Below are 56434 nucleotides of genomic sequence, written 5' to 3'. Positions count from 1 at the left end.
AGCCCGATGAACTCGGCCATCAGCATCAATTCGAGCGAGACCGGAATGCGTTCGGCGACCGCCTGGAGCACGGTCTGCCCGGTGCGGAACGAGCGGCCGAGATCGCCCTGAAGGACATGGCCGAGCCAGCTGAGGTATCGCCACCACAGCGGCTGGTCGAGCCCCATGTCACGGCGGAGCGCCGCGACATTCTCCGGCGTCGCCTGGTCACCGAGGATGACATAAGCAAGATCGCCCGGCAGCAGCGAGGCGATCAGGAATGTCAGCAGCGAGACGGCAAGCAACACCGGCAGGATGGCAAGCAGCCGCCGAACGACGAAGTTCAGCATTGCAAATTCATTCCAGCCAGGTGGAGGAGACGTCGATCACGCCGTTGTAGATCTTCGGGAAGCCCTTCAGCTTCGCGCTCGACAGCGCATAATAGGTGTTCTGGAAGGTCCAGAACCAGATCGCCTCCTTGTTGATCAGGCGGCTGATGGCGCAATAGTCCTCGATCCGCGCCGCGGGATCGGCGGTGACGCGGGAATGGTCGAGCAGACGATCGAGCTCCGGATCGACGAAGTTGGAGAGCGCGAGCGGGCTGCCGCTGCGGAAATTCGCATACATCTGCGGATCGGGATCGGCGAGATCGACGATGCGCCACGGCACCAGCTGGAACTGGCGCATGAAGGCGCGCGGCGGGATGGTGGCCTGGTCGACCTGCTCGATATCCATATTGGCGCCGGCGCGCTTCCAGAATTGCTGGAGCACCTGGCCGATCATGCGGCCGCGCGGCGTCGCGGTCACCAGCATCTTGAACTCGACCGGCTTGCCATAGTCCTTGAGCAGCGCCTTGGCCTTCTCGACGTCGAACGGCAGCGCGCCGTCGTCCTTGCACTTGACCCAGGAGCCGTCGCCGTAGGGATTGCTGGCAGGCCGGCTCAGGCCGTTGCTGATCGCCTGCGACATCTTGGGGCGATCGATCGCCATCACCAGCGCCTGGCGCACGCGGACGTCGTCGAACGGCGCGACCTTGGTGTTGAAGGCGTAGACCTGCGCGCCCGAGCCCTTGTAGGTGTGCACGGTCAGCTTGGAGTCCTTCTGCGCCTTCATGATGTTGTCGGCGTCGTTCTCGTCGTCCCAGATGATGTCGGCCTCGCCCGATTGCAGCGATGCAAAGCGCGACTGCGCGTCGGGCAGCGGCTTCAGGATGATGCGGTCGAGATAGGGACGGCCCTTGTCCCAGTAATTGGGGTTCTTCTCCAGCACCATGCGGTCGCCCGCGGTCCATGATTTCAGGATGTAGGGACCGGTGCCGACGGGATTGCGATTGTAGTCGTCGCCCTTGGTCTTCCAGGCCGTCGGCGAATGCACGGCATTGTTCTGGCTCTGGATGCTGATCACCGCCGGCAGGTTCACGGAGGGATCGGTGAGATTGTAGACGAGGGTGTATTCGTCGGGCGCCAGCACCTCCTTGACGTTGGTGATATAGAAGGCGCAGCGGCACTTGTTGGCCGGGTCCTTCTGCCGGTCGAAATTCTCCTTGAAGGCCTGCGCGTTGAACGGCGTGCCGTCGTGGAATTTCACGCCTTGGCGCAGCTTGAAGGTCCAGCTCTTGTAGTCGTCCGAATGCGTCCAGGACTCCGCGAGCTTTGGCGCGGCCTCACCTTTGTCATTGAGCGTCGTGAGCGTGTCGAAGATCGCCGCCGCCGCGGTGAAGGTCGAGGTATCGTAGACGCCGACCTTGAGCGGATCGAAGCCGGTAATCTCCAGCTCCTGGCCGACGGTGATGCTGCCGCCCGCCTTCTGCGCCTGCGCCGGCTCGGCCAGCGGGAGGAGACCAAATGCCGCAACAAGGAAAATCGGCGCGCGCCTGCGCGCCGCGGCAGCGATGTTCGTCATGGTTCCTCCCGGGATCCCTCGTCCGATGTTTTCGGATCGTTGAATGACTCGGGAGCGAGCTTGGCGACAAAAGCTCGCCACGGCAAGGGGAACGCACGCGAGATCAAACGCCGCAGCGGTGCTGCAATGCGCTCAGTTTGTCGCGGCTGTTTTGCCTGACGGAATTGACACCTCATTGGCGAGGCCGATTTCGTCGCGCAGCGCATCGGTGTGCTCGCCGAGCACGGCCATCGTCCTGGCCGGCGCGGTGTCGGCGCCGGACATCCGGAACGGCAGATTGAGCACCTGGAACGAGCCGCCCGCATCTTCCACCGACGAAAGCGCCTGCCGGTGCGCTAGCTGCGGATCGGCCAGCGCCTCGGACACGGTGCGATAGGCCGAGGCCGGCACGCCGGCCGCGCTCAGGTCGACGAGGCATGCATCGGTCGAGAGCTGCTTCGACCAGGCTTCGACGCCGTCCATCAAATCGGCCCAGTTCTCGCGGCGCGCGGCGTAGGCCGAGAAGCGCGGATCGGAAATCCATTCTGGGCGGCCGATCACGCCCATCAGACCCTGAAACGTCTTCTCGCTCGCGACCGTGATCATGACATAGCCGTTGGCCGTCTCGGTCGGCCCGAACATCGGGCGCGGCGGCGGCTTCACCGCGAATTGCGAGCTCTGGAGTTCGATCACCGTCAGCGTCAGCATCGACTCCAGCATGGAGACGTCGATGTGCTGGCCCTGCCCCGTCACGGTGCGCTGATAGAGCGCGGACGCGATCGCGCCAAAGCCGTAGGTGCCGGTGACGACGTCGGCATGGTAGATGCCGCAATAGTCCGGCCGGTGGCGGCCGGGCTGGTAGGCCAGATGCGCCATGTCGTAGCCGGAGGCCGCGTGGATCACCGGCGCGTAGGCCGGCAGCTCGGCCGAGGGCCCGGTCTGGCCATAGCCGGAGATCGAGCAATAGATCAGCTTGGGGTTGACCGGGCGCAGGCGGTCATAGTCCAGCCGCAGCCGGTGCATCACGCCGGGGCGAAAATTCTCGACCAGGATATCGGCGGTCGCGGCAAGCCGGCGCACCGCCTCCCTGCCGTCCTCGGATTTGAGGTCGAGCACGACGCTCTTCTTGCCAACATTGAGCTGGCCGAACACGGTGCTGCACCCGTTGCGCAGCGGCGGCCGCGTCCGCATCGTCTCGCCGCCGTCGGTCTCGATCTTGATGACCTCGGCGCCCATGTCGGCAAGCATCCGGGCGCAATGGGGGCCGGCGATGGTGGTCGAAAAATCCAGCACCCTGAGGCCCGCGAAGGCCTTTGTTGTCGTGCCCTCATGCTTATCTGTTAACTGCATGCTTACTGCGTCCTCGGGCCCGTTAGGAACTAACAATGTTCCCTATCGTTGTTGGGCCGACCCTAGAGGGCGGCGGTCGAGTAGGAAAGTCTTTACCGAGCGGACGCGTCTTGCGGTGAGTTTGAAAATTCCAGGGGCAACTGGACCCGTTCTTGCATAGCAATAAACGGGATCGGATGAGGGCAGCAGTTCTTGAGGGTCTTGTTCGTTACGACAGAGATGGACGACTTCGTCCGCGTCGGCGGACTTGGAGCCGTTTCCGCAGCCCTCCCCCGAGCCTTGCGCCCCTTCGCCGATATCCGGATCATGCTGCCCGGCTATCGCGACATCATCGAGCAACTCACGCACATCCAGATCGTCGGCCGCTGCCCCGCATTCGCGGAGATGCCGGCCTGCTCGCTCGGCCGGGCCGCGACCAAGGACGGCCTGCCGGTTTATGTGCTGTTGTGCTCACAGCTCTACGACCGGCCCGGCAATCCCTATGGCGACGAGTCCGGGCGCGACTGGCCGGACAACGACATCCGCTTCGCGCGCTTCGCCTCGGCAGCCGCTGAGCTTGCCATGGGCAAGCTGGACAAGAATTGGGCAGCAGACCTGGTTCATGCCAATGACTGGCAGGCCTCGCTCGTGCCGGCCTATCTCGCCTGGCGCGGCGCCAAGCTGCCGTCGATCCTGACCATCCACAACCTCGCTTATCAGGGCCTCTTCCCGAAGGACTCGCTGCGGCGAATTGGCGTCCCCGAGAGCTCCTTCCATATCGACGGCGTCGAGTTCTACGACCAGCTCTCCTTCCTCAAGGCGGGCCTGGTCTACGCCTCGCATCTCACCACCGTCAGCGGCACCTACGCGCGGGAAATCACCACGGAGGAGTTCGGCTGCGGCCTCGAGGGCCTGCTCCGCCTGCGCTCCGACGCGTCCGAGCTAACCGGCATCCTCAACGGCATCGACGAGAGCTGGGACCCGCGCTCCTGCGCCCAGCTCGCCCAGCAATTCGGCGCCGGCGACTGGGTCGGCAAGAAGGCCAATGCGGACTACGTGCGCAAGCAGTTTGGCCTGGCGGTCTCGCGCGGACCGATGTTCGGCATCGTCGCCCGCCTCGTGCACCAGAAGGGCATCGACCTCGTGCTGGCGGCCGCCGACGAGATCATCGATGCCGGAGGCCAGATCGTGGTCACCGGCTCCGGCGAGCCGGCGCTCGAGCAGGCGCTGGTCGACGCCCATCGCCGCCGCCCCGACGCCATCGGCGTCACGATCGGCTTCAACGATGCCCAGGCCCGGCGCATCTTCGCCGGCAGCGATTTCACCCTGATGCCGTCGCGTTTCGAGCCCTGCGGGCTCAGCCAGATGTACGCCCAGCGCTTCGGCTCGCTGCCGATCGGCCACCAGACCGGCGGCCTGGCCGAGACCATCACGGACGGCGAGACCGGCTTCCTGTTCTCAAAACCCTCGCACGAATCCTTCCTCGGCGGCGTCCGCCGCGCCTTCGAGGCCTTCATGGCGCAGGACCAGCTCGACACCATGCGCCGTAGCGCGATGGGCCGGTCGTTCTCCTGGAGCATCTCGGCCGGAAGCTATAGCGCGCTGTACCGGAAGCTGGCCGCGGTGTGACGCCGAGGCTGCCTCGGCATACTCCGTCATTGCGAGAGCACCACTCTATCTCCGTCACCCTGAGGTGGCCGCTCCTTCAGCGGCCCTCGAAGGGCGACGGCCCGGCTGCGGGGCCGTGCATCCTTCGAGGCTCGCTGCGCTCGCACCTCAGGATGACGGGTTAAAGGCCAGGCCCTCACCCCTTCCCGCGCACATCCATCTGCGGCCGGCCGATCCAGGCGCGATTGAGACACCGCGTCATCCAGTCAGGCTGCGGCTCGCCGCGCAGCCGCGCCTGCGCTTCCTGGCAGGGACCGACATAGCGCACACGGTCGGGCAATTTCGGATAGAGGCGCCTGATCCATCGCAGCGCGTTGTCGGCGGATCTGGTTTCGCGCTCGTCGAGCTCAAAGCCGAACCCCGCGCGCAACGGCGCCGGCAGCAGGCGCGCCGTGAGCGCGCGATACCATCGCGGCGGCCGCAACCACGGACGCGCACCGCCAAAAATCTGCGCGGCGATCTCGCGGGCCGCCGGGCTGACGGTCAACGTATCCGACGCGGCCATCGCCGCATTGTACGCCGCAAAGCCAGCCCAGTCCGCCGGCAAGTCATCGGCCGTCAATCCGAACAGCGCACCAAAAGTCCGGCTCTCGGCCCAGTAGCGCTCGCGCTCTTCCACCGAGAGCGGCGGCAGCACCAGGTCATGCGCCATCAGCGCGGTCTCGACCAGCGTCGCATGAACCCAGCGCAGCGACGGGATGTCGTTGGCACAATAGCGCGAGCCCGCCGCGAACGGACCGACTGCCTCGGGCATCTGCCCGACGATCATGCCATGGCGCCGGTACAACTGCCGGGACGACAGCAGCGCCCGGTCGAGCGATCCGAACACCATGGCAAAGACAATGTCGAAGGTGCGATGGAAGCGGCCGATCGGATCGGCAAAGGTCCTTGAATGCTCGGCGATGGCGGCGGCGACCCAGGGATGCGCCAGTTGCAGCAGCAGCGCACGGCCGGCGCCGAGGAAGATGACGGCCTCCCTGTCGATCCGCCACGTCACCGAGGAAGGACCGAATACGCCCGCGACCGGTCCTGCTGCGTCAGTGCGGACCTGATCGAGGGCCATTTCCAGGTCGTTCTCGGAGACCAACTGCAAGGCCTTTCAATTGCGAACGGAGTGTCCGCAAGACCTGTGGCAATTCAATGGACACGCCGGACATCGCACCATGCCGGGAAGGCGCCCGTGCCCCTATTCCGCAGCCAACGGCATCTCGTCCATATGCTCGTGCAGCACCACGCCGGCGAGCGGATCGAATTCGCCGATCCACGGCTTGCGCGCGAGCACCGACTTCGTGTGAGCATAGCCGGCATGCCAGCGCCGTGTGATCCCCGACGGACTGAAGTCGATGTCCTTGGTATGGGTCTCGCGCTCAAGCTGCGGTGCCAGCAACCGTACGACATGCATGCGCGTGGGGCAGCCGTAGCTCATCAGCTCCCTGACCCCGGGATCGCTGCGCTCGCTCTCCGGCAATCGCGCGGCAAGCTGGTTGATGACGTGGCGCAGCCGGTGGGACTGCTGCTGGCGGACGATCTGGCTCGCGATCCGGCTGGAATACATCACGTCCTTGTGCCGGTTCAGCACCTCCGCCATCGTGGTCGGCTCGGCGCCGATGGGATTCCACAGATGCACCGAGAAGATCAGCGAATCCCTGCGTGGGTTGTCGTCGAACACCGCTTCCGTCGGCGTGTTCGAGAGGATGCCGCCGTCCCAATAGAGCTCGCCGTCGATGCGCACCGCCGGGAAGGCCGGCGGCAATGCGCCCGAGGCCATGACATGCTTCACCGTCAGCTCGCCGTCGCGGCTGTCGAAATAGCGCATCTCGCTGGTGCCGACATGAGCCGCACCGACCGTCAGGCGCGGCGCGCAACGATTGGCCAGATCGAAATCGACCAGCTCGCTCAGAGTCTGCTCCAGCGGCGCGGTCGAATAGTAGCCGGCGCGATCGGCGCCGAGCGGATAGGAATCGCCGGCATGGGCCAGCGGATTGGGCCGGAAGAAGCCGGGAATACCGTGCGTCACGGTCGACCAATAGGCCAGCTTCTCGTTGAAGCCGGGGAACGCGGCGCGCCAATCCCAGGCCGGGGCCTGCTCCATCCGCTTCCAGAATTCCTTCAGGCGCGCAAGCCGCTGTTCCGGCGCGTTACCCGCGATCAGGCAGGCATTGATCGCGCCGATCGAGGTGCCGATGATCCAGTCCGGCTCGATGCCGGCCTCGTGCAGCGCCTGGTAAACGCCGGCCTGGTACGAGCCGAGCGCGCCGCCGCCCTGGAGCACGAGGACAACCTGGCCCGGCAGGTCGTTGCGCTGTATGTGATTCTGCGTGCCGTTCATGGTTCGCTCCTGATCAGCCTGCACTGCTCCGATATTCGCCGCCGGCCGCGACTTGTTACGCCGGCCCATGTTAATGCGCGGTCCAGCCGCCGTCGACCGGCAGCGCGACGCCGGTGATCGAGCCGGCTGCGTCCGTCGACAGGAACACCGTGAGCGCACCGATCTCCTCGACCGTGGCAAAGCGCTTGTTCGGCTGCTGCGCCAGCAGCACGTCACGGATCACCTGATCGCGGGAGATGCCGTGCGCCTTCGCCTGTCCGTCGATCTGCGCCTCGACCAGCGGCGTGTAGACGTATCCGGGGCAGATTGCGTTGCAGGTGATGCCCTGTTCGGCGGTCTCCAGCGCAGTGACCTTGGTCAGACCGACGATGCCGTGCTTGGCCGTGACATAGGCCGCCTTGAACGGCGAGCCGACGAGACCGTGAGCCGAAGCGATGTTGATGATCCGGCCGAAGCCATTCTGGCGCATTGCCGGCAACGCCAGCCGCGTGGTGTGGAAGGCCGAGGTCAGGTTGATGGCGAGGATCTGGTCCCATTTCTCGACCGGAAACTGGTCGAGCGGCGCAACGTGCTGGATGCCGGCATTGTTGACGAGGATATCGAGCCGGCCGGACCCCGAGACGGTGGCCGCGATCATCTCTGCGATCGATTTCGGCTTCGTCATGTCGGCGGGCGAGTAGCTCGCCTTGATATTGAATTCCGCGGCGATCTGCTCGCGCGTCCGGCCGATCTCGCTGGCGTCGCCAAAGCCGTTCAGCACGATGTCGGCGCCGGACGCGGCCAGCGCGCGCGCAATACCGAGGCCGATGCCGCTGGTCGATCCGGTCACCAGCGCCACCTTGCCGGCCAGCACGCGTGACGAGGCGGATGTTTGCGTCTTGATGGGGATATTCATGATTCAACCTCCTTGCGCGAACAGCCGTGGACGGGCGAAATCTGGGTGATCATCCGCTTTTACGGAAATGCCGGTTGGCTTCCGAGTTCATACGTCCGCGCTATCGCGCCCGGGATATCATTCCCGGCTCCGATCGGTTAGATTTCCGGCCGATTACGCTGGGAGCCGATCCATGGAAATGCACCAGGTCCGCTACTTCCTCGCGGTGGCGCAGCTCTTGAACTTCACCCGCGCGGCCGAGGATTGCAACGTGACGCAGCCCTCGCTGACGCGCGCGATCAAGCAGCTCGAAGCCGAGCTCGGCGGCGATCTGTTCCGTCGTGAACGTCCGGCGGCGCAGCTGACCGAGCTCGGCCAGCGCATGCACCCGCTGCTGAAGCAGTGCTACGACGCCGCCGCCGGCGCGCGCTCGCTGGCTTCGACGTTCAAGAGTGGAGAGATCGGCGCGCTCCGCATCGCGCTGACGCACTCGATCGACCTGGCGCTGCTCATTCCGCATCTGAACGAGATCAGGCGGCAGTTCAACCGGCTTGAACTGCGCTTCCTGCGCGGGACGAGCCGCGAGGTCGCCGAATTCCTGAAGAAGGGCGAAGCCGAACTCGGCATCGCCGCCGAGATCGACGAGGCCTGGGACCGGCTCGACGTCTGGCCGCTTTTCACGGAGGGTTTCGAGCTCGTCGTCAGCAACGGACATCGGCTCGCCGGCCGCAGCTCGATCGACCTGGACGATCTGCGCGCAGAGCAACTGCTTGGACGGACGTTCTGCGAACACGCCGGACGTATCTCGGCAAGCCTGCGCGAGCACGGCATCGACGTCGAGCATGGCCATGAAGTGTCCAGCGAACACGATCTGATCGAGCTGGTCGAGGCCGACATCGGCGTCGCCATGGTCCCGCACACGTCCCCCGTGCCGGAGCGGCTCACGCGTGCCGCGGTCACCGGGCTGGACGCCCGTCGCACCGTCAACCTTTACGGCGTGGCCGGCCGGCAACGCACAGCCGTGGCCAATGCGGTGATGCGGATGCTGCGGGGCGCCGACTGGCGAACGATCGCAGGCTGATATTGCTGCAGCGCGCGGCTAGCTCTCCCTGCCCGCGCTTTCCAGCGCGGCAAGCAGGTCGTCGATCTCCATGCGTTTGCGGAAATCAGGATCGACGAAGCGGGCCTTCACGATGCCATCGCGACCGACCACGAACACGGCCGGGATCGGCAGCATCCAGCCGTCATTGCCGTGGAATTTCGCCATGTCCTGGTAGGACAACAGGCTCTGGATTTCGGCGCCGAGCCAGATTGCGAGATTGAGCGACAGCGCATAGCCATTATCGAGGTCGGTCAGGACCGGAAATGGCGCGCCGGAATCGGCCTTGAGCTGCTTGGTATATTCCTGCGTCTCGGGCATGATCGCGACGACCCGCGAGCCCATCGCCTCGATGCGATCGAGCGCCTGGACCACGGCGCGGACGTTGAGCCGGCAATAGGGGCACCAATGGCCGCGCAAGAACATCACCGCGACCGGGCCGTTCTCCAGCAGCCCGGTCAGCGTGACGAGACGTCCGTTTTCGTCCGGGAGCATGAAGGGCGGCATCGCATCGCCAGGGCGCGGCGCGGTCTCGCCGCCACCGTTCCCGTTCAATCGCGCCACCAGGCGATCGACCGCCTCGCCATAGGCCGGGAAGACCTCGCGACTCGCATCGGCATAGGCGCGGAGCTGCTCGTTCAGCGTGCCGTCCATGTCGCGGCAGCGCTGGAAGGCAGACCTGAGTCGCTCGGCGTCGGCTGGCGAGAGTGACGTCATCTTCCGCTCCGGCATTCTTGAGGCGAATACTAGTTGCCCGGTTCGGCCGCCCGCAAGGGGCGGCCAGCATTCCCGGAGGTTCAGTTCACGTAGAAATTGCCGGTCGGATCCAGCCGGCCCGACGCCGAGTACAGCGTGCCGTTGTCCATGAAGAAGACCGTGTTCTCGGGCACCTTCCGGGCGTTCTTCATCATGGCCTCGTGGTTCTTTTCGGCCGGGGCCATCGCCATTGCCGACATCTTGCCGGGACCGCCATAGACATAGGCCATGCCGGCCTTCAGATCCCAGGCCGCTTCCGAGAAGGCGGAGGTGGCAATGACCGCGAAGGCGGCGGTGAAAATCAGGGTCTTGGATACTTTCGTCATGAGATGCTGCTCCGGATTGACGTGACGCCCGCCAATTCGGGCGCCCTGCCATCGGATGCCGGATACCTCGAAAGCGGAAATGCCGATCCGCAATCGCTTCGATAGCCGCCGCGCATCAACATAGCGCCGGGCTATCGCGTCGAGAGCAAACCGGCATTTCAGAATGAACGCGGTCTCGACCAATCTCCTGCCATAGCCGGCGACCAGCGAGGTCGCGGCCAACAGAGGAGACCTCCCCATGTCCAGGCATCACATCTCGTCACGCGCGCGTTGGTCGGGCGTTGCCGTTCTCGGCATGCTCAACTTCGCAACGTCCGTTTTCGCCAGCGAATGCCCCGCCGACAAGATCAAGCCGAATGCACAGCAGATGGTCGACCACAAGCCGGTCGGCGTCACCGACACCACGCTGGGCGCGATCGACCTCGGCAGGCAGCCGGCCCATATCGACGGCCGCGAGCTGCGCTTCCGCAAGCTGACCATCGAGCCCGGCGGCATCGTGCCCTGGCACAGCCATGACGACCGCCCGGCCCTGATCTTCGTGCAGCAGGGCGAGATCATCGAATACGCCTCCAACTGCGTCGATCCGATCGTGCACAAGGCCGGCGACATCCGTCCCGAGGTGTTCGGCACCTCGCACTGGTGGAAGAACCTCGGCAAGGAGACGGTCATTCTCTATGTCGGCGACGTCCGCAGGGATCCCAACGACCACCACATGTGATTCGCTGCGGCCATCCCTTCGAGACGCCCGCTTAAGGCGGGCTCCCGAGGATGCGGGCGGAGTGCGCGGTAGCAGCATCGACGGGTACCGATGTCGCTTAGCCTCATCCTGAGGACACCGCGAAGCGGTCGTCTCGAAGGACGAGGCGCGTATTCGGTGCCGACGAATGCCATGTGCGACAGCCCTTAGTCGTTCCGGGTCGCGACGCCGCACCCGGAGTGACATCGGGCATGAGGAGACGCAACCCCATGACCGATCTTTCCGCGCCCATGAAACCGGCCGCGATGACGATGCAGGCGCACACGCCGGGTCTGGCGCTGCGCTCGCTCGTCATCGGCCTCACCGCATTCCTCACCGTCGTCGATCTCTTCGCGACGCAGGCGATCCTGCCTTCGCTGACGCGCCATTACGGCGTCACGCCGGCAGCGATGGGCTTTGCCGTCAACGCCAGCACCTTCGGCATGGCAATAGCCAGCCTCGTCATCGGTTTCTTCAGCCCGCACATCAACCGGCGGACCGGCATCCTGCTCAGCCTCTCGCTGCTGGCGGTCCCCACGAGCCTGCTGGCGACCGCACCAAATCTTGCGGTCTTCACCGCCTTGCGGATCGCGCAGGGCCTGTGCATGGCATCTGCCTTCGCGTTGACGCTCGCCTATCTCGGCGAACAATGCAGCGCAATGGACTCCGGTGGCGCCTTCGCCGCCTACATCACCGGCAATGTCGCCAGCAACCTTGTCGGCCGGCTGATCTCCGCGGCGGTCGCCGACGGCCTTGGTCTTGCCTGGAACTTCTATTTCTTCGCAGCCCTCAATCTGGCGGGTGCGGCGCTGGTCCATTTCACGATCAAGCGGGCACGGCCGATGCACGTCCTGGCACCGACGGGATCGCCGCTTGTCGCCATGATCGCACACTGGCGCAATCCGCAACTGCGCGCAGCCTTCGGCATCGGCTTCTGCATTCTGTTCGCCTTCATCGGCACCTTCACTTTCGTCAATTTCGTTCTGGTGCGGCCTCCGCTGTCGCTGGGCATGATGGACATCGGCCTCGTTTACTTCGTCTTTCTGCCGTCGGTCGTCACGACGCTGCTGGCCGGAAAGGTCACGTCGCGCCTCGGACCACGGCCGACGATCTGGGGGTCGCTCGCTGTCGCCGGGCTGGGGCTGCCGCTGATGCTGGCACCGCATCGGGGAGAGGTGCTTGCCGGCATGGTTCTGGTCGGTGTCGGCACATTCTTCGCGCAGGCCGCCGCAACCGGCTTCGTCGGACAGGCCGCAAGCGACAATCGCGGCGTCGCCAGCGGGACGTATCTTGCCTGTTACTTCTGCGGCGGGCTGGTCGGTACGGCCATGCTGGGGCGGCTGTTCGACAGCTTCGGCTGGCACGCCTGCGTCGCCGGTGTCGGCATCGCGCTGGCCGGGGCCGCTTTGCTCACGTTCCGCTTGAAGCGCTAGCGCTTGACCGGTGCTTCCTGCGGCGGCTCGTCATCGGCGATCGCCCGCCACGCCGCACCGTCGAGATCGTCATATTGGCCGCTCCGCAGCGACCACAGGAAGGCGACGAGGCCCGCGCCTCCGAGCATCAGCGCCAGCGGCACCAGGATGACCAGGATTTCCATCACACGGTCTCCCGGGAGGCACCGCGGGCGCGCAGCGAATTCAGCATGACCAGGATCGACGATCCGCTCATGGCGGCAGCAGCGATCAGCGGCGTCACGACGCCGCTGATCGCGACCGGCACGGCGAGCACATTGTAGCCGATCGCAAGCCAGAGATTCTGCCGCATCAAATGCAGCGCCTTGCGTGAAGCGTCGATGGCGGCGACGACAGGGGCCAGCGGCCGGCCGAGGAAGACGAGATCGGCGGTGGCCTGACTGAGATGCGCGGCCGAAATCGGCGACATCGAGACATGGGCCGCCGCCAGCGAGGGCGCATCGTTCATGCCGTCGCCGACCATCAGCACCTTCATGCCGCGCCGCTTCAACTCCTCGATGCGCGCGATCTTGTCGGACGGCGTGACACCGGCGCGCCATTCGGGAATGCCAAGCGCATGCGCCGCTGCGATCACCGCCGGCTCGCGGTCGCCGGAGAGAATCTCGATGCCGATGTTGCGCAGCTTGAGTGCCGCGATCACGGCCTGGGCGTCCGGACGCAGGCCCTGGCGCACCGAGAGGATGAACCTCTCGCTGTTCTTGCTGAAAGCGACGATGGAGGCCTCGGGATCGAGCTCGACGCTGCCGATCAACGCCTCGGCGCCGCAAAACGACGGACGGCCAAGGCGGAGCTCGACGCCGTCAACGGTCGCGCGGACACCCTGCCCGGCTTCCTCGACGGCACCTACGATCGGCGACTTGGCGTCGGCGGCCTGCGCGACGGCGGCGGCGACGGGATGATGGCTCGACAGCGCGAGCCGGCCGGCCAGTTCAAAAATGTCGGCGGGAATGTCGGCCGCGTTCGTCACTTCGAGGTCGGGCAGCGTCAGCGTGCCGGTCTTGTCGAAGATGACGTGGTCGGCCTCCGCCAGCCGCTCGATGGCGTCACCGGAATTGAGCAGAACGCCGGCCTTGAACATCGCGCCCGAAGCCACCGTCTGCACGGTCGGGATCGCAAGGCCCAGCGCGCAGGGACAGGTGATGATCAAGACCGCAACGCCGGTGACGATCGCATCGTGCCAGCTTGCACCGAAAAGGACCCAGCCGAAAATGGTGATGAGCGCGGTCGCGTGCACCACCGGCGCGTAGAGCCGCGAGGCGCGGTCGGCGAGCCGCATGTAGCGCGAGCGCGCCTGCAGCGCGTTGTCGAGCAGCCGCGTGATCTCGGCGAGCAGCGTCGCCTCGGACGCTGCCGAGACGCGCACCCGCAGCGTGCCGGAGATGTTCATGGAGCCGGCGTAGACCGGTGTGCCCTGCTCCGCCGTGACATAGAGCGTCTCGCCGGTGATCAGGCTCTGGTCGATCTCGGAACGTCCCTCGATCACGGTACCGTCGACCGCGCAACGTTCGCCGGGCCGCAGCAGCACGATATCCCCGGGATGGATCGCCGCGACCGGCACCTGCGAGATCTCGTCAGGCCCGACGAATTTCGCGGCCGTCTCCGCCTTGAGCGCGGCAAGGTTGCCGGCGACCGCGCGGGTCCGCCGCCGCATGTTCTGGTCGAGGACACGGCCGACCAGCAGGAAGGCCAGCAGCATGATCGCCGCGTCGAAATAGGCGTGCTCGGCGTGGTGGAAGGTCTCGACCACGGACATGCCGAGCGCAAGGCACACGCCGATCGAGATCGGCACGTCCATGTTGGTGGTCCTGTTCGACAGCGCGCGCCAGGCGGAGCGGAAGAACGGCTGGCCGGCATAGGCTGCGGCCGGCAGCGCGATCAGCGCCGACAGCCAGTGGAAGAAATCACGCTGCTCCGGCAGCATGTCCGAGACGTTGCCGGACCACACCGGGATCGACAGCATCATCACGTTCATGGTGGCGAAGGCGGCGACGCCGAGGCAGCGCAGCAGGAAGCGGGATTCGGCGACTTCGGCCACCTCCGCACTCTCGGTCTCGTAAGGATAGGCCTTGTAGCCGAGCTCTTCGAGCCGGTCGATGAACCTGCCGGGATCGAGCGTGCCCGCCTTCCATTCCAGAGCGACGCGGCGATCGGTGAGGTTCACGCGCGCCAGCGTGACGTCGGGGATGGCGGACAGGCCGCGCTCGATCTTGGCCATGCAGCCGGCGCAGTGGACGCCCTCGACCGCGAGGTCGATGTGCCTGATACCCTCGCCCGCGGCCCGGACGTAATGCGAAAAATCCCGCGTGACCTGCATGACGAATTCCCTCAGTTCAGGATCACGCGGTTGCGCGACATGAACACGCGCGTGCCCCGCGTCTCGCCTTCGATCACGAGATCCCACTGGCCGGGCGCGACGGACGCGGCATTGCCGCGATAGATGCCGATGCCGGCTTCCGAGAGCTCGACCGCGAGATCGGCGCGCTTGTCGGTCGGCCGCTCCAGGCGCCCGCCGAACTTCAGGCCGCTCATCGGCCGGCCGCTCGCATCGCGCGCATCGACCTGGAGCGTGGCAGCGCCGTCGGCGCGGCGCTCGATATGGGCATTGACCTGCCATTTGCGGGCAGCCTGATCCTGCGCCGCCGAGATCTCGCGGTCATAGCTGAGACCCGCGGCATAGGGACTGTCGACGTCGGTACCGGGCAGCGTCGCGATCGCCAGCTTCATCATGGTCAGGTTGACGCCGATCACGAGCCCGAAGAAGGCGACCAGCATCAGGAAGACCTTTGTTCCGGTCAGCGGCTTGGTGGCCATGGCAGGCTCCTGAATTTACGGCGCGACGAAATTGTCGGTGGCGGTGGCGACTTCGCCGAGGCCGATATCGGTGACGTGGAAACGCACGGGTATGGACTTCTCCGGATTGCTCTCCGCCGGCGCGGTGACCAGCAGGCGCAGCTCGCTCGTGGTGTCGCGCGGAATCACGATCATCGGCCGGTCAGGCGTCACGGAATCGGCGCCGACGACGTGGACCGTCGCATTGACCGGGCCGTTGGCGTCGATCGCGATGACGCGGTCATAGCCGCTCTTGTTGAGCAGCCGGACCGTGTAGGCGTTGCGGATCGAGCCGTCGCTGAGCTTGACCGCGACCGGATTGCGGTCGTGCAGCACGTTGACGTCAAGCAGGCTGCGGGTCGCCAGCGTATAGATCATGAAACCGCCGACCGCCGCGATGATCGCGCTGTAGACCACGGTTCGGGCGCGCACGATCTTGTAGACCGGCGCCTTGCCTTCCTGGCGGCGGTGGATGTTGATGTCGTTGTCGTAGCCGATCAGCCGCTTCGGCCGGCCGATCTTGGTCATCACGTTGTCGCAGGCGTCGATGCAGAGCCCGCACTGGATGCATTCGAGCTGCGGCCCGTTGCGGATGTCGATGCCGGTCGGGCAGACCGCGACGCATTGATAGCAGTCGACGCAGTCGCCGACTTGCTGCCCGAGCGCGCGCAGCTCAATTGCCTTCTTCACCGAGGTGCGCTTCTCGCCGCGGTCATAGCGATAGGTGACGTTGAGCGCCCATTCGTCGGTGAGCGCGGCCTGGATGCGCGGCCACGGGCACATATAGGTGCAGACCTGCTCGCGCATGAAGCCGGCGAGCAGATAGGTCGTCGCTGTGAGGATGCCGATCCAGATATAGGCGATGACAGGCGCCTGGAAGGTCAGCAGCTCCTTCACCAGCGTCGGCGCGTCGTTGAAATAGAGCACCCAGGCGCCGCCGGTCCACCAGGCGATCATCAGCCAGATCGCGTGCTTGAGCGCGATCTCGCCGACGCGCCTGGGCGTCAGGCCGGACGACTGGTCCTTCTTCATCCGCTCGCGGCGATCGCCTTCGACGAAGCGCTCGACCGCGTAGAACAGGTCGGTCCACACCGTCTGCGGACAGAGATAGCCGCACCAGATGCGGCCGCCCACCGAGTTCATCAGGAACAGCGCCACCGCGGCGACGATCAACAGGCCCGTGAAATAATAGACCTCCTGCGGCCACAGCTCGATGAAGAAGAAATAGAAGCGGCTGTTGGGAAGATCGATCAGCACCGCCTGGCTGGGGGCGCCAAGGCCGCGGTTCCAGCGCACGAAGGGCAGGAAGTAATAGACGCCGAGGCAGAACGCCATCAGGCCCCATTTGATCCGGCGGAAGGTGCCGGAGATGCTCTGCGGATACACCTTCTTTTGGGCGACGTAGAGCGGCCCGTTGTCGTCGTCCGATGTGAGCTCGTTCGGGTTCACGGTCTTGTTCATCGCCTGGGACTTCTCGAAGGTGCGATTCAACCTAGACCCGACGCCGCCGCGTCAGTTGATCCAGCTCAAACGGGGGCGATTTTGTTCGCCCCCGCTGGAACCCGTCGCTCGCCGGTCGGCTACTTGCCGCCGCCCAGCGAGTGGACATAGACCGCCATCGCCTTGATGGTGGCGGGGTCGAGCCGGCCTTCCCAGGCCGGCATCACGCCGGCGCGGCCCAGGCTGATGGTCTCGATCAGGCTCGCCTCGTCCGAGCCGTAGAGCCAGATCTTGTCGGTCAGGTTCGGCGCGCCCATCTCCGGGTTGCCCTTGCCGCCGTCGCCATGGCAGGCAACGCAGTTCTCCGCGAAGATCTTCTCGCCCTTGGCCGCGTCGTAACCCTTCCGGGTCGAGAGGCCCGACAGCGACCGCACGTAATTGGCGACCGTGACGATCTCGTCGCTCTTCAGCACTCCGTCCTTGCCGAAGGCGAGCATCTGGCCCTCATGCGCCTTGGCATGGCCGGAGCGCGCGCCGTACTGGATGGTCTGCATGATCTGGTCGAGCGTGCCGCCCCACAGCCAGTCGTCGTCGTTCAGGTTCGGATAGCCCTTTGCGCCGGCGCCGCCGGAGCCGTGACACGGCGCGCAATTGTCGCCGAACACGGTCTTGCCCTTGGCACGCGCGAGCGCCAGCAGGGCCGGATCCTTCTCGATCTCGGCAAGCGGGGCCGCGCCCAGCGCCGCCATCTTGTCACCGCGGATCTTCTCGAGATTGGCGAGCTCGACCGCCACGTCGGCGCGCGAGGAGTAGCCGAACAGCCCCGTGGTATTGTTCGAGATCAGCGGCCAGGCCGGATAAACGATCCAATAGCCGATCGCCCAGACGATGGTGAGGTAGAACGTAATCACCCACCAGCGCGGCAGCGGCGTGTTGAGCTCCTTGATGCCGTCCCACTCATGCCCGGTCGTGGACCTGCCGGAGACGGAATCGAACTCGCCATGATGATCGGTCATGATGTCTTACTCCTCCCGCAGCGGCAGCCGTGCCGCTTCGTCGAACGCAGACTTGTTGCGGGGCCAAAATGCGTAGGCGATGATCGCGAGAAAGATCGCGACGAAGATCGGTGTCCAGATCGTGGTCACGAGACCGGACGCGAGATTGTCGAGTGTCAGGATGGCTTTCATCGGTGATGCCTTCTCAGCGAAGATTGGCTTTCTCGTTGTAGATTTTGAAGTCGACCAGCGTGCCGAGCATCTGCAGATAGGCGATCAGCGCATCCATCTCGGTCGGCGTGCCGGTCTTGCCGTCGAAATTGCGCACGACCGCCTTGGCGTAGCGCTTGCTGAAGGCGTCGGAGCCTGCATTGTCCGGATCGGCCTGGGCCTTCAGATCGGCGCCTGCGTTCGCGATCTGGTCGTCGGTGTAGGGCGTGCCGATCGCCTTGAGCGTCTTCATGTGGTCCGCGATCGTGTCCGGATCGACCTCGGTTCGGCTGAGGAACGGATAGCCCGGCATCACCGATTGCGGCACGATCGCGCGCGGATTGGTCAGATGGGTCACGTGCCAGTCGTCGGAATACTTTGCGCCGACGCGGGCAAGGTCCGGACCGGTGCGCTTCGAGCCCCACTGGAACGGGTGGTCGTACATGCTCTCGGCGGCGAGCGAGAAGTGGCCGTAACGCTCGACCTCGTCGCGCAAGGGACGGATCATCTGCGAATGGCAGAGATAGCAGCCCTCGCGGACATAGACGTTGCGGCCCGCGAGCTCCAGCGGCGTGTAGGGCCTGACCCCGTCGACCGCCTCGATCGTGCTCTTGAGGTAGAACAGCGGGGTGATCTCGACGAGACCGCCGATCGCGATCACCAGCAAAATGCCGACGATCAGGATGATCGAATTCTTCTCGAAGACTTGGTGGCGTGTCCAGAACGACATGGATAGCTCCTCATTCCGCCGGCTGGAGAGCGACGGGCATCTGGACTTCCGCTTCGCCGACGCGAACCGTCATCCAGAGATTGTAGGCCATGATCAGCGCGCCGATCAGGAACAGGCCGCCGCCGGCGGCGCGGATGATGTAGAAGGGATGCATCGCCTCGACGGTCTCGATGAAGGAATATTCGAGGAAGCCGAGCGAGGTGTAGGCGCGCCACATCAGGCCCTGGAGGATGCCGGACACCCACATCGCGGAGATGTAGAGAACGATGCCGAGGGTGGCGATCCAGAAGTGCCAGTTGACGAGCTTGAGGCTGTAGAGGCCCTTGCGATTCCAGACCCACGGCACCAGGCAATACAGCGCGCCGAAGGAGACGAAGCCGACCCAGCCGAGCGCGCCGGAATGCACGTGGCCGATGGTCCAGTCGGTGTAGTGGCTGAGCGAGTTGACCACCTTGATCGACATCATCGGGCCTTCGAAGGTCGACATGCCGTAGAAGGCGACGGAGACGACCAGCATGCGCAGCACGGGGTCGGTGCGCAGCTTGTCCCAGGCGCCCGACAGCGTCATCAGGCCGTTGATCATGCCGCCCCAGGAGGGCATCCACAGCATGATCGAAAAGGTCATGCCGAGCGTCTGCGTCCAGTCCGGCAGCGCCGTGTAGTGCAGATGATGGGGACCGGCCCAGATGTAGAGGAAGATCAGCGCCCAGAAGTGGATGATCGACAGGCGGTAGGAATAGATCGGCCGCTCCGCGCGCTTGGGAATGAAGTAGTACATGATGGCGAGGAAGCCGGCGGTCAGGAAGAAGCCGACCGCGTTATGGCCGTACCACCACTGGAACATGGCGTCCTGGATGCCGCCCCAGGCGACGTAGGATTTCGAGCCGAACACCGAGACCGGAAGAGCCGGGTTGTTGCCGAGATGCAGGACGGCGATGGTCACGATGAAGGCGAGATAGAACCAGTTGGCGACGAAGATATGCGGCTCTTTCCGCTTGATGACCGTGACGAGGAAGACCAGCAGATAGGTCACCCAGACGATGGTCAGCCAGAGGTCGGCATACCATTCCGGCTCGGCATATTCCTTCGACTGGGTGACGCCGAGCAGATAACCGGTGCCGGCGACCAGGATGAAATAATTGTAGCCGAGCACGACGAACCAGGGCGCAAGATCGCCGGCGAGGCGCGCGCGGCAGGACTTCTGCACCACATAGAAGGACGTGCCGATCAGCACGTTGCCGCCGAAGGCGAAGATCACCGCGGAGGTGTGCAGCGGCCGCAGGCGGCCGAAGCTGGTCCAGGGCAGGTCGAAGTTCAGCGCCGGCCAGGCCAACTGCGAGGCGATGATGAGACCGACGAGGAAACCCGCGATGCCCCAGAACATCGCCATGACCGCGGTGAACTTGATCGGGCCCATATTGTAGTTGGGACGTCCATTGATCTCCGCCGGCGGCAGCGCCGCGGGGCGGTCGAAATAGCGGTTGACGATGCAGAACACCGCAGCCAGGCTCGCAAACGCGCTGAGCGCGGCATGGAAGGCGAAGGGCGCATCGAGCGCCTTGGCCGACGCGATCACGCAGAGAAAGGCGGTGACCGCGAACACGACGGAAAGGCCACTTTCGCCTGTCGTCATGGTTTTGGAGATGGAGGGCTGGCTCATGCGGATTCTCTCTGAAAGAACACAGCGCCAGAAACCACATCCACCCTCGCGGGGAATTGATTGAAATCAAGATATGCGTTTTGGTCCTGAGTATCTGGCGGGCTTTTTCAGGTGCGCCCGTATTTCTGCGGAGCGACCAGCTAAAATGCCCTCTCCCCTTGCGGGAGAGGGCAGAACCGCAGGGGTGAGCAAAGGCGCAAAGCGCCGTGCCCACCATTCCTCCGTGATGGATACGAATCGTGGGCACGCTCCGCTTTGCCCACCCTACGGCACCGCCTCAGTCACTTGCCGTGGCCTTCAGCGCCTTGATGACGTCCTCGCGCGCGATGATGCCGGCCAGCTTCTGCGTGCCGTCGAGCACGATGATGCTCCTGATGCGGTGCTCGACCATGATCTGGAGCACGCGCGTCAGCCGCGTGTCCGGGCTGACATAGATGAACTCCGGCGTCATGACGTCGCCGATCCTGCGGCTCATCAGGTCGTGATAGCGCGGCAGCATCTGGCTCGGCGAGAAGGCAAAGCACTTCAGGATGTCGAACTTGGTGACGATGCCGACCACCTGCCCGTCGTCCTCGACCGGATAGGAGTTGAAATCGTCGCGCTCGAACATCTCGCTGAGCGCAAGCAAGTCCTGGTCGCGCTGCACGGTTCTGACGTTGCGCGTCATGTAGCCGTCGACGGTCTCTTCAAGAAACTTGTACACGGCGCGTCCTCCTCGAATGGCTCCTGGCCAGCCGTCAGTGCGACAGCAGCACGCAGCGGGTGGATTGCGTGACCAGATATTGGGTGACGCCGCCGAGAATCAGCTCGCGGAAACGCGAATGACCGTATGCTCCGGCAACGATCAGGCCGGCGCCGACATCACCGGCGATCTTCTCCAGTTGCGTTGCGGTGGTTTCGCCTGCGGCCTCCGGAACGCGGGCCGTCGCGGTGACGCCGTGGCGGGCGAGCCAGGCGGCAACGTCCGTGACGCGCGCCATCGCGGCCGAGCGCCCGTCATCCTGCTCCGGTATCTCGACGATCGCGACGTCCTTCGCCTTGCGCAGCATCGGCAGCGCATCCGCCACCGCGCGCCGTGCCTCCGGCGTGTCCTTCCAGGCCACGAGCACGCTGCGCAGATCGAGCCATTTGACGCGATCGGGCACGACCAGAAGCGGCCGCCCGGCCTGCATCGCCAGATCCTTGGGGCTCGCGAGCGCGAACGCGTCGGAGAAGGCCGGGCTCTGTCCGCCGCTGACGACGATGTCGGCGCAGCGCACCTGCGACAGCACGAATCGCGCCGGAAAATCCATGGCGCTGCGCCACTCCGCCTGCCCGCCGCGATTCCTGGTGGCGGCGCGGAATTGCGCCTCCAGACCGGCCAGGCGCCGCTTGACGGACGCTTCGCCCTCGTCGATCAGCCTCTGGGCCTCGGCGCCGTCGGCGAAATAGAGCGGCGGCGCGAACTGCGCTGCGGTAACCCCGACCATGGCCGCCTCGAATCGCTCGGCAAGCTCGCCCGCGACCTGAAGACGCGCCTCGTTGGACTGATCGAGCGCCAGGCTGACCATCACGGTCGCGTATGTCATCGGGAATCTCCGGGAGGCAATGAACTGCCACGAAATCTAGCCTCACCGGCGCAAGGCAGGATGAGATAGATCAAACCGCCTGCGACCATGATACGGGAAATCCGCCAATGGAATCAGACATCCGAACTTGCCTCCGACGCGGCCTTGGGCGAAATTGCGGACATATTCGCGGCACCGGGCCCGCCGCGCGAAACTGGGAGTCATCGCTTGTCGCCGACCCGTGTAACGCATCCGCAAGATGACGGCCGGGGCGAGCATTTCCGCGTCCGGATCGAGGGATTCGGCGTCGGCACCTGGGATCTCGACCTTACGACGCGCGAACTGGACTGGTCGGAGACGGCCGGAAGCCTGCTTGGTCTCGAGCCGAACCAGTTGGCGAGCTACGACCTCTTCCTGTCGCGCCTCGAGCCCGGGGATCGCGAGCGCGTGGAGAGCGCAATCAAGCGCGTCTCGGAGCGCGGCGGCGGTTTCGACGTCTCATTTCGAGTCTCGAATGCATCCGGCAACGGCCAGTGGATCCGCGCCCGTGCGGGGGTCATTCGCGACGATGCCGGCGTCGCCCGTCATCTCAGCGGCATCTTTCTCGATATCGACGAGGAGAAGCAGGTCGAGGAGGCGCTGCGCACGCGCGAGACCCATCTCCGCTCGATCCTCCACACCATTCCCGATGCCATGATCGTCATCGACGGCCGCGGTATCATCCAGCTGTTCAGCACGGCCGCAGAGCGCCTGTTCGGCTGGTCCGAGCACGAGGCCATCGGCAAGAACGTCAGCATCCTGATGCCCGAGCCTGACCGTTCCCGCCATGACAGCTACATCGCCCGCTACCGGACCACGCACGATCCGCACATCATCGGCATCGGCCGCATCGTGACCGGCAAGCGCCGCGACGGCACGACCTTTCCGATGCACCTGTCGATCGGCGAGATGCAGTCCGGCGGAGAGCCCTATTTCACCGGCTTCGTCCGCGACCTCACCGAACACCAGCAGACCCAGGCGCGGCTCCAGGAGCTGCAATCCGAGCTCGTTCATGTCTCCCGGCTGACCGCGATGGGTGAAATGGCCTCCGCGCTCGCCCACGAGCTCAACCAGCCGCTGGCGGCGATCAGCAATTACATGAAGGGATCGCGTCGGCTGCTGGCCGGCAGCCTTGATCCGAACACGCCCAAGATCGAAAGCGCGCTCGACCGCGCGGCGGAGCAGGCCTTGCGCGCCGGCCAGATCATCCGGCGCCTGCGCGACTTCGTCTCCCGCGGCGAATCGGAAAAGCGGGTCGAGAGCCTCTCCAAGCTGATCGAGGAGGCCGGCGCACTCGGCCTTGCCGGCGCGCGCGAGCAGAACGTGCAGCTCCGCTTCAGCCTCGATCCGGAAGCCGATCTCGTGCTCGCGGATCGCGTGCAGATCCAGCAGGTGCTGGTCAATCTGTTCCGCAACGCACTGGAGGCGATGGCGCAGTCGCCGCACCGCGAGCTCGTGGTCGCAAACAACCGCGCCGCCGACGACATGATCGAGGTGGAAGTCTCCGACACCGGCTGCGGCTTCCAGGACGACGTCATTCCAAACCTGTTCCAGACCTTCTTCACCACCAAGGACACCGGCATGGGCGTGGGATTGTCCATCAGCCGCTCGATCATCGAAGCTCACGGCGGGCGCATGTGGGCCGAGAGCAACACATCGGGCGGCGCGACATTCCGCTTCTCCCTCCCGGCAGCCGACGAGAATGATGCATGACCACCAAGGGCCACATCTACGTCATCGACGACGACGCGGCGATGCGCGACTCGCTGAATTTCCTGCTGGATTCGGCCGGCTTCGGCGTCACGCTGTTTGACGACGCGCAAGCCTTTCTCGACGCCCTTCCCGGCCTCTCCTTCGGCTGCGTCATCTCCGACGTGCGCATGCCGGGCCTCGACGGGATCGAGCTTCTGAAGCGCATGAAGGCACAGCTCAGCGCGTTCCCGATCCTGATCATGACCGGCCATGGCGACGTGCCGCTCGCGGTGGAGGCGATGAAGCTCGGCGCCGTCGATTTCCTCGAGAAGCCGTTCGAGGACGAGCGCCTCACCAGCATGATCGAATCGGCGATCCGCCAGGCCGAGCCGGCGGCCAAGAACGAAGCCATCTCCCAGGACATCGCGGCCCGCGTCGCCTCGTTGAGCCCACGCGAGCGCCAGGTGATGGAGGGGCTGATTGCCGGCCTCTCCAACAAGCTGATCGCCCGCGAGTATGACATCAGCCCACGCACCATCGAGGTTTACCGGGCCAATGTGATGACCAAGATGCAGGCCAACAGCCTCTCGGAGCTCGTGCGGCTGGCGATGCGTGCCGGCATGCTGAAGGATTGAGGCAAGTCAAGTCTCCTTACCCGCACGGTGCTAGTCTGACAGCATGATCGAGGTCAGCTCACATCCTGCGCGTTCGTCGTCTCCCGCAAGACCCACCGTCTATGTGGTCGACGACGATGCCGCCGTCCTGGGGTCCCTGCGGTTCCTGCTGGAAACCGACGGCTTTTCCGTGCGGACCTTCAGGAATGGCACGGCTTTGCTCAACGCCATCCAGGTGCCGGGCGCGGATTGCTACGTGATCGACTACAAGATGCCCGACATCAACGGCATCGAGCTTGCCGGGCGGCTGCGCAAGTCCGACGGCGACACACCGGTGATCCTGATCACCGGCTATCCCGACGAGAACATCTCGGCCCGGGCGGCGGCGGCCGGGGTAAAAGACGTGGTTTTAAAGCCACTTCTCGACGAAAGCCTGGTCAAGCGGATCCGCGGCGCCATCCAGAACCGGGCCTCGGAGTGACCTACGGGGTTCTACGTAGGTAGACCCCCTTAAGATATCGCGCGAAATTTTCGACCCCCCCGATACCGCGTATCAAAGCGTCATCACAACGGAGATGGCGCAGATGCTGACCCAGACACTCAACACCCGGACGATCGACACCCAGATCGGTGGCAAGATCGCGCCTGCCCATCCCGTCACCGACCAGTTCGGCGCGATCACCGGCCATGTCGGCCTCGTCGCCACCGAGTTCTCCTACCGCAAGGACGAGGAGATCTATGGCGAGGACGAGCCGGCCGAATATGTCTACCAGGTCGTCACCGGCGCCGTGCGCAGCTACAAGCTCCTCTCCGATGGCCGCCGCCAGATCGGCTCGTTCCACCTTCCCGGCGACGTGTTCGGCCTCGAATCCGGCTCCAGCCACCGCCTCGCTGCTGAAGCCATCATCGACACGACCGTGCGCCTCGTGAAGCGCGCCAGCCTCGAAAAGGCCGCCGGCATCGACGTGCAGGTCGCCCGCAAGCTCTGGGCCATGACCGCCGGCGAGCTTCGCCATGCCGAAGACCACATGCTGCTGCTGGGCCGCAAGACCGCGATGGAGCGCGTTGCGACCTTCCTGCTCGAAATGGACCGCCGCCTCGCCGTCGCCGGCATGATGGCGCTGCCGATGTGCCGCCGCGACATCGGCGACTATCTCGGCCTCACCCTCGAGACCGTGTCACGCGCGCTGTCCCAGCTTCACGCCCAGGGCATTCTGGGCTTCTCCGGTGCCCGCCAGATCGTTCTGCGCAACCGGGCGCGCCTGCACAATCTCGACGCCTGATTTTTTCTTCCCCACTTATGGCCGGCTGAATGCGTTCAGCCGGCCATTTCTTTGGCCGCGACCCGCCGGGTCTCCGGCATCACGAACAGGATGAGCAGAAGCCCGGTTGCCGCCACCCCCGACAGTCCGATGAAAGCCGTGGCGTTGCCGAACTTGTCGCTGACATAGCCGCCGAGCGCCGTGCTCAGCGACGCGCCGATACCGGTCGCGGTGCCGACAATCCCCTGCGCCAGGTTGAAATGGCCGCTGCCGAAGGCGACGTCGGCCACGATCAGCGGGATCATCACCGCAAACACCGCCGCGGTGAGGCCGTCGAACACCTGCACCGCAACCAGCAGATAGGGATCGCGTACGGTCGCAAACAGCAGGCCGCGGATCGTCAACGCACCGAATCCGATCAGCAGCAGCGGCCGCCGGCCCCAGGCTTGCGCCTTACGCCCGACCGTTGGCGACAACAGCGCCACGATCGCCTGCGGCACGACGATGCAGAAGGCGACGAGCACGGTCGCCCACTGGCTCGACCGCGCCGTCACTGCGCTCGCCATCAGCGGCATCATCGCGGCGTTCGCCAGTTGCAGCAGCAGCACGCTCAGTGCGAAGACAATCAGCGGCTTCTGCCGGATCAGGTGCCAGATGTTGGTGTCGCCGCGAACTTCCGCCTCGCGCGGCATCTCGCCGTGGCAGCGCGCGATGTCGACTTCTTCCTCGCGGATGCGCGACAGCGCGATCAGCGTCGGGATCGCGAGCAGGAAGGTGACCAGGAACACCGAACGGCTCGACAAGAGATAGCCGGCGGTGCCCATCACCGCGGCGGCGACGCCGTTGCCGAGCGAGGCGAAGCGCGCATTGCGGCCAAGCCGCTCGCCGATCCTGAGCGGGCCGACCAGACCGAGGCTGATCGCGGCGATCGCCGGCCCCAGCACGCAGCTTGCCGCCGCATGCAGGGTGGCGGCGGCCACCACCACGGGGAAGATCGGCATCGCGGCATAGGCGAGCGCGCAGCAGCCGATGGTGGCGATCGCAAGGCCCGCCACCAGCCGCTCGGATTTTGCCGCGTCGATGATGGCGCCGCCCGGCATCTGCCCGATCAGTGCGACGATGCCGCCGATCGACAGCACGAGGCCGATCTCGACCTGGGTCCATTTCTGCGTCGTCAGGTAAACCGCGATGAAGGGACCAAATCCGGTCTGCACATCGGCGAGGAAGAAGATGAACCAGTCGAGGCCGCGCAGGCTCTGGCGCGACGGCGCCGGGATGCCTGCGGCCGAAGCCGCGGCAACATTGTCCTGCTCAACGCGGCGAGCACGATCCTCGGCAACAGGGTTCGGCTTTCTCGACAACAACACCGGCGGCCATCCCTCCCCGCGCCTCACTGGACCGCTTGCAGCGGTTGCAGGCTGCCGGATGCGCCGAGCACGACCATCGGCGTGTCTTCCTTGTATTCAGGCGCCGCCGCGACCTGCGCCTTGGTCAATTCCAGCGTGATGCTGTCCTTCTTGTTGACGATCTTGCCGAAGCGCAGCGCGTTCCAGTCGACCACGATCTTGCGGCTGCCGACGCCGAGGAAGCCGCCGAAATCGATCACGGCGGCGCGGACGCGGCCGGTGCGCTCGACGATGACGTCGACGATACGGCCCATGTCCTCGTTGGCGGCGCTGAGCACGTCGCGGCCGAGCACGCCATGGGCGTCGCTCGCGCCGATGATGGTCACCGATGGCGGCGGCGCGGCATCCTTCGGCGTGACAGGCACGGCAGAGGCCGGCGGCTGTACCGCTGCCGGCGCATTCGCTTCGCTCGGGGGCGTCGTTGGAGCTGCGGGCTGCTCTTCCGCGGCACGCGATACGGCGACCGTCAATCCCGCGACGATCGCCAAGCTCAGCACCAGTGCTCCGATCGTACGCATGAACCCTCCTTGTACGCCGCTAGCGCGCCAGCACGATCGATACCTGGATCTGGCCGCGCGTGCGCAACACTTCCAGCGCCACGTCGTCGCCATGGCGACTGACGCGCAGATCGACGCTGGATTCGCCGAGGCGCAGATCGCGCAGGATCACCTCGTTCAGGAACGTCGGCAGATGCGGATTGCGCAGGCGAATCTCGCCGCGCGCGACGTCGAACTCGATGCCCAGCGCCGCCTCCAGCAGGGTGAACGGCGTCGCACTGGCCCAGGCCTGCGGCGCGCAAGCGACCGGATAGAGCGTCGGGCCGCGCCGCTTCTCGCGCCTGAAGCCGCAGAACAATTCGGGCAGCCGCCGCAGATCCATGTAGGTCGCGGCATCAAACAGCCCCTTGAAGACATGCGCGACCGAATGCTTGAGCCCGTAGCGCGCGAGCCCGAGCGCAATCAGCGCATTGTCGTGCGGCCAGATCGAGCCGTCATGATAGGACATCGGGTTGTAGCGCACCTCGCCGACAGCGACGGTGCGGATGCCCCAGCCCGAGAAGAAATGCGGCTGCATCAGATCGGCGGCGACGAGACGGGCGCGGTCCTCCCGGATCATGCCGCTGAACAGCACCTGCCCCACATTGGAGGTCCGCACCTTGCAAGGCCGCTTCCTGCCGTCGAGCGCGAGCGCATAAGTGCCGAGCTCCTCGCACCAGAACGCCTTCTCGAAGCGTTCGGCCAGCGCCTGGGCTTCTGCTTCAAGCTTGCGCATACGGTCGGGCTTGCCGAGCCGCAGTGCGCAACGCGCGGCGAGCTGCTTGGCCATATAGACGTAGCCCTGAACCTCGGCGAGCGCGATATTGCCCTCGGCAAGCCGGCCGTCGGCATGGAAGATCGCGTCGTAGGAATCCTTCCAGCCTTGATTTGCCAGTCCCTTCTCGGTCGCGCGCTGATATTCGACGAAGCCGTCCTGATCGGGATCGCCGGGGCCGTCGATCCACGCCAGCCCCGCCTCGATGGCCGGCCACAGCTCGATCAGCGTCGCCTCGTCGCCGGTGCGCTCGAAATAGCGTCCGGCAAGCATGATGAACAAAGCCGTTGAATCCACGCTGCCGTAATATTGCGAGAACGGCACCTCACCCAGCGCCGCCATCTCGCCGCCGCGCATCTCGTGCAGAATCTTTCCGGGCGCGGCATCGGCGAGCAGATTGATCGCCTTGGCCTGGAAATGCGCCAGCCGCCTGAGCACGCCCTTGGCGACGCGCGGATCGACCCAGAGCATCTGGAGCGCGGTGATCAGCCCATCGCGGCCGAACGTCGTCGAGTACCAGGGAATGCCGGCATAGGGGTAGCGGCCCTGCGGCGTCTCCGTCATCAGCATGTTGAGGTCGGCCATGGCCTGGCACAGCACCTCGTTGAAGATGTTGTTGGAGGTCTCGATGCTGGCCGCCCCGACCGTCGACTGCCGCATCTCGCGGCGATGGGCGAGCAGGCCCCTGAAAAAGCGCGCGGGCCTTTCTTCGAGCGGCCGGTTGCAGGACGCCGCCACGAACAGCGATTTCGACTCGTGCGGGTCCAGCTCGAGTTGCCAGGTCGCCGCGTTGACCGAAAGCCGGGTCGGGCGCGGATCGAAATGCAGGCCTGTCGTGCGCTGGGCATCGTCGAGGCCGCGATACTCGAACAGCACGTCGGTCGGACCGAGCAGCTTGCTGGTGCCGGTGCCGCGGCGCGGGCGCCGCTCGCCGCGAACCTCGAACAGATCGGCAAAATCGTTGTCGAACAGCAGCGTCAGCTCGAAGCTGGCGCGCCGGTCGCCGTGGTTCTGCACGCCGATGCGCTGATAGGCCGTGCCGCGCCACAGGAAGATCGTCCGCACGATGTGCAGCAGGTCCTTCTGCAGCACGAGGCTGCCCTGACGGTAGATGTCGGGGTTGGTGAGATCGACGGTCAGCGCGGAATTGTCGTCGCGCAGGTTGGAGCCGAGCAGCAGCGGCTGGAGATCGTCGAGCACGAGCTCGAGCCGCGCGAGGTAGCGCGTGTCATGGTGAAACAGGCCATCCGGCCCGCCGGCCGATGCGCCGATGTCGCCATGGCTGTCGAGCACGATGAAGGTATCGTCGTGCTTGAGCGAGCGCCGCGGCCGCGCCGACGGCCCGGTCATCGGGATATAGAACGGCTGTTCCGCGACCTGCTCCACGGTCCGCGCCACGGAGACGAACTTGGTGACGACTTCGGCGGCCATAGGCTGCTCCCCTGCGCTTGTTTCGAAACGCAACCAACGCAAACGCGACTATTGGGTTTACGCGGCGGCTTGCGCGAGCCGGCTCATTTCCTGCGTCACCAGCTCACGGTACGGCCCGTGGCCCTGCATCAGACGCTCGGGCGCGCCATCCTCGATGATCTTGCCGGCCCTCAGCACCACCACGCGATCGAAATTGCGCAGTGTCGCCAGGCGATGCGCGATCGCAATCACGGTGCGGCCACGCATCAGGCGCGACAGCGCCTCGCGGATCGCCTCCTCGGACTCGCTGTCGAGCGCCGCGGTGGCCTCGTCCAGCAGCAGGATCGGCGCATCCTTCAGGAAGGCCCGCGCAATCGCAATGCGCTGGCGCTGGCCGCCCGACATCTTGACACCGCGGTCGCCGACCATGGTGTCGAGACCTTCCGGCAGGCTGTCGATGAAGTCGCAGCGCGCCGCGATCGCCGCGCGCAGCACCTCGTCGTCGGTCGCGTTCGGCCGACCATAGCGGATGTTCTCACGAATGGAGCGGTGGAACAAGGAAATGTCCTGCGGCACGACCGAAATCGCCTCGCGCAGGCTGAGCTGCGTGACCTTCGCGATGTCCTGGCCGTCGACGGTTACGCTGCCCTCGTCCGGATCGTAGAAGCGCTGAAGCAGCGTGAACAGCGTCGACTTGCCGCCGCCGGACTGGCCGACCAGGCCGACCCGCTGGCCGGGCTGGAGGCGCAGGCTGAAGCGCTCGAAGATCTTCTCGCCGCCGGGATAGCCGAAGGTGACGTTGTTGAAGGCAATCGCTGCGCCGCTCTTGACCAGTGGCTCGGCCTCGGGGTGGTCGCGCAATTCGTGCGGCACCAGCAGTGTCGCAATGGCCTCGGTCAGGCGCGCGACGTGCTGGGTCACATCCACCAGTGCGACGGCGAGATCGCGGGTGGCGCTCAGGATCGAGATGCCGAGCGTACAGACCAGCACGACGTCGCCGGTGGTCGCCTCGCCCTGCTGCCACAGCGTGACCGCCCAGGCCATCAACCCGACCGTCAGCAGCACGGTCACGGCGGCGTGCAGCAGGCGCAGCTTCTCCAGATAACGCAGGCTGCGGCTTCTTGCGGTGAGCTCCCGGTTCACGGTCGCGTCGAACCGCTCGTGCTCGTGGCCGATGCCGCAGAAGGCGCGGACCAGCGGCATGTTGCTGATGACGTCGATCATCTCGCCGTCGACGACGGCCGCCTTGTCGGCGAAATCGTCATGCAGCGGCTTGCCGGCCGCGGCCAGACGGAACATCGCGATCACCATGCCGCCTGCGATCACGATCAGCCCGAGCGCCATGTAGGGACTGACGGTTCCAATCAGCGCGATGGCCGCAACCGTGGCGATGCACGGCGGCAACACGTTCCAGACGAACATGTTCTCGACCGTGAACACGGCATTGGATGTGGCGGTAATGCGGCTGGTCAGCATGCCCGGCATGCGGTCGGAGAAATAGCTCGGCGCGTGGCCGGTCAGATGACGAAAGATGTCACGCCTTAGATCACCCGTGACGCGGACGAAGGTGAAGCTCGCTGTCCAGCTCGCGATCCGCCACAGGAAGTTGTCGGCGGCGATCAGCGACATGAGCATGATGAATGCCAGCCATACGCTGCCACCATGCGATGTTCCCGCCGACAGACTGTCGACCAGGGACTTGACGCCGTATTGCGTGCCCACGGAGCAGGCAACGGCCGCGACGACAGCAGCCAGGATCACGAGATGTGATGCCAGACGGCGACGGAGATAGCGCAAAACAAAGGCAAATGGCCTGCGCGCGTATCCAGAGAGATGATCCATGTGGCTGCGACCCCGTTATGCTTTCAATTTTTCTTAGCTGTCGACTGAACATCGACCGCTTCGCCTCGGTTCCCGGGCAAAGCCATCACGACATGCGGATGCGGGCGATCTGAGTTGAGGTGATGGCAGCATCGCGACCACGCTGAAGTGTGTCGAAGAAGTAACGTTCATTGAAGGAACTTCGCAATTGCGAGAACGTTCCCTCGACTGGCATGCCGGTGCCGTGACACGGCGGGGGTTTTTGACTTCATGATCGCACAGAGGAGAAGGTGAGATGCGCATTGCGCAGGTAGCTCCGTTGACGGAGGCTGTTCCACCCAAGCTGTATGGCGGCACCGAGCGGGTGGTGCACTGGTTGACGGAAGAGTTGGTGGCCCTGGGACACGACGTGACATTGTTCGCCAGCGGCGATTCACAGACGTCGGCCAAACTGGACGCGACCTGGCCGCGGGCGCTTCGCCTCGACGGTTCCGTGCGCGATCCCAACGCGTTGCATATGGTGATGCTGGAGCGCGTACGGCAGAAATGTGACGACGAGGAGTTCGACTTTCTCCACTTCCATCTCGACTACTATCCGTGGTCGCTGTTCTACCGGCAGCCGACACCGTTCCTGACCACGCTGCACGGCCGGCTCGACCTGCCGGAGCATCAGCCCGTCTTCAACACCTTCTCCAAGATGCCGGTGATCTCGATCTCGAATGCGCAGCGGCGGCCGGTGCCGCAGGCGAACTGGGTGGGGACGATCCATCACGGCCTGCCGGAGAATTTGCTGACCCCGAAGGCGGTGAAGCAGGACTATCTCGCCGTGCTCGGCCGCATCGCGCCCGAGAAGGGCGTCGACCGCGCCATCAAGATCGCGACCCAATGCGGCATCCCGCTCAAGATCGCGGCCAAGGTCGATCGCGCCGACCAGGATTATTACGACGAGCTGATCAAGCCGATGATCGTGAACAATCCGCTGGTCGAGTATATCGGCGAGATCAGCGATCACGAGAAGTCCGATTTCCTCAGCGGTGCGCTCGGCCTGTTGCTGCCGATCGACTGGCCGGAGCCGTTCGGCCTCGTGATGATCGAGGCCATGGCCTGCGGAACGCCGGTCGTCGCCTTCAACCGCGGCTCGGTGCCTGAGATCATCGACGAGGGCCTCACCGGCTTCGTGGTCGAGGACGTCATCAGTGCAGCCGGCGTCGTCAAGCGCTTGCCGCAACTGGACCGCGCCGCGATCCGCAAGCAATTCGAGACGCGCTTCACGGCGCGGCGAATGGCGCTGGACTATCTCGCCGCCTACCGCAGCCTGACCGAAGCGCAGGCGCCGCGGATCAAGCTGGTGAGCAGCGCGGAGTAGCGGGATCGCCCCGCCACTCTCGTGTCCCGGACGCGCTGCAACGCCACTTGGCGTTGCAGCGCAGAGCCGGGACCCACGCGGCAGGGTATGCTCTCGGAGACATGGGCCCGGCTCTGCAGCGCACCGCTGAAGAAGCGCTGCGCTGCGTCCGGGGCAAGAGACGGTTACGACGAGTGACCTACACCACCATCACCCGCTTCGGCTCGACGATCTCGAACATCCGCGGGAATTCGTCCATCAGCCCCATCAGCTCGGCAAGCCTCATCGGATTGCCCGACAGTTTGACCTTGCCCGCAGCAACCGCTTCCGGGAAGCTCGTCAGCTTCGCGATGACCTCGTCGAGCGTCGCGCGCGCCAGCGTGAAGCTGGCATCGGCGCCCTCCGCCTGCACGCCCTCGGTGTAGGTCAGCGCGCAGTTCTCCAGGTTGAGCACGAACGTCTCGCCGGTATCCGAGAAATTCCAGTTCAGCACGATGCGCTTGCCTTCCGCCTTCGGCCCGTTGAGGCGGATGCCGAGCACGTCCCAGAGCTGTGAAGTGCGCAGTGCCGCCAGCGTCTCGCGCGGCATTGGCGGGCGCGGCGGTGTCTTCGGCATGCCCTGGCGCAATTCCTGGGCGCCGAACAGATAGGCGTTGCGCCAGGTCGAGCTCTCGGCGGCATAGCCGAGCTGCTCCAGCGTATCCGCCAGCAGACCGCGTGCCGCCGCGTTATCGGGCTCGGCGAAGACGAGATGGCCGAGCGCCTGCGCGACGAAGCGGAATTCACCTTTGTCGAAGTCGTTGCGCGCCCGCGTCAGGATCGCGTCGGCGCCGCCCATATACTCGACATATTTCTTGCCGGACTCGACCGGCGGCAGCGGATCGAGATTGACCGGATTGGCGTCGTACCAGCCGAGATATTTCTGGTAGATCGCCTTCACATTGTGCCGGATATGGCCGTAGTAACCGCGGCCGTGCCAGGCGCCCTCCAGGCTCTTCGGCAACTGGATCGTTTCGGCGATTTCCGTCGCGGTCAGGCCATGGTTCATCAGGCGGATGGTCTGGTCATGCGCGAATTTGTAGAGATCGCGCTGCTGCCGGATCATGGTGCCGATGCGCTCGGCTCCCCACACCGGCCAGTGATGCTGGCCGCACATCGCCTCCGCCTTGCCGTCCCAGAGCTGCAAGGCCTCGCCCAGATATTTCGACCAGGCCAGCGCATCGCGCACGTCGGCGCCGCGGAACGGCAGCAGATTGTGGAAATTGTGCGTGCAGTTTTCCGCAAGATTCAGCAGCTTGTAGCGCGGGATGAAGAAATGCATCTCGGCCGGCGCCTCGCTGTTTGGCGCCATCTGGAATTCGAATTCAACGCCGTCGATGACGCGCCGGTCGCCGGTTGCCATGATCAGATCGGTCGGCCGCAGCAACGCAACGCCGCCGGCCGCCATCGACTTGCCGAGCCCGTTGTCGACCTGCCCGCGCACGCCTTTCGCAAGGAATGGGCCAAACTGGTATTGCGCCCGGCGCAGCATCGCCGGTCCCGCGATGATGTTCTCGGACACCGCGTGCTCCATGAACAGGTTCGGCGCGATGATGGGCACGCGACCGGTCGCCAGCGCGCCCTCCTCCAGCACGCCGCGCGCACCGCCCCAATGGTCGGTATGGGTGTGCGTGAAGATCACGGCGGCGACCGGCTTCTGGCCGCGATGCCTAAAATAGAGATCGAGCGCGGCCCGCGCGCCCTCGATCGAGGTCAGCGTGTCCACGACGATGACGCCGCTGTCGCCCTCGATCAACGTCATGTTGGCGATGTCGAGCCCGCGCACCTGGTAGACGCCGGGCACCACCTCGAACAGGCCATGATGCATGTTGAGCCGCGCCTGCCGCCACAGGCTTGGATTGACGGTCGGGGGAGCCTGCTCGGCAGAGAGGAAGCCGTAAGGCTTCAGGCTCCAGACCGTTCGCCCCTGCGGGTTGGCGATCTCCGCATTCTCGATCGTGCCGAGAAAGCCGCGCGCGGCATCGTCGAAATCCCGCGTGTCGGAAAACGGCAGCGCGTTCAGCATGGCCGTTTGCTGCGCGATGACGGATGGCGTTGCGTCCTTGGGCGCGTCGGCTGCTTCGGTGCTGTTCATGAAGGCTCCTCCCCGGCTCGTCTTCTGGGAAGGCATCTAACCGCATCCGGCGTGCGGTTCCAACCGCTGCCTAAGCGGCCAGCCCTTCGGACACAATCTGGCCCGATGCGGCGGTCTTGTCCGCCATCCGCAAGTCCCGCGCCAGCACATAGCCGCCGCGTTCCTGCTTGGCCCGGTACAGCGCCCGATCCGAGCGCGACAGCAGCGCCTCCGTGGTGCGGCCGTCGTCCGGCGCGACGGCGACGCCGATGCTGACGCCGACCTCGATCACCTGCCCGTCGATATCATAGGGCGCGCTGATCGACTGCACGATGCGTTGGGCCATCGCCTCCGCACCATCAGCCGCGCACTGCACCAGCACGAACTCGTCGCCGCCCATGCGGACCACGAGGTCATCAGGCGCGGCCAGCACCTTGAGCCTGCCGGCGACCTGCTTGAGCAGCGCGTCGCCGACGGGGTGGCCGAACCGGTCGTTGGCTTCCTTGAAACGGTCGAGATCGAGCGTATGGACGGCAACCGTCCCGGCCGCCAGCATGGCGGGCAAGTCCGTCGCCAGCACCGAACGATTGGACATTCCGGTCATCGGGTCGATGCGCGACAGCTGCTCGAACTGCCGCTTCAGCGTGATCTGGTTGATCGAGGCGTTGAAGCTCAGCCGCACCATCTCGAAGCTCGCGACCACATACATCAGGATGAGGAGCCCGAGCCCGACATGGCGGAGATCGGGCTGCATGAAGGTCACGATCGCGGCCGGCGCGGCGATCGCGACGAGATCGAGCAGCGCCGCGACGGGCCGCAGCGCCAGCCGCGCCACCACGCCGGCGCCAAAGCCGAATCCGATGCCGATCGCCATCACGGAGCAGAGCGCATCACCCAGCACGATGCTGCGCGCGGCGAACACGCCGAGCACGGAGGCCGTCGCGATGGTGCCGGCGATGTAACGCCGCTCCCAGCGCGCCGCCTCGGCCCGGCCGAGCTGCGGTGACTGCGCGAGGCGCCGGCGGAACGCGACGATTTCGAACAGGCGGACGATCGCCACCACGACGCCGGCGACCGTCAGGGCCGCCGTCACCATGTCGCCGGTCTCGTAGGTCGTGATGGCGCCGACCATCACCAGACAAGCGGCGGCGAGAATGTTGGGCATCGTCGTGCCGTGCAGGCCCGCGATCACTTCCAGATAGACGGCGTCCGAGATCGACGCCCGTCCGGTTTCCATTCTGTCGAAGAACATGCCAGCTCCATCCGCTGGCATGGTCCTACCTCACATCCGTAAAAATGCGTGCATCGCACCACGCGGGCATTTGAGCGCGCGTCTTTACCGCGCGTTAGCCATGCGTGCGCCTTCCCCGCTACATCCCCAGCAGCCGCGGCAGAAACAGCGACAGGCCCGGCCAATAGGTCACCACCACGAGGAATCCCAGCATCGTCAGCAGCCACGGCCACACCGCGACCGTGAGCTCGGTGATGCCCATCTTCGCGATACCTGAGGCGACGTAGAGATTGAGGCCGACAGGCGGATGGCAGAGGCCGACCTCCATGTTGACCGTCATCAGGATGCCGAAATGGATCGGGTCGATGCCGAGCTTGACCGCGACCGGAAACAGGATCGGCGCCATGATCAGGATGATCGAGGACGGCTCCATCACGTTGCCCGCCAGCAGCAGCAGCAGATTGACCACAAGCAGGAAGCCGATCCAGCCGAGCCCCTGGTCGATCATCCACTGCGCCAGCTGTTGGGGCACGTTCTCGTAGGTCATCAGGAACGAGAACAGCACCGCGTTGGTGATGATGTAGAGCAGCATCGCCGAGAGGTTGGCCGATGACAGCAGCACCCGCGGCACGTCGCGCAGCTTGAGATCCTTGTAGATGAACACGGCGACGATGAAGGCATAGACCGCGCTGACCGCGGCAGCCTCCGTCGGCGTGAACAGGCCACTATAGATACCGCCGATCACGATCACGATCAGCAGGATTCCCCAGATCGACTTCCGGAACGCGTCGATGCGTTCCATGAACGTCGCCTTTGGCATCCGCGGGTAGTCATTCTGCCAGGCGCGGTAGAACGTCGTCAGCCCGAGCAGGAATGCCAGCATGAGTCCCGGCACGATCCCGGCGATGAAGAGCTTGCCCACCGAGGTATTGGTGGAGACGGCGTAAAGAACCATCGGAATCGACGGCGGAATCAGAATGCCGAGCGAGCCCGACGTCGTGATGACGCCCGCGCCGAACCGCTTCGGGAATCCCTGCGCGACCATGGCGGGCAGGATCACCGAGCCGATCGCCACCACGGTCGCCGGCGACGAGCCGGAAATCGCGGCAAACAGCGCGCAGGCCACCACGCCCGACAGGGCAAGACCGCCATACCAATGACCGACCAGCGCGGTCGCGAAAGTGATCATCCGGCGCGCCACGCCGCCATGGGTGAGGAAGTTGCCGGCGAGGATGAAGAACGGGATCGCCATGATCTCGAAGCTCTCGATGCCGGTGAACAGCTTCAGCGCCACTGATTCAGTTCGCACGTCGGTCAGCGTGAACATGAAGCTGAGCACCGTGAGACCAAGCGCGATCGAGATCGGCATGCCGGTCAGCATCAGCGACAGCAGAAGGGCGAAGACGATGAGCACCCGCAGGCCTTGCGGCAGCGTGATGAGATGAGCCGAATGAGCGAAGCAGATCGCGACGATCAGGACCGGCAGCAGCATCAGGATCCAGCCGAGCGGACTGCGTTCGTCGCGAACGACCTGGCTGCGCGTGACCGGCGCCGGATGCACCGGATCCGGCTCGATGCCCTCGACGCCGGCCATGTCGTGATGCGGCAATTCGCCGGTGCGGTAGAACGACCAGGCGACCTGCAGGAAGCGGAAGCACATCAGGCCGGAGCCGAGCGGGATGGTGAGGTACACCATCCACATCGGCGCTTCCAGGTCGTTGGACTGCTGGCCGGTCTGCCACATCTGGCCGACGAAGGCGGCGCCGAAATAGCACACGATGGCCGTAAACAGCGCGCCGCAGAGCAGGCCGAAGGTGATCACGCGCCGGCGCGATCCGCCCGGCAGGACATTGACCAGCACGTCGACGCCGACATGGATGCCGGTGCGCACGCCGTAGGCGGCGCCGAACTTCGCCATCCAGATGAACATGTAGATGCAGAGCTCTTGCGCCCAGGACAGGTCGAGCGCGGCAAGCCAGACGAACGCCGCGCGCGAAGGCACGGCGAGGAAGCTCAGATTGCGAGCCTCCGCCCATTTTGCGATGTCGATCGAGAGTCCTGCCCCATAGCGATGCAGCACGGCGACGAAGATGAGCGACGTCGCGGCCGCGATCATCGTCGCGATCAGCCACTCCTCGAGATGATCGAGAAAACGATTCAGCACACGCAGCAACTTGATTCCCCCAGCATCGGCTCATCATTCAAGAGCGAAACGGCCGGGAGTGGGATCACCCCCGACCGTTCATGGTTGTCCTTTGAGACGCGGCCGTCAGTTCATCTTGACGTCGAGTTCCTTGGCGACCAGATCGAGCACCTCCTGCCCGACCCGGCCCTTTGCCCATTTATACGTCGGCTGCATCGCTTCCTGCCATGCCTTGCGGTCGGCATCGCTCAGATAATGCAGCGTGGTCTTGCCCGTCTTCTTGATCTCGGCCAGCGCGTCCTCGTTCTCCTGGCGTGCGATCGAATTGGTATAGTCGGTTGCGTCGTTCATCGCCTTCTCGAGCTGGGCGCGGATGTCGGGCGGCAGGCCGTTCCAGAATTTCGAGTTGACGATCACGGCATATTGCAGATGCGCGTGATAGGACACGGTGATGTCCTTCTGCACCTCGTAGAACTTCTGCGTCAAATAGTTGGACGCCGTGTTCTCGCAGCCGTCGACCACGCCGGTCTGCAGCGCCTGGTAGACTTCCGAGAACGCCATGATCTGCGGGATCGAACCCATCAGGCGGAAATACTGGTCGGCGATCTTCGATCCGGAGATACGGACCTTGAGTCCCTGGAGGTCGGAGGGCTTCATCAGGGGACGGTTGGCAGAGAGCATGTGGAAACCGTTGTCCCAATAGGCCAGCCCGGAAACGCCTTTGGCCTCGAGCTTCTGGAACAGCCACTTGCCGACCGTGCCCTTCATCGCGTTGGAATAGGTCAGATCGTCCTTGAACAGCCAGGGGAGGTCGAGCGCCTCGAACTCCTTGATGCCGAGCGGTGCGAACTTCGCGGTGGACGGCGCGAGCATCTGCACCGAGCCGAGCTGGAGCGCCTCGATCTCCTCCTTGTCCTTGTAGAGCGTGGAGTTCGGATAGACCTCGACCTTGACCTTGCCGTCGGTGTATTTCTCAGCCAGTTCCTTGAACTTCAGCGCGCCCTTCCCCTTCGGGGTGTCGTTGGCGACGACATGGCTGAACTTGATGACGATCGGGCTCTGTGCCTGGACAACGGCTGGGGCGAGAGCAAGCGCGGCCGCAGCGACCGCGAGCAGCAGTTTTCGCATGAAGGACCTCCCCAACAACCTCGGAATACCGGGTCTTTTTTGTTTTACGCTTTCAGTAGTGGCAGCAAACCACCACCCGAACAACTAGACCTAAGCCCAATTTGCCGCAGCCAAGCTATCTTGACGGCTGTTGGGGGCGCAACCCGGCACCCGCTCTCCTCCCCGGCAGCGAGCGCTTATGTCGCATTGCGATAATCGCGTCAGCCCTTGCGCTGGGCGACCATGAACAGACGCCGGAACGGGAACAGCGTCTGCCCCGCCGTAGTCTTCGGGTAGGCTTTTGCGACCCGCATGCCATAGGCCGCCTCGAAAGCGGCCTTCTCGTCGCCCTGTAAAATGTCGAGATAGCGCGTCAGCCAGGTCCCCTTGGTCCATTCCTTCACGGGGTTCTCGCCGTCGAGCACCTGCAGATACTCGGTCTCCCAGATGTCGATGTTCTGCGAGAGCGGTGCCAGTAGATCGTGATAGAAAGCCGGCCCCTCGACCGGCGGCGGCGTGACGAGGTGCTCGACCTTGGCCCGCCACGGACCGTCGAGCGCGGTCTCGCCGATCAGCACGTGCGACGGGGCCAGGAAGTTGCGCGGCATCTGCACCGCGAGCATGCCGCCGGGCCTGACCTTCTCCATCACCGACGGAAACAGTGCCGCATGATTGGGCAGCCAGTGCAGTGCGGCATTGGAATAGACGACGTCGTACTGCTTTGCGGGACGCCATTGGCCGAGGTCTTGGTGCGACCATTCCACGTCGGGAGCCGCTTTGCGGCCGGCGGCAACCATCTCGGCCGAGCCCTCGACGCCGGTCACCGCCGCATCCGGCCAGCGCTCCTTGATCAGTTTCGTCACGTTGCCGGCCCCTGCCCCGAGATCGGCGATCTCGCGCGGGGCGACATCCGGAATCCGCATCAACAGGTCGATGGCGGGCCGGAGCCGGTGGCCGGAGAATTTGAGGTATTGCTGCGGATCCCAGACCATCGGTTCAGCCTTTTCTTTTTCGTATTTCCTTCAACCTTGCTCTTGGTTACCACTGCTCGTCCCGCTCAGGCAATTCAAGCCGGGCGGGACAGGGCAGGAAACGAGCACCAATCATCAAAAGCCGAAACAAGAAAGCGTGTGACCATGGACCTCGGGCTCAAATCGAAAACCGCTGTCGTGACGGGCGCCAGCATCGGCATCGGCCGCGCCATCGCCAAGGGCCTTGCGGCCGAAGGCGTGCGCGTCGTCGGCGTGGCGCGCCGGACTGATCTGCTCGCCGAGCTGGTGCAGGAAGTCGGCTCCGGATTGATCACGCCGCTCGAGCAGGACGTGATGGCCAAGGACGCAGCGGAGAAGATCGCGGCTTTCGCATTGAAGGAGCTCGGCCATGTCGACATCCTCATCAACAATGCCGGCGGCAGCCGTCCCCTTCCCGTCGATGCACCCGACAGCAAATGGGACGAAGCCTTCGCGCTGAATTTCACCAGCTACCGCCGCATCGCGCACGCGCTGCTGCCGCAGATGATCGAACGCAAATGGGGCCGCATCGTCAACATCACCGGCAAGTCCGAGCCGGAAGGCCTCAACGCCGCCTTCGCCGCCAAAGCCGCCGTGCACGCCTGGGCCAAGGGCCTGTCGCGCGAGATCGGCGAGCACGGCATCACCATCAATTGCATCCCGCCCGGCCGCATCATGAGCGAGCAGATCCGCCGCAACTATCCGCCCGATTATCGCGAGCGGTTTGCGGAGGAGGAAATCCCGGTCGGCTATTGGGGCGAGCCGGAAGACCTTGCAGCACTCGCGGTGTTCCTGGCCTCACCGGTGGCGCGGTACATCACGGGGACGGTGATCCCGGTGGACGGGGGGCTGCGGAGGTATCAGTTCTAGGGCGGCATCGCGAGCCCAGCTTGATAGCCTGTGCACTTTGATAGCCTGTGCACTTAATTGCGTGGAACGAGATGCCCCGCCCACTTACCGCCAAAGAGCGTGATTTGGTTGCCTTTATCCTGGGTCAGCATTCACCTTCGCAAGGCCATTTTGACCTCGTGGAGGAAATGAACGATGGCGGGATGGGGAGCCTTCGCTTTGTCGGTAGGGCCGACCGGCGTTTCGGCAGATGTATTGGCGAAGCTGAATTTGACGATGCCGATGGAGTGCCAGTTTCGGTCGCGCTGAACGCCGATCAGCACGGAGAGCTGTTTGAGCTCGATCTTTGGAAAGTCGACTTTTCGCCACTACAAAGGATCGCAGCCCTCGGTGAACTCCGATCCCCTAACGCTGGTCGCCACAGCCCGTAGGATAGGTAGAGCGCAGCGAATCCCATCGACAGCAGCCGAGGTGAAACATGATCGGTTTCACAAGTGGTCTACCGCCTATTCATGGAGCAGAGCTTGCCAGTCCGGAGGGACCGCTCCGTCCGGTCCCGGCACCGGCTGATCCAGCGGATGCGCGAGCGGGCCTGGAAGCTTCGGGCCGGCGAAAGCCTCTCCGGTGCGATAGTCGTAGAACCACCGTTCGCCCGGCTCGAAGCTCGTGATGACAGGGTGACCTGTCGCTGCATTGTGCTGCGATGCGTGCTGATTGGGTGAAGCATCACAGCAGCCGATGTGACCGCACTCGACACATCTGCGAAGATGAAACCACCACCCGCCCGCCGCCGAACATTCCACGCAGCCCGTTCCGCTTGGCTTGGCGGCGAGGTTGATGCCATCCCTCTCAGACGTCATAGGTCAGCTCACTGGAACGGCTCTGGGTCATCGCAGATGCATGTGCGCGGCGGCCTCGCCCCCATCTCCGCCACGGTGGCACTTTGCCAGTTCTGTCGGACAGGTCAACGTCGCGGCACTCCGCAGAACGGGTCGAGCGCAGCGAAACCCATCGATAGTCCAACGTGACGCGCGATGGGTTTCGCAAGTGCTCGACCCATCCAGCGAGATCGCAGGGTCGAGCCCATCCGACGGGCCAGAACCCGGTCAACGCCCGCAAAGCCCAGATCCACACAATTCACGCCTCCGATTTAAATGAATCTTTTAATTTTCGCCCTTAGGTAGCGGCTGGTCTGGATGTTTCGGAGCGATCCCCATGGCGTTCGGCAAGCGTCAATCCGGAAACGGCGCCGCGGCTCAGGCATTCAATGCCGACATGGCCGCCGCAACGGTCGGTAATCAAGTCGGGACCGGGAGCGCCGCGGCGACAGGCAGCCCGATCCGTTGGCTGATTGCGCTGCTGGCTTGCGGTGCCATGCTCTATGGACTCGTCGCTACGGCCCGGACATTCTGCGCGACCATCGCCTTTCCGGCACCTGGCAACCCGCCTATGACCTGCGCGTCACCGAAGGGAAGTGCGAGCGAACCAACTTCGTGATCACTTTCTGCAGCTCCAAGATCATATCGGTTGCCCGGCCCGATCAGGCGCCCGTCACCCACAAATTCATGATGCTGTTCAGCGGCGGTGGCGGGGAAGTCCTGGTGCCGGCGCGTTCGACCACCGATCGCACCGCGGTCTCGATTCTCTACGCCGCCGAAGCGAAGCTCTGGAATCGCACGATATCGTTTGTCTCCGTGGCGGGACTGATGGCCCTGTTTACCTTCGGCTCGCTGCTCCTGTTCTGGCGATCGCTCAATTCATGAGTCGACTCGCAACTCTCCTGGGGGTCGGCGGCATCCTGCTCCTGTGGGGCATTTGCCAGATGCCGTCCGGCTCCAAGGAGGCGGCATCGCGACAGACGCTGTCCATCAACGAACAGCCGGGCCGCATCCTGCTCGGCTGGAGCGGACCCGTTCAGGAGCCGATGAGCGAGCGTGTCGCCGCGGCCCTCGATCGCTTCAAATCCGATCCGCGATCCCTCGTGCTAATCCTCAACTCGCCCGGCGGCTCGATCGAGCATGGGCGCAAGGTGGTCGCCGTGATTCGCGCGCGCAGCCGGGCGATCGACACGTTCGTCCAGAAGGCCGGCGTCTGCGCCTCCATGTGCGTTCCGATCTTTCTGGCTGGCTCCCGGCGCATGGCCGATCCCGACGCCTATTTCATGTTTCATGAGGCGAGCCTGACCAGCAGCGCCAGGGACAACATGAAGAGGCCGGAGCTCGGCGAAGCGGAAAAAGTTCTCGTCTCGCAGACCCTGAAGACCGTCGAAGCGCGCGCGACCGACGACCTGTTTCGCAACGACATCGGCATCCGCGGCGTCAACGGGGTCTGGCTTGCCAGCATGCGAAAGAAAATCCCGGGCCGCGACATCTGGATGAGCGCGCAACAGCTCGTCGATGAGGGCTCCGGAATCGTCGACAATCTCGTCCCCGCACCTTAGGTCCTCTGGCCGAGTTGGCCGGGGGACCCCTGAAGGCGTTCGTCGCGAATATTGCGCGCGCCGAGCAAAGCTCGCGTCGCGTTCAGATAAAATTGCTGGCGATCGCGAGACGAAAGCGAGCTGGCCCGGCTGCACAACGACACCATGGCATGGACTATCCGTATTTCGGCCTTGGCCAGTTCGCGCCGTTGCAGAAGCTCGGCCTCCCGACCGGAGATCTCGAAACGATCGGCCATGAGAATGCGATACGTCTCGTGCCCCGGCTACAGGCCTGGAAGATCATCCTGAAAAATGGGGCGGGCTTACAGCCTGCGTCTGGGGCTTGCTCCCGGTCGCGGCCACGATGACATCATGCCAGTGTTTTGCCCGACGGGTCAACTTTGCGGCGTCTGCGAATGCCGCCGCGACGCGGTCCGAAAACCCCTTATCGATCAAGAGGCCTTCTACTGTGCATGGGGTTGTTTTCGACGTTTTGGGTCCGGGCCCCCAAAAAAATTTGCGGGAGGCCGCTCACTCCGCCTGCAAGATCTCCGCGATCGCGGCCCCCGCCGCGATGGTACCGAGCCTGCCGCCGACATCGCGCGTCGCCCTGCCCTCCCCGATCGCCTTCGCCACTGCCGCTTCGATCGCACGTGCGGCTTCCTCGTAACGCACCGCGCCATTCTTCTCGCCATGCCAGGCCAGCAGCAGGGCGGTGGACAGGATCAGCGAGACCGGATTGGCGACGTCCTGCCCCGCGATATCAGGCGCCGAGCCATGTGCGGCCTGCGCCATGGCGTAGCGGTCGCCGACATTGAGCGAGCCGCCGAGGCCGAGGCTGCCGGAGAGCTCTGCGGTGAGATCGGACAGGATGTCGCCGAACATGTTGGTGGCGACGATGACGTCGAAGCGGTCGGGGCTGCGCACCACATGCGCCATCATGGCGTCGACCAGGATGTCGTCGACCGCGAGACCGGGATAGCCCTTCGCCGCCGCGCGGCAGATGTCGAGGAACATGCCGTCGCCGATCCTAAGCACGTTGGCCTTGTGCACGATGGTGAGGTGCTTGCGCCGCTTCATCGCCAGACGACAGGCGGCGTGCGCGATGCGCTCGCAGCACGCCCGCGTGATCCGTCGCAGCGAGATCACGACATCTGACGTGACCAGCATCTCGCCATTGCCCTGCTCCATGTTGCGGTCGGCGTAAAACCCCTCGGTGTTCTCGCGCACCACGACGAGGTCGAAATCGCCGAGCCGGCCGGGCCGCCCGGCATAGGTGCGCGCAGGCCGGACATTGGCATAGAGGTCGAGGCTCTTGCGGAAGTGCCTGGACGGGTTGATCTCGCCATGCGCCTCGTCCTTGAAGTCGAAGGTCGCGGTCGGGCCCAGGATCAGGCCGTCGGCGGCGCGGACGATGTCGAGCAGTTCGGAGCGCACGGTGGTGCCTGATAGCTTCAGGCTGGCATGCCCGACCGCGTGCTCCTCCAGGCGCAGATTGAGCTGGAAGCGCTCGGAGGCCGCGCGCAGCACGCCCGATGTCGCGGTCGTGATCTCCGGTCCGATACCGTCACCGGGCAGAACGACGAGTTGCATGGTGATCCCCCACGATTGCAGCAGCGGCGCGATCATACGCCAGCCGCCGGCCGCTTCGCCTGACCTTCGCGCATACACAGCATGCAAGCATATGCCTGTGGAAGCAGGCTTGGCCGTAGTACATGCCGAAAGTCCCCTATGGCCACGCCGCCGGAGCAACGCGCTGACGCAATGACAATCACGTTACCTGCCGCCGCGCGCGAGCCCGACCATCCCGTTGCCGACGGACTTCCGGCCACGCAGCGGCGCTGGGCCATCGCCGCGATCTTCACCGCACTGGCGATGGCTTCGCTCGACACCGCGATCGCCAACATCGCGCTGCCCGCGATTGCCGCCGACCTGCATGTCACGCCGGAGCAGTCGGTCTGGGTGGTCAATGTCTACCAGATCGCGCTGGTGGCGACGCTGCTGCCGCTCGGCGCGCTCGGCGAGATCGTCGGGCACCAGCGGATCTATCTCGGCGGCCTGATCCTGTTCACCATCGCCTCGCTGTTCTGCGCGGTGGCGTGGTCGCTGGACAGTCTGCTGGTCGCGCGCACCCTACAAGGCCTCGGCGCCAGCGGCATCATGAGCGTCAACACGGCGCTGGTGCGCTTCGTCTATCCCGGACGGATGCTCGGCCGCGGTTTTGGTCACAACGCGCTTGTGGTCGCGACCGCCTTCACCTTCGGGCCGTCGATCGCTTCCGCCATCCTCGCGCTCGGCCCGTGGCCGTGGCTGTTCGCCGTCAACATCCCGTTCGGCCTCATCGCGATCGGCATCGGCTTTGCGATGCTGCCGAAGACGCCGCGCGCCGATCACGGCTTCGACTTTCTCGGCGCGGCCCTGGCGTCGGCCTGCCTCGGCCTGTTCATCACCGGCATCGGCAGCGCCGCGCACAATCTGTCGCCAATTGTCGTCGGCATCGAGCTGGTCTCGGCCATCGCGTTCGGTTTCATCCTGACGCGTCGCCATGCCGAACATCCCGCGCCGATGCTGCCGATCGACCTGTTCGCCCGGCCGATGTTCGCGCTGTCGGCAGTGACGGCGCTCTGCTCGTTCGCCGTGCAGGGCCTCGCCTTCGTCTCGCTGCCGTTCTATTTCGAGGACGTGCTGGGACGCTCGCAGGTCGAGACCGGCTTCTTCATGACGCCGTGGCCGCTGGTGGTCGGCATCATGGCGCCGATCGCGGGACGCCTGTCCGACCGCTATGCCGTGGGCCTGCTCGGCGGCATCGGGCTGGTGCTGCTCGGCCTCGGCATGGCGCTGCTGGCGATGCTGCCGGCCAATCCGGCCATTCCCGACATCATCTGGCGGATGGTGATCTGCGGCATGGGGTTCGGCTTCTTCCAGGCGCCGAACATGAAAGCGGTGATGTCCAGCGCACCGCCCCACCGCAGCGGCAGCGCCTCCGGCATCGTCGCGACCGCGCGGCTAACGGGACAGACGACCGGCGCAGCACTCGCGGCGGCCTGCTTTGCGCTGGCCGGTCATGAGGGGGCGACCGTTGCGCTGGCGCTCGGCGCAGGCTTTGCCGCGCTCGGCAGCGTGATGAGCTTCTTGCGGCTGGCGGTGAAGTAAGCTCTCAGGCCAGGTGACGCGCTGCTGTCCTGTCGATCGTCGCCGGCGGGATGACGATCTCGTCATCGAGCGCCGCGAGCCGGACGTCGATGGCGTCGATGACCTTGCGCGAGAACGGGCCGAGATGCGCATAGGCCGCGATCATCTGCACCGCGATCCGCGCCGATGAGGTGTCGCGCTTGGCGCAGTTCATGAAGGTCTGCCAGAGCGGCCCGCGCGCCTCGGGAATGGCGGTGACCACGCGGTGCACCGTCTCCATCGCGCCGACCTTGGCGCGGATGTCGCCTTCGGCGAGCTCGTGGCGCTGCTTCGATCGATCCAGCAGCGTCATCAACTTGTCGACACGGCCCGCATAGGCCGCCGGGCTGTAGACGCGCTCGAGCACCGTCTTGTAGTCCGTCAGAATATCGCGCAGCGGCCGCACCGGATCGAAATTGATACCGCCTGTGCACTGATCGCCGCCCGTGGTCGACGCCAGATCGTGGTCCGCATGCAGCCGGCCTTCCTTGGCGAGGCGCCGCGTCAGCTGCGTGTTCGGCAACGCATAGAGCAGGCCGACCATGGCGACGGGGATCGCGGCCTCCTCGATGAAGTCGATCATCGCCTCCGCCATCGAGACCTTCTCGTTGTCGAAGCCGACGATGAAGCCGGCGGTGACGAGCATGCCGGCGGCATAGATCTTGTGGATGCTCTCGGCGATGTTGCGCCGCGTGTTCTGCTTCTTCCGCATCGCGACCAGCGTCGCGGGATCCGGGCTCTCGATGCCGACGAAGATGCCGAAGAAATTTGCGGCGCCCATCAGGTCGAGCAACTCGGGATCGTCGGCGAGATTGACCGAGGCCTCGGTGGACAATTCGAAGGGATAGCCGTGGGCGCGCTGCCATTCGGCGAGCTGCGGCAGGAACAGCTTGAGCGACTTCTTGTTGCCGATGAAATTGTCGTCGACGAAGTCGAGATGGCCGCGGTAACCCATCTGGTACAGCCTGTCGAGCTCGACCAGCATCTGCTCATTCGTCTTGGTCCGCGGCACGCGTCCGTAAAGCTCGATGATGTCGCAGAACTCGCAGGTGAACGGGCAGCCGCGCGAATACTGCACACCGAGATAGAGATAGTCCTCGAACTTGAGGAGATCGAAACGCGGCACCGGCGTCCTGGTGACGTCGGCCTGGAACTTCGGCGCGGTGAAGACGCCGGACCGTGCGCCGCCCTCCCAGGCCGCGATGAACTCATCGATGACGCTTTCGGCTTCGCCGAGCACCCGGAAATCGGCCCGCTCATAGATGTGCGGGCTGGAGGTGGGATCGGGACCGCCGACCACCACCGGCTTGCCCGCCGCGCGGCACAGCTCGATCAGGCGCAACGTGTCCGCCTGCTGCGGCAGCATGCCGCCGGTGAAGACGACGTCGGCCCAGGCGAGATCCTCGTCACCGAAAGCCTGCGTGTTGCAGTCGATCAGCCGGATCGTCCAGTCCTTCGGCAGCATCGCGGCGACGGTGATCAGCCCCAACGGCGCAGCCGGACGCCGGACACCCATCAGCTTGCAGGATTCGCCAAAGCTCCAGAACGACTCCGCGGTGAAGAGCGGATAGAGCATCAGCACGTTGCAGGGGGTCGCCACGCTCATGGAACTCCTTTTGCTTCGGGCGCAGTGTAGCAAAGCGTTTCAGTCTTGCACCCCGGCAAAAAGGACAAACTGTCGCCGCAACGCAATGGTGACCGGGCCTGGAACCGGCATTGATGGGCAGACGTCGCCCCAAGCCGGGGATTGGCGCATGGAACCCGGCCGGCGGCGAAAGCGAGCCAGTCAGGCGCGCTCGGTCGCCAGCAGCTTCCGGCTGGCGGCCAGGACGTCGCTGCACCAGGCGAAGAAGGCGCCGAGAAACTCCCGGCCCGCCGCATCGGTGCGGGCGTGCTGCCGCAAGGTCTCGAACCCCTTCTCCATCCGCGAGGCGTTGCGCGCGAGCAGTGCGCGGATGTCACTGCGAACCTGCGGGTCTTCTTCCTGCTCGAGCATGTGAAGGTCGAGCTGGGTGACGTGGATGAAGGAATATTGCGCGTGCAGCACCGCCGTCATCGGACGCGGACGGTCGACCACGATCGGGCTCGGATAGAGCTCGCTTTGGGGATTGCTGATGATGCGGATCGCATCCTCGTTGGCGACGCCGAACGCGCGAAGCTTGTGATGGGCCATCTCATGCACGATCGCCTGCGCTGCCGCGAGCGGGCAGTTCACCGTAAGGCCAATGACGCCGAAGCGCGCATCGACCGAATGGCTGGCCGAGCCGAGACGGCCGGGCCCTTCGGTCGGCTGCTCGGTGTCGTGATAGCACTGGATGGTGTTCAATATCTCCGGCCACTGCTTGGCAGCGATCGGCCAGCGACGGACGTAGCGCAGTGCCTCTTCCAGCGCCGGGAGAGCTTGCGCATCGGGAACGAACCGTGGCGCGGGAAGCAGCGGGTCCTCAGTGCGCAGGGCAACCCTGCCCTCTGCAACGGCCGGCGCGCCGTTCACCGGGGGACGCTGCGGCGGCAGCGGCCGCCAGGGCGTCGGCTCGGTTTCGATCAGGCCGAGGGCAACGGCCGTGTCGTAGCCGTCGGCCTGCGGTCGTGCTGTCCGCTCCCAGTCAATCGACATCGCATTCATGGCGCGTTCCCCCTCGAACAGGTCAGTGCAGGCGATCCATCGCAGCGATGGCCGCTGAGACTCGAGCTGCGCGTCCAGGCAGCAGGGCGAGCCCCATCGTTGCAGCATACGTATCCATGTCTTTGAACCGGCGCAGCGAGCGATCGGTGCCGATCACGATCACCGACTTTGCGATCACGCGGATGGCGGCCAGCGCTTCGTGACTGCCAAGCCGCTCCGGATCGACGAAAGCCAGATCGACGCCTTCGGGCACGAGGCGCGCCAGCGTCGCAAGCGCTTCGAGGCTGGCCCCGCCGAGCACCGGCAAGGACGCACCGAGGCGCTGGCGCGCGAGCCCGGCGAGCGCCGCATCTTCCTCGAGGCCATACAATTTCAGCTTGGGCCGCGTCTGCGCGATCAGCTCCAGCAACAGTCCATCGCCACATCCGACATGCACGGCCGATGCGGCGCGGCGCAGCGCAGCGGTCTGCTCCCAGACGATCGCGCTGAAGCGCGAGCGCATGGCGAATGGACTTGCGAAACCGGCGGCCTCAAATCCGGTGCCGAGTTCGACGAGGATTTCAGTGCCGCCCACGAGCTCGACCGATGCGGCCTTCCGTTTCACGGGACGTGGCGCCGCCAAGGTGTGACGAAGCCGCCGATGCGGCGACGCGCCCTCGTCGGACAACCAGGTGCAGCGGAAGGCAGCCGTCGTGATCTCGGCGATGCCGTTGACCAGCGATGCCTCGGTCGCCCAACCCGCGATCTCTTCGAGCCACACTATCTCGTCGATGAATCCCAGCTCGCGACCGAGATCGAGGAACGCGCGCGAACAATCACGCGTGGCAGAGCAGTGCACCGAACACGGCGCGTGCCGCACCGGCCCCACGCCCAGAACCGCGAGCGCGAAATGGGCAGGCATCGCCGCCCTATCGTCGCGCGCGAGCAGGTTGGCCAGCGGATCGCATCCGCCGCCACGAAGATGGCCCGCCCAGGACTTTGCGCAACACGCGGGATAGCCGGACCGCATCGCCGTCTGCTCCAAATCATCCGCCGCCGGTTCGGCGATTGATACATCGTACGGCGCAGGGCCGATCAGGAACGCATAGTCGAGCAGCCGCTTCGGCTCGTCGATCGATGCCTCGATCGGCCAGTCGGCGGCATAGCCGAGCGACGCCTTGACAGGTTTCGCTTCGAGGCCGATTGCGCGCACTCTCTCCGTCAAGGCTTCGATATCATCATAGCCGGTCCACACCAGCGTCGCCGGAATACGCCCTTGGCGCACCATCTCCAGCTCGACCGCGAGTGCCACTTCGCCGAGACGTTCAAATCGCGGCTGCCAGAGCGCGCGCGCCTGCGGGCCGCTGAAGCTGATGCGCTGCATAGCCGCCTTGGCGAGAGCTGGCTCGCGCGGTGCAGCCGCCAGCGGAGGACGAGGCCATGTCAACCAGGCCGACGTCATGGCGCTTCCGCCTGCTGAAGCAGCGAATGCAAGGTCGGGTTATCGCCGATCGACCAGGCCGCGATCATCTTCGCTTCGAGATCGGAGCGTTGCTGCGACCGGCTGATCGCGGTCTCCCCATTCGCCTGAAGCTCGGTCTCGATGTCCTCGAACAGGCCGAACCACACCGGGCAATCGATCGAGCGCATCCGCCAGTCGCCGCCGATCGCGGTGCCCGGACAATTGCCCTTGCAGGCCAGGAAGAACCGGCAGCCCTGGCAGCCGCCATCGGCCTGCGGCGTCCGGTAGAGCGAGAGCTGGCGGTCGAAGGCCTCGCGGCCGGCGCGCAGATGGGTGACGCCATCCTTGTTGGTGCGGCCGCAATTGCCGAGCCGGCCGTCGCTCTCGACGCCCACCACCGCGCGCGTCGCATAGGGATCGCAGGCATGGAAGACGCACGAGGTGCGTGCGTCATCCCCCCTGAGCATTGCCGCCATCTCGGCGAAGATGTCGAACTCGACGGACGGCAGCTCCTGCTCGAGCCGGCGCAGCCGCCTGAGAGCCGCAAGGTTTTCCTGTGCCGTGAGCGGCAGGCCCTCGCCGCCTTCCGTTTCGTCCTGTTCCAGCAGATGCAAGCGCAGCTTGCGGACGCCGAGGCTGCCGAGAAACCCGATCCATTCGCACAGCACGCCCAGCCGATCCGGCGCGGCGTTCATCCGGTTGAGCGTCACGATCACGTTGGGCGGCATGCCCTCGCGGCACAGCGTCTCGATCACCGCCTCGATCCGCGCGGTCGCACGCCGCGTTGCCGGCAAACTGCCGGCCCAGCGGGCATCGTTGAGCGGCCCCGGGCCGTCGATCGAGATGCCGATGCGGACGCGATATTTCCTGAACAGCTCGAGGTCGCGTTCCTCGATCAGCGTGCCGTTGGTCTGCATGCCGACGCCGCCATGGCGGTCGAAGCCGAGCTGCATCAGGCGTTCGAGATCGGGCCGGCGAGTCAGCATGATCTCGCCGCCGAACAGGCTGAACGGCTCGGCCAATCTGTCCAGCGTTGCCATGATCGCATCGAGGTCGTAGCGCGTCGGCACGTTGCCGGCGGTGCGGATGCCCTCCTGATAGCAGTAGCGGCACTTGATGTTGCACTTGTCGCCGAGCGGACGAACTTCGACGGTCATGGCTGCACCCGTTCCAGGCCAGCCGGCTCATCGCGGGCATCCGTCGAGACCGCATGAGCTGCCGCGTGCTCGCGCGGCAGGACGAAGCCGAGCGGAAATTCGGCGCGGGCGTCGGCGTCAAAAATCTCCCGGCCTGCCTCGGTGACCAGCGAGAGCATCCTGCCGTCGATCTCGATCGCGAACCGTCGCCCCAGGATCGCATCCATGGCGGCCTCGACCGCGGCCGTCTCGAAGCGATCGGCAAGCTGTTCAACGGCGTTCGCCCGCGTGCAGGGATTGCGCAGCAGATCGAGCACGGCGATCTCGGCCGGTGTCGGGCAATAGAATGGTTGAAGCGCACAAGCGCGGGTGTCGCTGACGAGGTGCGCGGTCCCCACGGCCGTCATCGTCAACTGAGGCGCAAAGGGCTGGTCGAACCAGCGCCCGCGCCATCTTGCGCTCGCAGCCTTGAGCGACACCAAATCCTGCTCGCGCGCGGCATCGGGCGCATCGCCCTCGAAGAAGTAAGCGAGGTTGGCGAGATCCTCGTCCGGAACGTCGTAGATCGCGCCATAGGCCGGCATCGGCGTGACGTTGTGAAAGCCGATCTCGGCGGCGCGTTCGAAATTGGGGCTGAAGCGATCGAGGCGAATGCGGCCGCAGCCGACCGGCGGCTGAAGATGTTCGAGCAGCGGGACCATTTTGGCAACCGCGTCGTAGGCCTCGCGCGGCTCGCCCGGAAATCCATACAGGATCGACCAGACCAGCCCGACGCCGAGCTCGCGGCAATTGCGCAGCAGACGCAGGTTGAGCAAGGCACTCACGCCCTTGCGCATCAGATGCAGCACCGGGTCCGACAGGCTCTCGATGCCGGGCTGCAGCCAGACCGTCCCCGCAAGCGCCAGCTTCTCGAGCTGCGTCTCGTCCATGTTGGCCTTGATCTCGTAGAAGAAGCGAAAGCCGTGCGCCGGGCGTTCGGCGAGCTTTCCGAGCACGCCGTCGATGTGGGTCATGCCCAGGATGTTGTCGGTCGCCGCGAACCGGCCGATCCCGAATTCAGCATGCAGCGCCTCGATCTCGCGGAGCACGCGCGGCGCGGACTTGGCGCGAAACGCCATGCCCTCCCCGTTCAGGCCGCAGAAGGTGCAGTGATGTTTCTGCCCCCACCAGCACCCCCGCGAGGACTCGAACGGAATCGAAGGACGTACGCGCGACGCTTCGGACAGGTCCGCGAGCTGCACGAAATAATCCGCATAGTCCGGGATCGGCAGCGCATCCATCGCGGTCGGACCGGATGCGCTACCCACGGCAGGCTGGTCGCGGGACAGGCATCCCGGCATGCCGCGAGGCTGCTCGCCGCGCAGGATCGTCTCGACCGCCGGCCCGAACACGGTGTCGGCCTCGCCATTGAAGACATGGTCGATCTGCGAGAAGTTCTTCAGCAGCACCGCGCCCATCGGCCCGTGGCAATTGGCGCCGCCGAAGCAGACGACCACGGACGGATCACGCTCCTTCACCGCGGCCGCGATCGCAAGCGAAGCCACCGTCTGCTCGAACATCGAGGTGAAGCCGATGATTTTGGGGCTGCGTTCGAGCAGCCGGTCGGCTGCTTCCGCGACGAAGGAAGGGATCAAGCTGCGACGGATTTCGTAGAGCTGCGCCAGCCCCTTGCGCTCGATCGCGGCACCGAGCTCGCTGATGTGGCGCTGCACCTGCGGCCGGTCAGGCCGGGCACCCAGGCAATCGCCGAACAGCCAGTCGCCGGCGAGAAGATGGCTCGGCAATTTTTCCGCAAGCTGCTCGTTCAGGTCGAGCCCGATGCGATCGGCAAACATCAAGTTCAGATAGTGCGTCTCGGCGCGAATGCCTTTCTCCCGCAGCAGCGCCTGTAACAGGCCGAGCGCCGCCGAGGGCCGCACCACGGACATCACGGGCGCCGAGCAAAAGAGGACATCGGTGCTCATGGGGCGGCCGCGACGGTTGCAGCCGCGGGCGGTCCGGCCAGCAGGATTTCGCAGGTCTCGATCTGGGGCCGCCGGGCCTCGGCGGCTTCCCGCACCCGCGCCAGCAACTCCGGCGAGCGGAAGATGCGATCACAGGCGGTGCAGATGCCGTCGAAGTCCTCCACGCGCATCGGCACGGGGTCGTCGGCCGTAATGGCAGCGAGGATGGCGACGGGACCTTCAAGCCTGATCCATCTGTAGAGCGGATCGTCCGCGGCTCCGCGCATGGCTGCTTCAATCCCCTCCTCCGCGATGTGCCCGACCTTCAGGGAATCGTAATGGGGCAGCACGCCACAGCACGGCCGGATGCCGCCCTCGTGATCGACGGTGACGGTGTGAAGAACGGACTCACAGGGGCCGCGATAGGCCGACGCATGGTGAAGACGTGCCGCCTGGGTTTCCTCATCCGTGCCATCCGCGCGGCCGGTCGAGTTGGCGACGGTCTCGTAGATGTTGATGCCGGGCTCGTCCTGAAGGCCGAGATCGGCACGCAGGGTGGCGGCGGTGATCTTCGAGTTGGCTTCAACCACCACCGCGATCCGCAGCAACAGGCCGCACTCCCGCGCCGCAGTCACCGCATTGGCGATGAACCTGAGCGGCACGAACTCGGCATGGGGATCATCATAAGACAAGGTCATTTCGGTGAGCCCGGCCGCGTGCAATCGCCGGACAGAAGCCGTCGCGCGCGCGGGCGACTTGGCCCAGAACGCACTCGTGGTAATGCCGGCGCGCAAGCCCAGCGACGCGGCCAGAGCCACGGCATCGGCAACGATATCCGCATGCAGCATAGGATCGCCGCCGACGAAATGGACGATCTCCATCGACGGAATCTGCGCAGCCTGCTGAATGCAGCGATGTACGTCCGCGGCGGACAGATGCCCGCCGTGAAACATGTCAGATGAAAAGCAGCAGTGCGAACATTTGAGCGGGCATTTCAGGGTGACGTTCAAAACAAGATTAGTAGGCGTCACCCTGGCCGCGCGGAAATCAGATAAATATTGTGCGCCGAACGCCATGGCCGACGACCTCATATCCCGGCTGCCCGGCGAACCGGTCAGCCGGCCATCATGATCTGCGGATGCCGGATCAGAGGATGTCGATATGGATCGTGCCGGCCTGGACGCCGCCGGAACGCGAGGCCAGCTTGCTCCGCAGCATCGAAGCCGTCGTGTCGTCGAGCTGTACGCCGACGCTGCTCAGATAGGTGACCGGATCCTTGCTGACGTCGCTGGCAAGGCCGAGCAGATCGGCGTGAGTGGTGAGTCCGGAAGGTGACTTGGCTTTGAGATCGTTACCTGACGCAAGAACTTTTTCGAGATCAATCGTGACGATGCGACCCATGGCGATTCTCCCTTAGGATGGACTAATAATCCATCAAACCAAAGGTTGTACAATACCTAAGGTGAGTCAAATGAATTCGATGCGACCAAAGGCTGCGGACATGCACCGCCATTCACAACGCGCAACACCGCGCGCCCGGCATTCTTCCCCGCGCATGTCTGCCCCCTTTGACGGCGACCCCGCGGACTATTGATTTGAACAGTTCCAGTTTGCCAGACACATTGTGTCACTGAGTCCAATCGGTGGATTGGGCCAATCAGGGGACTTGCGATGGCAAACCTAACAATCAACGGAAAAACACTGACGCTCGACGTCGAGCCGGATACCCCGCTGCTCTGGGCAATCCGCGAGAATGCCGGCCTGACCGGCACCAAATATGGCTGCGGCATTGCACAATGCGGCGCCTGCACGGTTCACATGGACGGCGTCGCCACCCGCTCTTGCGGCGTTTCGGTCGCCGAGGCCGAAGGCAAGAAGATCACCACGATCGAAGGGCTCGCGTCCGGGAACACGCTGCACAAGGTGCAGCAGGCCTGGATCGCGAAGGACGTGCCGCAATGTGGCTATTGCCAGAGCGGCATGATCATGGCGGTGGCGGCGCTGCTCGCCGAGAAGCCGAAGCCGACCGACGCCGATATCGACGAGGCCATCACCAATATCTGCCGCTGCGGCACCTTCCAGCAGGTGCGCGAAGCGATCCACACGATCGCAAGCGCGTAAGGAGCTGCCTCATGAACAAGCACGTCTCTCCCAAGATGAACCGCCGCGCCTTCGTCGTCGGCACCGCCGCGATTGGCGCAGGATTAGCCATCGGCCTCGACCTGCCCTTCGGCGGCCCCGCCGTAGTCCGTGCAGCCGACGGCTCGCCCGAGGTCAACGCCTGGGTCGTGGTCAGGCCGGATGACACCGTCGTCATCCGGATCGCCCGCTCCGAGATGGGCCAGGGCTCGCTCACCGGCCTCGCCCAGCTCGTCGCCGAGGAACTCGAATGCGACTGGTCGAAGGTCACGACCGAATATCCGACGCCCGGCCAGAGCGTCGCCCGCAAGCGCGCCTGGGGCGATTTCTCGACCGGCGGCAGCCG

Annotated in this window: 53 protein-coding genes and 1 pseudogene (1 of these 54 cut by a window edge); 16 read left to right on the top strand and 38 right to left on the bottom strand. The window is 65.1% G+C overall.

Annotated elements, in window-relative coordinates; genetic code table 11:
- The 3 genes from PMI42_RS23070 to PMI42_RS23060 all read right to left on the bottom strand — a co-directional run.
- A protein-coding gene (locus PMI42_RS23070; protein ID WP_008138484.1) for an ABC transporter permease crosses the window boundary here: on the bottom strand, window positions 1-329 show its 5' portion. The gene continues 622 nt to the left of window position 1, outside the view; 329 of the gene's 951 nt are visible here — the first part of the coding sequence; its start codon is at window positions 327-329; its stop codon lies off the left edge, out of view.
- Window positions 330-336: 7 nt separating this feature from the next.
- A complete protein-coding gene (locus PMI42_RS23065; RefSeq protein WP_008138482.1) occupies window positions 337-1881 on the bottom strand; it encodes an ABC transporter substrate-binding protein in 1545 nt (514 codons plus the stop codon).
- A 132-nt stretch (window positions 1882-2013) separates the two neighbouring features.
- A complete protein-coding gene (locus tag PMI42_RS23060; RefSeq protein WP_008138480.1) occupies window positions 2014-3210 on the bottom strand; it encodes a CaiB/BaiF CoA transferase family protein in 1197 nt (398 codons plus the stop codon).
- Window positions 3211-3402: 192 nt separating this feature from the next.
- Between PMI42_RS23060 and glgA the strand changes: the two genes are divergently transcribed.
- Window positions 3403-4818, top strand: a complete 1416-nt coding sequence (gene glgA, locus PMI42_RS23055; RefSeq protein ID WP_008138477.1) for a glycogen synthase GlgA — start codon at window positions 3403-3405, stop codon at window positions 4816-4818.
- 175 nt (window positions 4819-4993) lie between these two features.
- On the opposite strand, the gene PMI42_RS23050 is transcribed toward glgA, so the two are convergent.
- From PMI42_RS23050 to PMI42_RS23040, 3 genes are all read right to left on the bottom strand, one after another.
- Window positions 4994-5944 (bottom strand): oxygenase MpaB family protein, encoded by a 951-nt coding sequence (locus tag PMI42_RS23050; protein WP_008138475.1) that lies wholly within the window; start codon window positions 5942-5944, stop codon window positions 4994-4996.
- Window positions 5945-6043: 99 nt separating this feature from the next.
- Window positions 6044-7186 (bottom strand): patatin-like phospholipase family protein, encoded by a 1143-nt coding sequence (locus tag PMI42_RS23045; RefSeq protein ID WP_008138474.1) that lies wholly within the window; start codon window positions 7184-7186, stop codon window positions 6044-6046.
- A gap of 70 nt (window positions 7187-7256) precedes the next feature.
- Entirely contained in the window at window positions 7257-8081 is an 825-nt protein-coding gene (locus PMI42_RS23040) for a 3-hydroxybutyrate dehydrogenase (RefSeq protein ID WP_008138472.1), read from the bottom strand.
- Window positions 8082-8253: 172 nt separating this feature from the next.
- On the opposite strand from PMI42_RS23040, the gene PMI42_RS23035 reads away from it, so the two are divergent.
- A complete protein-coding gene (locus PMI42_RS23035; RefSeq protein WP_008138471.1) occupies window positions 8254-9141 on the top strand; it encodes a LysR family transcriptional regulator in 888 nt (295 codons plus the stop codon).
- An 18-nt stretch (window positions 9142-9159) separates the two neighbouring features.
- Here the strand turns inward: PMI42_RS23035 and PMI42_RS23030 are convergent, their stop codons facing one another.
- Entirely contained in the window at window positions 9160-9876 is a 717-nt protein-coding gene (locus PMI42_RS23030) for a peroxiredoxin-like family protein (protein ID WP_008138470.1), read from the bottom strand.
- 80 nt (window positions 9877-9956) lie between these two features.
- Window positions 9957-10241 (bottom strand): hypothetical protein, encoded by a 285-nt coding sequence (locus PMI42_RS39730; RefSeq protein WP_008138469.1) that lies wholly within the window; start codon window positions 10239-10241, stop codon window positions 9957-9959.
- A 238-nt stretch (window positions 10242-10479) separates the two neighbouring features.
- On the opposite strand from PMI42_RS39730, the gene PMI42_RS23020 reads away from it, so the two are divergent.
- Both PMI42_RS23020 and PMI42_RS23015 read left to right on the top strand, forming a co-directional pair.
- Window positions 10480-10959 carry a cupin domain-containing protein gene (locus PMI42_RS23020; RefSeq protein WP_008138468.1) on the top strand — a complete coding sequence of 160 codons (480 nt, stop codon included), beginning with the start codon at window positions 10480-10482 and terminating at the stop codon, window positions 10957-10959.
- Window positions 10960-11207: 248 nt separating this feature from the next.
- Complete coding sequence (locus tag PMI42_RS23015; protein WP_008138467.1) at window positions 11208-12410, top strand: MFS transporter; 1203 nt, start codon at window positions 11208-11210, stop codon at window positions 12408-12410.
- On the opposite strand, the gene ccoS is transcribed toward PMI42_RS23015, so the two are convergent.
- From ccoS to PMI42_RS22965, 10 genes are all read right to left on the bottom strand, one after another.
- The gene (gene ccoS / locus PMI42_RS23010; protein ID WP_008138466.1) at window positions 12407-12574 is read right to left on the bottom strand and encodes a cbb3-type cytochrome oxidase assembly protein CcoS; all 168 of its coding nucleotides are present in this window, start codon (window positions 12572-12574) and stop codon (window positions 12407-12409) included. The two genes, PMI42_RS23015 and ccoS, sit on opposite strands and share 4 nt — an antisense overlap.
- Window positions 12574-14763, bottom strand: coding sequence for a cation-translocating P-type ATPase (locus PMI42_RS23005; RefSeq protein ID WP_008138465.1), 2190 nt, complete (start codon window positions 14761-14763; stop codon window positions 12574-12576). Before PMI42_RS23005 ends, ccoS begins: the two co-directional genes overlap by 1 nt.
- A gap of 11 nt (window positions 14764-14774) precedes the next feature.
- On the bottom strand, window positions 14775-15260 hold the full coding sequence (locus PMI42_RS23000; RefSeq protein ID WP_008138464.1) for a FixH family protein: 486 nt from the start codon (window positions 15258-15260) through the stop codon (window positions 14775-14777).
- A 15-nt stretch (window positions 15261-15275) separates the two neighbouring features.
- The gene (gene ccoG / locus PMI42_RS22995; RefSeq protein ID WP_008138463.1) at window positions 15276-16739 is read right to left on the bottom strand and encodes a cytochrome c oxidase accessory protein CcoG; all 1464 of its coding nucleotides are present in this window, start codon (window positions 16737-16739) and stop codon (window positions 15276-15278) included.
- Window positions 16740-16858: 119 nt separating this feature from the next.
- The gene (gene ccoP, locus PMI42_RS22990; RefSeq protein ID WP_008138462.1) at window positions 16859-17734 is read right to left on the bottom strand and encodes a cytochrome-c oxidase, cbb3-type subunit III; all 876 of its coding nucleotides are present in this window, start codon (window positions 17732-17734) and stop codon (window positions 16859-16861) included.
- A gap of 6 nt (window positions 17735-17740) precedes the next feature.
- Entirely contained in the window at window positions 17741-17905 is a 165-nt protein-coding gene (locus PMI42_RS22985; RefSeq protein WP_008138461.1) for a CcoQ/FixQ family Cbb3-type cytochrome c oxidase assembly chaperone, read from the bottom strand.
- Between the two features lie 13 nt (window positions 17906-17918).
- A complete protein-coding gene (gene ccoO / locus PMI42_RS22980) occupies window positions 17919-18653 on the bottom strand; it encodes a cytochrome-c oxidase, cbb3-type subunit II (protein ID WP_008138460.1) in 735 nt (244 codons plus the stop codon).
- A 10-nt stretch (window positions 18654-18663) separates the two neighbouring features.
- Complete coding sequence (gene ccoN, locus PMI42_RS22975) at window positions 18664-20313, bottom strand: cytochrome-c oxidase, cbb3-type subunit I (protein ID WP_008138459.1); 1650 nt, start codon at window positions 20311-20313, stop codon at window positions 18664-18666.
- 277 nt (window positions 20314-20590) lie between these two features.
- Complete coding sequence (locus PMI42_RS22970; protein ID WP_008138458.1) at window positions 20591-21016, bottom strand: CBS domain-containing protein; 426 nt, start codon at window positions 21014-21016, stop codon at window positions 20591-20593.
- Window positions 21017-21050: 34 nt separating this feature from the next.
- Window positions 21051-21881 carry a universal stress protein gene (locus PMI42_RS22965; RefSeq protein WP_008138457.1) on the bottom strand — a complete coding sequence of 277 codons (831 nt, stop codon included), beginning with the start codon at window positions 21879-21881 and terminating at the stop codon, window positions 21051-21053.
- A 207-nt stretch (window positions 21882-22088) separates the two neighbouring features.
- Between PMI42_RS22965 and fixL the strand changes: the two genes are divergently transcribed.
- From fixL to PMI42_RS22945, 4 genes are all read left to right on the top strand, one after another.
- Window positions 22089-23612 carry a sensor protein FixL gene (fixL, locus tag PMI42_RS22960; protein ID WP_008138456.1) on the top strand — a complete coding sequence of 508 codons (1524 nt, stop codon included), beginning with the start codon at window positions 22089-22091 and terminating at the stop codon, window positions 23610-23612.
- A complete protein-coding gene (gene fixJ / locus PMI42_RS22955; protein WP_008138455.1) occupies window positions 23609-24226 on the top strand; it encodes a response regulator FixJ in 618 nt (205 codons plus the stop codon). Before fixL ends, fixJ begins: the two co-directional genes overlap by 4 nt.
- Before the next feature lie 43 nt (window positions 24227-24269).
- On the top strand, window positions 24270-24686 hold the full coding sequence (locus PMI42_RS22950) for a response regulator transcription factor (protein WP_008138454.1): 417 nt from the start codon (window positions 24270-24272) through the stop codon (window positions 24684-24686).
- 103 nt (window positions 24687-24789) lie between these two features.
- Window positions 24790-25488 (top strand): helix-turn-helix domain-containing protein, encoded by a 699-nt coding sequence (locus PMI42_RS22945; protein ID WP_008138450.1) that lies wholly within the window; start codon window positions 24790-24792, stop codon window positions 25486-25488.
- A 35-nt stretch (window positions 25489-25523) separates the two neighbouring features.
- On the opposite strand, the gene PMI42_RS22940 is transcribed toward PMI42_RS22945, so the two are convergent.
- Genes PMI42_RS22940 through PMI42_RS22925 form a run of 4 tightly spaced genes read right to left on the bottom strand, consistent with a single transcriptional unit; the run spans window position 25524 to window position 31436 of the window.
- Window positions 25524-26834: an MFS transporter gene (locus PMI42_RS22940; RefSeq protein ID WP_035966394.1), complete on the bottom strand. Its 1311-nt coding sequence runs from the start codon at window positions 26832-26834 to the stop codon at window positions 25524-25526.
- Between the two features lie 23 nt (window positions 26835-26857).
- Window positions 26858-27391, bottom strand: a complete 534-nt coding sequence (locus PMI42_RS22935; protein ID WP_008138446.1) for a PRC-barrel domain-containing protein — start codon at window positions 27389-27391, stop codon at window positions 26858-26860.
- Window positions 27392-27410: 19 nt separating this feature from the next.
- Entirely contained in the window at window positions 27411-29615 is a 2205-nt protein-coding gene (locus tag PMI42_RS22930) for an amylo-alpha-1,6-glucosidase (RefSeq protein ID WP_008138444.1), read from the bottom strand.
- 57 nt (window positions 29616-29672) lie between these two features.
- Entirely contained in the window at window positions 29673-31436 is a 1764-nt protein-coding gene (locus PMI42_RS22925; protein ID WP_008138442.1) for an ABC transporter ATP-binding protein, read from the bottom strand.
- 274 nt (window positions 31437-31710) lie between these two features.
- On the opposite strand from PMI42_RS22925, the gene PMI42_RS22920 reads away from it, so the two are divergent.
- Window positions 31711-32781 (top strand): glycosyltransferase family 4 protein, encoded by a 1071-nt coding sequence (locus tag PMI42_RS22920; protein WP_008138440.1) that lies wholly within the window; start codon window positions 31711-31713, stop codon window positions 32779-32781.
- Between the two features lie 178 nt (window positions 32782-32959).
- On the opposite strand, the gene PMI42_RS22915 is transcribed toward PMI42_RS22920, so the two are convergent.
- From PMI42_RS22915 to PMI42_RS22895, 6 genes and pseudogenes are all read right to left on the bottom strand, one after another.
- A complete protein-coding gene (locus PMI42_RS22915; protein ID WP_008138438.1) occupies window positions 32960-34894 on the bottom strand; it encodes an alkyl/aryl-sulfatase in 1935 nt (644 codons plus the stop codon).
- A 70-nt stretch (window positions 34895-34964) separates the two neighbouring features.
- Entirely contained in the window at window positions 34965-36125 is a 1161-nt protein-coding gene (locus PMI42_RS22910) for a GGDEF domain-containing protein (protein ID WP_008138437.1), read from the bottom strand.
- Between the two features lie 118 nt (window positions 36126-36243).
- Window positions 36244-37524 (bottom strand): TRAP transporter large permease, encoded by a 1281-nt coding sequence (locus tag PMI42_RS40720; protein ID WP_035966399.1) that lies wholly within the window; start codon window positions 37522-37524, stop codon window positions 36244-36246.
- Between the two features lie 216 nt (window positions 37525-37740).
- Window positions 37741-38220: pseudogene (locus tag PMI42_RS40715) on the bottom strand (TRAP transporter small permease); the annotation flags it as partial.
- A gap of 153 nt (window positions 38221-38373) precedes the next feature.
- Window positions 38374-39375 carry a DctP family TRAP transporter solute-binding subunit gene (locus tag PMI42_RS22900; protein ID WP_008138434.1) on the bottom strand — a complete coding sequence of 334 codons (1002 nt, stop codon included), beginning with the start codon at window positions 39373-39375 and terminating at the stop codon, window positions 38374-38376.
- A gap of 200 nt (window positions 39376-39575) precedes the next feature.
- A complete protein-coding gene (locus PMI42_RS22895) occupies window positions 39576-40346 on the bottom strand; it encodes a methyltransferase domain-containing protein (protein ID WP_008138432.1) in 771 nt (256 codons plus the stop codon).
- 144 nt (window positions 40347-40490) lie between these two features.
- Between PMI42_RS22895 and PMI42_RS22890 the strand changes: the two genes are divergently transcribed.
- Both PMI42_RS22890 and PMI42_RS40780 read left to right on the top strand, forming a co-directional pair.
- Window positions 40491-41234, top strand: a complete 744-nt coding sequence (locus tag PMI42_RS22890) for an SDR family NAD(P)-dependent oxidoreductase (RefSeq protein ID WP_008138431.1) — start codon at window positions 40491-40493, stop codon at window positions 41232-41234.
- 71 nt (window positions 41235-41305) lie between these two features.
- Window positions 41306-41644: a DUF6984 family protein gene (locus PMI42_RS40780; protein WP_502692697.1), complete on the top strand. Its 339-nt coding sequence runs from the start codon at window positions 41306-41308 to the stop codon at window positions 41642-41644.
- A 75-nt stretch (window positions 41645-41719) separates the two neighbouring features.
- Here PMI42_RS40780 and PMI42_RS38070 read toward each other — a convergent pair whose 3' ends face one another.
- Entirely contained in the window at window positions 41720-42073 is a 354-nt protein-coding gene (locus PMI42_RS38070; protein WP_081502939.1) for a UBP-type zinc finger domain-containing protein, read from the bottom strand.
- A gap of 483 nt (window positions 42074-42556) precedes the next feature.
- Here PMI42_RS38070 and PMI42_RS39355 point away from each other — a divergent pair, with 483 nt between their 5' ends.
- Window positions 42557-42976, top strand: a complete 420-nt coding sequence (locus tag PMI42_RS39355; RefSeq protein ID WP_157195815.1) for a hypothetical protein — start codon at window positions 42557-42559, stop codon at window positions 42974-42976.
- Entirely contained in the window at window positions 42973-43653 is a 681-nt protein-coding gene (locus PMI42_RS22870; protein WP_008138425.1) for an ATP-dependent Clp protease proteolytic subunit, read from the top strand. Before PMI42_RS39355 ends, PMI42_RS22870 begins: the two co-directional genes overlap by 4 nt.
- Here the strand turns inward: PMI42_RS22870 and PMI42_RS39725 are convergent.
- On the bottom strand, window positions 43650-43889 hold the full coding sequence (locus tag PMI42_RS39725; RefSeq protein ID WP_035966389.1) for a hypothetical protein: 240 nt from the start codon (window positions 43887-43889) through the stop codon (window positions 43650-43652). The two genes, PMI42_RS22870 and PMI42_RS39725, sit on opposite strands and share 4 nt — an antisense overlap.
- A gap of 274 nt (window positions 43890-44163) precedes the next feature.
- Entirely contained in the window at window positions 44164-45225 is a 1062-nt protein-coding gene (locus PMI42_RS22860; protein WP_193376345.1) for an isocitrate/isopropylmalate dehydrogenase family protein, read from the bottom strand.
- A 171-nt stretch (window positions 45226-45396) separates the two neighbouring features.
- Between PMI42_RS22860 and PMI42_RS22855 the strand changes: the two genes are divergently transcribed.
- On the top strand, window positions 45397-46785 hold the full coding sequence (locus PMI42_RS22855) for an MFS transporter (protein ID WP_008138421.1): 1389 nt from the start codon (window positions 45397-45399) through the stop codon (window positions 46783-46785).
- 4 nt (window positions 46786-46789) lie between these two features.
- Here PMI42_RS22855 and PMI42_RS22850 read toward each other — a convergent pair whose 3' ends face one another.
- The 7 genes from PMI42_RS22850 to PMI42_RS22820 form a co-directional block, all read right to left on the bottom strand.
- A complete protein-coding gene (locus tag PMI42_RS22850) occupies window positions 46790-48409 on the bottom strand; it encodes a B12-binding domain-containing radical SAM protein (protein WP_008138419.1) in 1620 nt (539 codons plus the stop codon).
- Between the two features lie 180 nt (window positions 48410-48589).
- Window positions 48590-49429 carry an HEXXH motif domain-containing protein gene (locus PMI42_RS22845; RefSeq protein WP_008138417.1) on the bottom strand — a complete coding sequence of 280 codons (840 nt, stop codon included), beginning with the start codon at window positions 49427-49429 and terminating at the stop codon, window positions 48590-48592.
- 22 nt (window positions 49430-49451) lie between these two features.
- Complete coding sequence (locus PMI42_RS22840; protein WP_008138415.1) at window positions 49452-50792, bottom strand: class I SAM-dependent methyltransferase; 1341 nt, start codon at window positions 50790-50792, stop codon at window positions 49452-49454.
- A gap of 74 nt (window positions 50793-50866) precedes the next feature.
- Window positions 50867-52027 carry a radical SAM protein gene (locus PMI42_RS22835; protein WP_008138414.1) on the bottom strand — a complete coding sequence of 387 codons (1161 nt, stop codon included), beginning with the start codon at window positions 52025-52027 and terminating at the stop codon, window positions 50867-50869.
- On the bottom strand, window positions 52024-53970 hold the full coding sequence (locus PMI42_RS22830) for a RiPP maturation radical SAM C-methyltransferase (protein WP_008138413.1): 1947 nt from the start codon (window positions 53968-53970) through the stop codon (window positions 52024-52026). Before PMI42_RS22830 ends, PMI42_RS22835 begins: the two co-directional genes overlap by 4 nt.
- Entirely contained in the window at window positions 53967-55025 is a 1059-nt protein-coding gene (locus PMI42_RS22825; RefSeq protein WP_008138411.1) for a radical SAM/SPASM domain-containing protein, read from the bottom strand. The genes PMI42_RS22830 and PMI42_RS22825 overlap by 4 nt, the downstream gene beginning before the upstream one ends.
- A 70-nt stretch (window positions 55026-55095) precedes the next feature.
- Window positions 55096-55350: a hypothetical protein gene (locus PMI42_RS22820; RefSeq protein ID WP_008138408.1), complete on the bottom strand. Its 255-nt coding sequence runs from the start codon at window positions 55348-55350 to the stop codon at window positions 55096-55098.
- Between the two features lie 270 nt (window positions 55351-55620).
- Between PMI42_RS22820 and PMI42_RS22815 the strand changes: the two genes are divergently transcribed.
- Window positions 55621-56070 (top strand): (2Fe-2S)-binding protein, encoded by a 450-nt coding sequence (locus tag PMI42_RS22815; RefSeq protein ID WP_008138406.1) that lies wholly within the window; start codon window positions 55621-55623, stop codon window positions 56068-56070.
- 11 nt (window positions 56071-56081) lie between these two features.
- Window positions 56082-56434, top strand: a 353-nt coding sequence (locus PMI42_RS22810; RefSeq protein WP_008138404.1) for a molybdopterin cofactor-binding domain-containing protein, incomplete at its 3' end; no start/stop codon positions are given.

Origin of the sequence: Bradyrhizobium sp. YR681 (genome assembly GCF_000282615.1) — a bacterium.
Lineage (GTDB): Bacteria > Pseudomonadota > Alphaproteobacteria > Rhizobiales > Xanthobacteraceae > Bradyrhizobium.
Note: the sequence above shows the minus strand (reverse complement) of the source record. Positions and strands in the feature narration are given on the sequence as shown.

Excerpts from the sequence above, each read along its gene's own strand:
- PMI42_RS23005 (WP_008138465.1), bottom strand. The coding sequence starts at position 14,763 with ATGCAGGTCACGCGGGATTTTTCGCATTACGTCCGGGCCGCGGGCGAG.
- PMI42_RS22985 (WP_008138461.1), bottom strand. The coding sequence starts at position 17,905 with ATGAAAGCCATCCTGACACTCGACAATCTCGCGTCCGGTCTCGTGACC.
- PMI42_RS22820 (WP_008138408.1), bottom strand. The coding sequence starts at position 55,350 with ATGGGTCGCATCGTCACGATTGATCTCGAAAAAGTTCTTGCGTCAGGT.
- PMI42_RS22900 (WP_008138434.1), bottom strand. The coding sequence starts at position 39,375 with ATGCGAAAACTGCTGCTCGCGGTCGCTGCGGCCGCGCTTGCTCTCGCC.
- PMI42_RS22920 (WP_008138440.1), top strand. The coding sequence starts at position 31,711 with ATGCGCATTGCGCAGGTAGCTCCGTTGACGGAGGCTGTTCCACCCAAG.
- PMI42_RS22835 (WP_008138414.1), bottom strand. The coding sequence starts at position 52,027 with ATGACCGTCGAAGTTCGTCCGCTCGGCGACAAGTGCAACATCAAGTGC.
- PMI42_RS23060 (WP_008138480.1), bottom strand. The coding sequence starts at position 3,210 with ATGCAGTTAACAGATAAGCATGAGGGCACGACAACAAAGGCCTTCGCG.
- PMI42_RS22815 (WP_008138406.1), top strand. The coding sequence starts at position 55,621 with ATGGCAAACCTAACAATCAACGGAAAAACACTGACGCTCGACGTCGAG.
- PMI42_RS22910 (WP_008138437.1), bottom strand. The coding sequence starts at position 36,125 with ATGTTCTTCGACAGAATGGAAACCGGACGGGCGTCGATCTCGGACGCC.
- PMI42_RS22945 (WP_008138450.1), top strand. The coding sequence starts at position 24,790 with ATGCTGACCCAGACACTCAACACCCGGACGATCGACACCCAGATCGGT.
- PMI42_RS22915 (WP_008138438.1), bottom strand. The coding sequence starts at position 34,894 with ATGAACAGCACCGAAGCAGCCGACGCGCCCAAGGACGCAACGCCATCC.
- ccoO (WP_008138460.1), bottom strand. The coding sequence starts at position 18,653 with ATGTCGTTCTGGACACGCCACCAAGTCTTCGAGAAGAATTCGATCATC.
- PMI42_RS23000 (WP_008138464.1), bottom strand. The coding sequence starts at position 15,260 with ATGGCCACCAAGCCGCTGACCGGAACAAAGGTCTTCCTGATGCTGGTC.
- PMI42_RS23065 (WP_008138482.1), bottom strand. The coding sequence starts at position 1,881 with ATGACGAACATCGCTGCCGCGGCGCGCAGGCGCGCGCCGATTTTCCTT.
- PMI42_RS22965 (WP_008138457.1), bottom strand. The coding sequence starts at position 21,881 with ATGACATACGCGACCGTGATGGTCAGCCTGGCGCTCGATCAGTCCAAC.
- ccoN (WP_008138459.1), bottom strand. The coding sequence starts at position 20,313 with ATGAGCCAGCCCTCCATCTCCAAAACCATGACGACAGGCGAAAGTGGC.
- PMI42_RS22870 (WP_008138425.1), top strand. The coding sequence starts at position 42,973 with ATGAGTCGACTCGCAACTCTCCTGGGGGTCGGCGGCATCCTGCTCCTG.
- PMI42_RS39730 (WP_008138469.1), bottom strand. The coding sequence starts at position 10,241 with ATGACGAAAGTATCCAAGACCCTGATTTTCACCGCCGCCTTCGCGGTC.
- ccoP (WP_008138462.1), bottom strand. The coding sequence starts at position 17,734 with ATGACCGATCATCATGGCGAGTTCGATTCCGTCTCCGGCAGGTCCACG.
- PMI42_RS38070 (WP_081502939.1), bottom strand. The coding sequence starts at position 42,073 with ATGACGTCTGAGAGGGATGGCATCAACCTCGCCGCCAAGCCAAGCGGA.
- PMI42_RS22925 (WP_008138442.1), bottom strand. The coding sequence starts at position 31,436 with ATGGATCATCTCTCTGGATACGCGCGCAGGCCATTTGCCTTTGTTTTG.
- PMI42_RS22950 (WP_008138454.1), top strand. The coding sequence starts at position 24,270 with ATGATCGAGGTCAGCTCACATCCTGCGCGTTCGTCGTCTCCCGCAAGA.
- fixJ (WP_008138455.1), top strand. The coding sequence starts at position 23,609 with ATGACCACCAAGGGCCACATCTACGTCATCGACGACGACGCGGCGATG.
- PMI42_RS23045 (WP_008138474.1), bottom strand. The coding sequence starts at position 7,186 with ATGAACGGCACGCAGAATCACATACAGCGCAACGACCTGCCGGGCCAG.
- PMI42_RS22845 (WP_008138417.1), bottom strand. The coding sequence starts at position 49,429 with ATGAATGCGATGTCGATTGACTGGGAGCGGACAGCACGACCGCAGGCC.
- PMI42_RS23040 (WP_008138472.1), bottom strand. The coding sequence starts at position 8,081 with ATGAATATCCCCATCAAGACGCAAACATCCGCCTCGTCACGCGTGCTG.
- PMI42_RS22895 (WP_008138432.1), bottom strand. The coding sequence starts at position 40,346 with ATGGTCTGGGATCCGCAGCAATACCTCAAATTCTCCGGCCACCGGCTC.
- PMI42_RS22840 (WP_008138415.1), bottom strand. The coding sequence starts at position 50,792 with ATGCAGCGCATCAGCTTCAGCGGCCCGCAGGCGCGCGCGCTCTGGCAG.
- PMI42_RS22930 (WP_008138444.1), bottom strand. The coding sequence starts at position 29,615 with ATGGCCGCCGAAGTCGTCACCAAGTTCGTCTCCGTGGCGCGGACCGTG.
- PMI42_RS22855 (WP_008138421.1), top strand. The coding sequence starts at position 45,397 with ATGACAATCACGTTACCTGCCGCCGCGCGCGAGCCCGACCATCCCGTT.
- PMI42_RS22860 (WP_193376345.1), bottom strand. The coding sequence starts at position 45,225 with ATGCAACTCGTCGTTCTGCCCGGTGACGGTATCGGACCGGAGATCACG.
- PMI42_RS23015 (WP_008138467.1), top strand. The coding sequence starts at position 11,208 with ATGACCGATCTTTCCGCGCCCATGAAACCGGCCGCGATGACGATGCAG.
- PMI42_RS22850 (WP_008138419.1), bottom strand. The coding sequence starts at position 48,409 with ATGAGCGTGGCGACCCCCTGCAACGTGCTGATGCTCTATCCGCTCTTC.
- PMI42_RS23020 (WP_008138468.1), top strand. The coding sequence starts at position 10,480 with ATGTCCAGGCATCACATCTCGTCACGCGCGCGTTGGTCGGGCGTTGCC.
- PMI42_RS39725 (WP_035966389.1), bottom strand. The coding sequence starts at position 43,889 with ATGGCCGATCGTTTCGAGATCTCCGGTCGGGAGGCCGAGCTTCTGCAA.
- ccoG (WP_008138463.1), bottom strand. The coding sequence starts at position 16,739 with ATGAACAAGACCGTGAACCCGAACGAGCTCACATCGGACGACGACAAC.
- PMI42_RS22935 (WP_008138446.1), bottom strand. The coding sequence starts at position 27,391 with ATGCGTACGATCGGAGCACTGGTGCTGAGCTTGGCGATCGTCGCGGGA.
- PMI42_RS23030 (WP_008138470.1), bottom strand. The coding sequence starts at position 9,876 with ATGACGTCACTCTCGCCAGCCGACGCCGAGCGACTCAGGTCTGCCTTC.
- PMI42_RS22890 (WP_008138431.1), top strand. The coding sequence starts at position 40,491 with ATGGACCTCGGGCTCAAATCGAAAACCGCTGTCGTGACGGGCGCCAGC.
- PMI42_RS23035 (WP_008138471.1), top strand. The coding sequence starts at position 8,254 with ATGGAAATGCACCAGGTCCGCTACTTCCTCGCGGTGGCGCAGCTCTTG.
- PMI42_RS40780 (WP_502692697.1), top strand. The coding sequence starts at position 41,306 with ATGCCCCGCCCACTTACCGCCAAAGAGCGTGATTTGGTTGCCTTTATC.
- ccoS (WP_008138466.1), bottom strand. The coding sequence starts at position 12,574 with ATGGAAATCCTGGTCATCCTGGTGCCGCTGGCGCTGATGCTCGGAGGC.
- PMI42_RS22825 (WP_008138411.1), bottom strand. The coding sequence starts at position 55,025 with ATGGCGTTCGGCGCACAATATTTATCTGATTTCCGCGCGGCCAGGGTG.
- PMI42_RS22830 (WP_008138413.1), bottom strand. The coding sequence starts at position 53,970 with ATGAGCACCGATGTCCTCTTTTGCTCGGCGCCCGTGATGTCCGTGGTG.